The 55,702-nt window shown below is 34.4% G+C and carries 32 protein-coding genes; 21 read left to right on the top strand and 11 right to left on the bottom strand.

Features of this window, described 5'->3' with window-relative positions:
• From AC1DVP_RS19635 to AC1DVP_RS19565, 15 genes are all read left to right on the top strand, one after another.
• On the top strand, positions 1 to 873 hold an 873-nt coding region (locus AC1DVP_RS19635; RefSeq protein WP_477185173.1), incomplete at its 5' end, for a glycoside hydrolase family 43 protein.
• Positions 874 to 1,179: 306 nt separating this feature from the next.
• The gene (locus AC1DVP_RS19630; RefSeq protein WP_477185172.1) at positions 1,180 to 5,334 is read left to right on the top strand and encodes a hybrid sensor histidine kinase/response regulator transcription factor; all 4,155 of its coding nucleotides are present in this window, start codon (positions 1,180 to 1,182) and stop codon (positions 5,332 to 5,334) included.
• A 776-nt stretch (positions 5,335 to 6,110) separates the two neighbouring features.
• Complete coding sequence (locus AC1DVP_RS19625) at positions 6,111 to 9,113, top strand: SusC/RagA family TonB-linked outer membrane protein (RefSeq protein ID WP_477185171.1); 3,003 nt, start codon at positions 6,111 to 6,113, stop codon at positions 9,111 to 9,113.
• A 17-nt stretch (positions 9,114 to 9,130) separates the two neighbouring features.
• Positions 9,131 to 10,615, top strand: a complete 1,485-nt coding sequence (locus AC1DVP_RS19620) for a RagB/SusD family nutrient uptake outer membrane protein (protein ID WP_477185170.1) — start codon at positions 9,131 to 9,133, stop codon at positions 10,613 to 10,615.
• 486 nt (positions 10,616 to 11,101) lie between these two features.
• On the top strand, positions 11,102 to 14,383 hold the full coding sequence (locus AC1DVP_RS19615; protein ID WP_477185169.1) for a VCBS repeat-containing protein: 3,282 nt from the start codon (positions 11,102 to 11,104) through the stop codon (positions 14,381 to 14,383).
• Between the two features lie 29 nt (positions 14,384 to 14,412).
• Positions 14,413 to 14,955, top strand: coding sequence for a hypothetical protein (locus tag AC1DVP_RS19610; protein WP_477185168.1), 543 nt, complete (start codon positions 14,413 to 14,415; stop codon positions 14,953 to 14,955).
• A gap of 166 nt (positions 14,956 to 15,121) precedes the next feature.
• Complete coding sequence (locus tag AC1DVP_RS19605) at positions 15,122 to 16,600, top strand: vanadium-dependent haloperoxidase (protein WP_477185167.1); 1,479 nt, start codon at positions 15,122 to 15,124, stop codon at positions 16,598 to 16,600.
• A 67-nt stretch (positions 16,601 to 16,667) separates the two neighbouring features.
• A complete protein-coding gene (locus AC1DVP_RS19600) occupies positions 16,668 to 18,878 on the top strand; it encodes a CRTAC1 family protein (protein ID WP_477185166.1) in 2,211 nt (736 codons plus the stop codon).
• 59 nt (positions 18,879 to 18,937) lie between these two features.
• Positions 18,938 to 22,234 carry a VCBS repeat-containing protein gene (locus AC1DVP_RS19595; protein WP_477185165.1) on the top strand — a complete coding sequence of 1,099 codons (3,297 nt, stop codon included), beginning with the start codon at positions 18,938 to 18,940 and terminating at the stop codon, positions 22,232 to 22,234.
• 576 nt (positions 22,235 to 22,810) lie between these two features.
• Positions 22,811 to 24,016, top strand: coding sequence for a hypothetical protein (locus tag AC1DVP_RS19590; RefSeq protein ID WP_477185164.1), 1,206 nt, complete (start codon positions 22,811 to 22,813; stop codon positions 24,014 to 24,016).
• A 47-nt stretch (positions 24,017 to 24,063) separates the two neighbouring features.
• A complete protein-coding gene (locus tag AC1DVP_RS19585) occupies positions 24,064 to 24,525 on the top strand; it encodes a hypothetical protein (RefSeq protein WP_477185163.1) in 462 nt (153 codons plus the stop codon).
• Between the two features lie 157 nt (positions 24,526 to 24,682).
• Complete coding sequence (locus AC1DVP_RS19580) at positions 24,683 to 27,832, top strand: SusC/RagA family TonB-linked outer membrane protein (RefSeq protein ID WP_477185162.1); 3,150 nt, start codon at positions 24,683 to 24,685, stop codon at positions 27,830 to 27,832.
• A gap of 17 nt (positions 27,833 to 27,849) precedes the next feature.
• Positions 27,850 to 29,298: a RagB/SusD family nutrient uptake outer membrane protein gene (locus AC1DVP_RS19575; protein WP_477185161.1), complete on the top strand. Its 1,449-nt coding sequence runs from the start codon at positions 27,850 to 27,852 to the stop codon at positions 29,296 to 29,298.
• Between the two features lie 114 nt (positions 29,299 to 29,412).
• Positions 29,413 to 30,273 (top strand): hypothetical protein, encoded by an 861-nt coding sequence (locus AC1DVP_RS19570; protein WP_477185160.1) that lies wholly within the window; start codon positions 29,413 to 29,415, stop codon positions 30,271 to 30,273.
• Complete coding sequence (locus AC1DVP_RS19565) at positions 30,270 to 31,826, top strand: vanadium-dependent haloperoxidase (protein WP_477185159.1); 1,557 nt, start codon at positions 30,270 to 30,272, stop codon at positions 31,824 to 31,826. The genes AC1DVP_RS19570 and AC1DVP_RS19565 overlap by 4 nt, the downstream gene beginning before the upstream one ends.
• 190 nt (positions 31,827 to 32,016) lie before the next feature.
• On the opposite strand, the gene AC1DVP_RS19560 is transcribed toward AC1DVP_RS19565, so the two are convergent.
• The 8 genes from AC1DVP_RS19560 to AC1DVP_RS19525 form a co-directional block, all read right to left on the bottom strand.
• Complete coding sequence (locus AC1DVP_RS19560; protein ID WP_477185158.1) at positions 32,017 to 34,125, bottom strand: thioredoxin domain-containing protein; 2,109 nt, start codon at positions 34,123 to 34,125, stop codon at positions 32,017 to 32,019.
• 211 nt (positions 34,126 to 34,336) lie between these two features.
• Positions 34,337 to 34,594, bottom strand: coding sequence for a DUF6952 family protein (locus AC1DVP_RS19555; RefSeq protein ID WP_477185157.1), 258 nt, complete (start codon positions 34,592 to 34,594; stop codon positions 34,337 to 34,339).
• 77 nt (positions 34,595 to 34,671) lie between these two features.
• Entirely contained in the window at positions 34,672 to 34,980 is a 309-nt protein-coding gene (locus tag AC1DVP_RS19550; protein ID WP_315252437.1) for a thioredoxin family protein, read from the bottom strand.
• A 155-nt stretch (positions 34,981 to 35,135) separates the two neighbouring features.
• Positions 35,136 to 35,774 (bottom strand): peroxiredoxin, encoded by a 639-nt coding sequence (locus AC1DVP_RS19545; protein WP_477185156.1) that lies wholly within the window; start codon positions 35,772 to 35,774, stop codon positions 35,136 to 35,138.
• Positions 35,775 to 35,892: 118 nt separating this feature from the next.
• Complete coding sequence (locus tag AC1DVP_RS19540) at positions 35,893 to 37,491, bottom strand: glycoside hydrolase family 3 protein (RefSeq protein ID WP_477185155.1); 1,599 nt, start codon at positions 37,489 to 37,491, stop codon at positions 35,893 to 35,895.
• 10 nt (positions 37,492 to 37,501) lie between these two features.
• The gene (locus AC1DVP_RS19535; protein WP_477185154.1) at positions 37,502 to 39,118 is read right to left on the bottom strand and encodes an MFS transporter; all 1,617 of its coding nucleotides are present in this window, start codon (positions 39,116 to 39,118) and stop codon (positions 37,502 to 37,504) included.
• Positions 39,119 to 39,262: 144 nt separating this feature from the next.
• Positions 39,263 to 40,816: a glycoside hydrolase family 10-like protein gene (locus AC1DVP_RS19530; RefSeq protein WP_477185153.1), complete on the bottom strand. Its 1,554-nt coding sequence runs from the start codon at positions 40,814 to 40,816 to the stop codon at positions 39,263 to 39,265.
• Between the two features lie 371 nt (positions 40,817 to 41,187).
• Positions 41,188 to 41,967, bottom strand: coding sequence for a bestrophin-like domain (locus AC1DVP_RS19525; protein ID WP_477185152.1), 780 nt, complete (start codon positions 41,965 to 41,967; stop codon positions 41,188 to 41,190).
• A 649-nt stretch (positions 41,968 to 42,616) separates the two neighbouring features.
• Here AC1DVP_RS19525 and AC1DVP_RS19520 point away from each other — a divergent pair.
• Together AC1DVP_RS19520 and lpdA are read left to right on the top strand one after the other, a co-directional pair.
• The gene (locus tag AC1DVP_RS19520) at positions 42,617 to 44,548 is read left to right on the top strand and encodes an amino acid permease (protein WP_477185151.1); all 1,932 of its coding nucleotides are present in this window, start codon (positions 42,617 to 42,619) and stop codon (positions 44,546 to 44,548) included.
• 415 nt (positions 44,549 to 44,963) lie between these two features.
• Entirely contained in the window at positions 44,964 to 46,367 is a 1,404-nt protein-coding gene (gene lpdA, locus AC1DVP_RS19515; protein WP_477185150.1) for a dihydrolipoyl dehydrogenase, read from the top strand.
• 108 nt (positions 46,368 to 46,475) lie between these two features.
• Here the strand turns inward: lpdA and AC1DVP_RS19510 are convergent, their stop codons facing one another.
• From AC1DVP_RS19510 to AC1DVP_RS19500, 3 genes are all read right to left on the bottom strand, one after another.
• Positions 46,476 to 46,853: a DoxX family membrane protein gene (locus AC1DVP_RS19510; protein ID WP_477185149.1), complete on the bottom strand. Its 378-nt coding sequence runs from the start codon at positions 46,851 to 46,853 to the stop codon at positions 46,476 to 46,478.
• Between the two features lie 126 nt (positions 46,854 to 46,979).
• Entirely contained in the window at positions 46,980 to 47,354 is a 375-nt protein-coding gene (locus tag AC1DVP_RS19505) for a DoxX family protein (RefSeq protein WP_477185148.1), read from the bottom strand.
• Positions 47,355 to 47,690: 336 nt separating this feature from the next.
• Positions 47,691 to 48,569, bottom strand: a complete 879-nt coding sequence (locus AC1DVP_RS19500; protein ID WP_477185147.1) for a DUF4349 domain-containing protein — start codon at positions 48,567 to 48,569, stop codon at positions 47,691 to 47,693.
• 217 nt (positions 48,570 to 48,786) lie between these two features.
• Here AC1DVP_RS19500 and AC1DVP_RS19495 point away from each other — a divergent pair, with 217 nt between their 5' ends.
• The 4 genes from AC1DVP_RS19495 to AC1DVP_RS19480 form a co-directional block, all read left to right on the top strand.
• Positions 48,787 to 50,073: an anthranilate synthase component I family protein gene (locus AC1DVP_RS19495; RefSeq protein ID WP_477185146.1), complete on the top strand. Its 1,287-nt coding sequence runs from the start codon at positions 48,787 to 48,789 to the stop codon at positions 50,071 to 50,073.
• Between the two features lie 215 nt (positions 50,074 to 50,288).
• Complete coding sequence (tilS, locus tag AC1DVP_RS19490; protein ID WP_477185145.1) at positions 50,289 to 51,599, top strand: tRNA lysidine(34) synthetase TilS; 1,311 nt, start codon at positions 50,289 to 50,291, stop codon at positions 51,597 to 51,599.
• A 9-nt stretch (positions 51,600 to 51,608) separates the two neighbouring features.
• Positions 51,609 to 53,633: a protein-disulfide reductase DsbD family protein gene (locus tag AC1DVP_RS19485; RefSeq protein WP_477185144.1), complete on the top strand. Its 2,025-nt coding sequence runs from the start codon at positions 51,609 to 51,611 to the stop codon at positions 53,631 to 53,633.
• 482 nt (positions 53,634 to 54,115) lie between these two features.
• Positions 54,116 to 55,702, top strand: a 1,587-nt coding sequence (locus AC1DVP_RS19480; RefSeq protein WP_477185143.1) for a hypothetical protein, incomplete at its 3' end; no start/stop codon positions are given.

Raw genomic sequence — 55,702 nt, 5'->3', positions numbered from 1 at the left:
GGAATTCCGTTTAATGACAACGGAGACCATTTTGGGATGGAAGACTACCATGTGTTTTCAATGGAAAGCATAACGTCGGAAACAGTTGACAATGGCGTTGCCCTGCATGTAGCTGATGTAGCCTGGGCAGAAAAGCAGATGTGGGCTCCCGATGCTGCGCATAAAAACGGAAAGTACTATCTGTATTTCCCGGCAAAGCGTCCCGACGGCATTTTCCAGATTGGCGTTGCCGTGGGTGATTCCCCGGAAGGCCCTTTTACTGCAGAAAAAGAAGCCATTAAAGGAAGCTACAGCATCGACCCGGCAGTTTTTGAAGATGAGGACGGTACACATTATATTTATTTTGGCGGCATCTGGGGCGGTCAGCTTCAAAAATACCGCAACAACCAATACAATTCCACAAACGAAGAGCCATTGGAACAAGAACCGGCATTAGGACCTATAGTTGCAAGGCTTAGAGAGGATATGCTGGAGTTTGACGAAGAGCCAAGAGAAATCCAGATTCTGGACGAAAACGGCGAAGTATTGCTGGCAGGAGACAATGACCGCCGTTTCTTTGAAGCTTCATGGGTTCATAAATACAACGGTAAGTATTATTTTTCGTACTCCACAGGCGATACGCATTTTATCTGCTATGCCATTGGAGAGAGTCCATACGGGCCGTTTGTGTATCAGGGACGGATTCTGAATCCTGTTGTGGGCTGGACGACGCATCATTCGATATGCAAAGTGGATAATGACTGGTACCTGTTTTACCATGATTCGAGTCTTTCCAAAGGAGTAACGCATCTGCGGAGCATGAAAGCTGCCAAAATAGAGTATTTGGCAGACGGTTCAATTGTTACTTTAGATCCTTATGATAGAAAGGGTTAGCACGAATTTTTGTAATTACAGTACAGTCTGGTATTTTGAATACTCAAAAAAATAATAATGAGTTGCATACTTTTTGAATTTAAACTTAAATACTTATAATAAACAGAATTTGTTTTGAGCATGTCCCATTATTAAAACTAATGACCATGTTATGACCTTTTATCACTAAAAAATAAAGAGCCTAGTAAAAAGGTATTAGTAATTTGATATTTTGTATGAAAAATATTCATATTTTTCATTTTTGTGAGTTAATGTTTTTATATTTTATATATTTAAAAAAAATCTTACTTTTTAATAATTTACAAAATGCTAAAAATAGAAAAAAATATATTTCTTGTGTGCTGTTTATTTTTTGTGATGATCTCTTACTCACAAAGCGACTTCGAAAATTTTCAATTTCGGTCTATAAAAGAAGGTATTTCTAAACGGGGAGTTTGGTCTATTGTTCAAGACAAAAAAGGATATATTTGGATAGGAACAAACGGTGCGGGGCTGTATAAATATGATGGAATAAATTATGTCGTTTACGAATCCAATTGGAATACTCCGAAATCCATAAACAGCAACCTTATTTACACTACTTATGTTGACTCTCAAAACAGATTATGGGTAGGTACAGAGGAGGGTTTGTGTTTGTATGATAGAGATTTAAATAGATTTGATACTATAGATTTAAAAAAAGCTCTTAAAATCAATAGAGATACTATAGTTACTGTCAGGAGTTTAATTGAAAATAATGAGGGGTATTTATTAATTGGGACTGAACAATACGGTCTTTTGAAACTAGACCTGAAGACATTTCAATTAACAGCAGTTAAATCCAATATTCCTTCAAATATTGATTTATTTATTCGAGGCCTTGCAAAGAATAAACAAGGAAAAGTATTTGTTGCTACAAATTTTGGATTGAAGTATTTTGACAGCAAAAGGAATTTTATAAAGCAAGTATCATTTGTTGAAAGTGATAATTCTAAATCGGAAATTACGGATTCATTAGAATCTTTATTTTTTGAAAGCAATGATAATTTATGGATTGGCACTACAGATAACGGCCTAATTAAAGTTGTCGAAAACAGGAGCGGCTATCAACAGAAAAAAATCTCAATTACAAATAAAAGAATCTTTTCTATTATTGCCGTAGATGCAAAAAATATTCTTTGCGCTACTGAAAATGACGGACTTTTTTTGCTGAATAATTCAGGAACAATAATAAAAAAGTATTTACCGAATAAGTTTGAAAAAAACGGCTTGAAATCAAATTCCATATGGTCTTTGTTGAAGGATAATGACAATAGAATTTGGCTGGGATATTATAATAAAGGTGTTTGTATTTTTGATAAATTATCGGGACAGTTTAATTCAATCGAAAGTTTATTGAATAATGTAAATTCTTTACAGACAAGTTCGGTTACATCAATTGCTAAGGATTTTTCGGGAAAGCTATGGATAAGTATGGAAGGCGGAGGGGTTGATGTTTTTGATCCCAAGACTAAAAAAATTATACATATCAACAGTCATGACAGTTCTTTCATTTCGGGTTTGAAAAACAATAATGTGCAGGAAGTGTTTTTTGACAGCAAGCAAAATGTATGGTTGGCTGTTTGGAATGAGGGGATTTTTTTCTTAAAAAAAGGAACCAGAAGCTTTATTAATTATAACACTCAAAATACAAAAGGACTTAGCTCGAATCGGGTTTTGAGTTTTGCAGAGGATTCAAAAGGAAATATTTGGATAGGAACATTTGAACGAGGGCTAAGCTATTTTGATCCTTCAAAAAAGACCTTTTTTCAATGTAATTCTAAGCCATTTCGGGATCATTTCCTTACTTTTTCCCTTGTACGCAAAGTATTTGTTGATTCAGATGATATTATTTGGGTGGGAACTACAAGAGGGCTTTATGGTGTAAATAAAAAAGGGAACACGTTCGATGTATTTTCTGTCAAGCATAAAATGTCCAAAATTTTAAATAGTATCAGGACACATACAATACTGTCTATTTTCGAAACCAAAAACAAATTAATTTGGATTGGAACAGATGGATCAGGGCTTTTTAATTATAATAAAAAAACAAAAAAAGTATCTTGGTATAATGGTATTCAATCTGCTAAAGAAAAATCAGTATGTTCTATAACTGAGGATAATTACGGTTCAATTTGGGTAAGCGGCAGATCTGGAATCACAAAACTGGATTTGAAAAACAATAAATTTTATAATTTTAATACTGAAGACGGGTTATTAGTCAATGACTTTAACAATAATTCAGTTTTAAAAGATGAAAAGGGAATTATTTATTTTGGAAGCTATGAAGGGATAAATTACTTTGATCCCAAACAAATGTCCAAAAGCATCAAACAGCCTCTGCTTTATTTTAAAGATTTTAAGCTGTTTAATACTTCGGTTGTACCTGCCACAGCCGATTCTCCATTACAAAAAGTCATTTCCGAAACAAAAAGCATTACTTTAAATCATAACCAGTCAGTTTTTACAATAGAATATGTTGGTATTAATTATTCCTATCCTGGTAAAAATGAATATGCCTATTATCTGGAAGGATTTGAAAAAAAATGGAATTATGTAGGGAATAAACGTATTGCAACCTACACCAATCTTGCTTCAGGCGATTATGTTTTTAAAGTGAAATCAGCAAATCGGGGAGGCTCTTGGAGTCAAAAGCCATTGGAATTGAAAATCACAATTCTGGCTCCATGGTGGAGAACATATTGGGCTTATTTTTTGTATTTAGTAATTGCAGTTTTGGGAACTTATTATATAATTATTTACTATCAGAATAAATTTAAGGCAAAACAGGCGATTAGTTTTGAAAGAGACAAGCGGATTCAAATCGAAAAGCTGAACAATAAAAAACTGCAGTTTTTTACCAATATCTCTCACGAATTCAGAACACCTTTGACTTTGATAATGAATCCTTTGGATGATTTGCTGAGGAATAATGTATATAATTTAAATACTGAAGTTTTAAACAAATTGAAGGTAATTCATAAAAGTTCGGATTTATTATCAAGACTGATTAATGAGCTGATGGATTTTAGAAAACTGCAGTTTAATCAGGTACAGCTACAGGTTCAGGAGATAGAGATAATCAGTTTTGTAAAAGATATTTTGAGTCATTTTGAAGAGGAAGCTAATTTTCGCAAAATTGATTTATCGTTTTCTTCTCCGCTTAAAAAATTAAATGATTGGATTGATCCAAAAATGCTGGAAAAAATAATTTTTAATATTGTGTCTAATGCCTTTAAGGTTACGCCAGATTACGGAAGTATAAAAGTAAGAATCAAAGAAAATAATAAACTTATTTATTTCCCTTTGATTAATGGCGATAAGGAAGTTAAAAGTTATGAAATTACTATTGAAGACACTGGATCCGGATTAGATAAAAAAGAAATCAAAAGAATATTTGAGAGGTTTTATCAGGTAAATAATCTAAATAAGACTTATTATGGAAGTACCGGCATAGGTTTGGAAGTTGTCAAAGAATTTATTGAGTTAAACAAAGGAAAAATTGAAGTGGACAGTGTTTTAGGCGAAAAAACATGCTTTAAAATTATTTTTCCTTTGGGGAAAGATTTTTTTGAAGCAGATGAATTTGCAAAAGAAGAATACAAACCGGATTTGGAAGGTAAAAATAGTTTAAAGGATCAGGTATCATTGGACGACAATTTGGAATTGCAACATAGTGAGCTGAATTCAGATAAAACGCACACAGTACTGATTGTAGAAGACAATTCGGATTTAAGAAGTTATTTAAAAGAAGAACTTAAAAAAGAATATAAGGTCATTGTAGCCGAAAATGGGCAAAAAGGATATGATTTGGCAGTGCAAAAGTTGCCGGATTTGATTATTACAGATGTCATTATGCCTGTTATAGATGGTCTGGAAATGTGTAAAAAAATAAAAGGAAATATTAAAACAGCTCATATTCCTTTGTTGATGCTTTCTGCAAAAGCATTAGTAAAAGACCGATTGGAAGGCATAGATTCGGGGGCAGATTTGTATTTGAGCAAGCCGTTTAATATGGAAATCCTGAAATCAAGCCTCGCCCAATTAATAAACAGCAGGCAAATTATTTTTAATAAGTTTTATGGTGGCATAACTAAAAAAGCACAGCAGAAAACTACAACGATTGATAATGATTTTATGCAAAAGGCATTAAATTATATTCATGAGAACATTAGCGAGCCCGAACTTAGCGTTGAGCGGTTAGCGTCTATTGTTTTCTTAAGCAGAAGCCAATTGTACAGAAAAATAAAAACACTGACGGGTTTGTCTGTAAATGAATTCATTAGGAATGTCAGGTTAGAAAAAGCCAGACAGTTAATTGAACAAGGCGGTGAAAATATTAATGAGATTAGCTATGAGGTTGGTTTTTCGTCGTCTTCATATTTCACCAAATGCTTTAAATTAAGATTTGGTTACTTGCCTACAGATGGGAAGAAAATATAAGCTCTTTAGTTTTAATATCCTTATTCCGGTTTGCTGGGAACATTTTCAATGCTTTCACTATCTCTTTTCGTATTGTAATACAAAATGCTTTTAATTGAGCCCATCTGCTTATCATTTCATTAATAATAAGCAGGAGGTCAATTATTATTCCAAAAATAAAGCCCTCTTTTGTGATTACAAACGATCAATCATGAATAATTACTTCAAAGATTGTAAATAAACTTTCCCTTTTTTGAGCATTTTTTAAGAATGAGCCCTTTTGGTTTCTTATCCGAAATTTTAGATCAAAATTTTGCTTATCAGTATGTTTAAAATTTTAACATTTATTTTTTTGATAACAAAAAATAACTAAAAATATTTTATTGATAATGTATTTTTTGATTGTTCAATAAATTAACTCAGTATCCTGTAATTATTGATGTTTTTAGTGGTTTTTGCAACATCTGTATTGTATGATGCTTCATTTGTTATATTACAACAACGGGTAAACAGAATAAATTTGTTAAAGTTTTTATAAATATTATGATTTCATGAAATTTGAATCGGTGAGTAAATTCTGAAGCTTAATGATATTCAAAACTTTCATTTCTGAATAATAAATTTTGGCATAAACTAAATAATTTAAAAATACAGAAAAGCATTCTAAAAATCAATATCAAGCAATTATTAACCAAATTAACTTAAATGAAAAACAAAGATTTTACATAACTACCATTTAATATTTGAAGAATGTCAAATAATAAAATAACCAATTTTAAAATTAAACCAATCAAACTATGAAATTAAAAATGAAATTCGCAATTCTTGCACTGCTGTTTTTTTGTGGGCAGGCTGTCTTTTCTCAAACCAAAACAATACAGGGTGTTGTTTCAGATAAATCGGGTCTTCCTTTAAGCGGTGTAAGTGTTAAAGTTCAGGGTGAGTCTGGAGAAGCAGTTACAGATTTTGATGGAAAATATTCAATTAATGCTGCATCCAATAATAAATTAGTATTTACATTTATAGGTATGGCGTCCCAAGTTGTTACCGTTGGAAGTAATACTTCAATTAATATTACATTACAGGATTCTTCTCAAGATTTAAAAGAAGTTGTTGTTGTTGCATATGGATCTCAAAAGAGAAGCAAAGTTACAGGGGCAATTGCGGTGGTAGGAGCTAAAGATATTGTAGCTGTACCAATTACTAATGCAGAAACAGCTTTGCAGGGTAGAGCAGCTGGAGTTAGCGTTGTTAACGGTGCGCCGGGTTCAAGTCCTTCAGTTAAAATTCGTGGTATGTCTACAATGAATAATAGTAATCCTTTATACGTTGTTGACGGCGTTTTGGTAGGTAACTTGTCTGGACTAAATCCTAATGATATTGAATCCATGTCGGTTTTAAAAGATGCTTCCACAACAGCTTTATACGGTGCGAAAGCATTTAATGGAGTAATTATGGTAACTACGAAAAAAGGAAAAAAAGGCGTAGGACAATTAGCTTTTAATACTTACACAGGTTTTCAATCCGTTACTAAAAGATATGATGTTTTAAATACGCAGCAATATCTTCAGTATGCTAAGGATTTAGGAAGTGATTTAACGGCTAGAGCTGCTGAATTTGGAAATATAAATACAGATTGGCAAGACGAAATATTTCAGACTGGTTTGATGCAAGATTATAATTTGAGTTTCTCAAGTGGTACGGAGAATTCTACAAGCCGTTATTCTGCTGGATATTTAAAACAAGAAGGAGCTCTTATTAATACAGGTTTTGAGCGTTATTCTTTCAGATCTAGTAATACACAAAGCGTAGGAAAGTTAACTGTAGGAAGTAATATCGGAGTATCTTTTAATAAAACTAGTCCTGAGCGTAGTGCGGGAGGAAGAGCATTATTGGAGCATGCCATTAAAATGGCTCCTTATTTGCCTGTTTATAATGCTAACAATAAAGGAGGATATCAAGGTCCTACTGCAGCAGATGGTCAGGATGCAGAAAACCCTGTACGTGTAGCAAATAATGGATATCAAAAAATTAAGGGATTATCTATAATTGGAAACATTTTTGCTGAATTAGAAATTTACAAAGGCTTAAAATTTAGATCACAGGTTTCTCTGGATTATTATACAACAAAAGATCATACATTTGTTCCTAGCTTCTCTGATGGAACTCATAATCAACAATATGCATCAATTGCTGAAACAAATTCTCAAGGTCAAAGTATTGTTTTTGATAATAGTTTAACATACAAAACCGTTATTGCTGATAAACATAATATTGAAATATTAGGAGTTATAACTAAAATTGAAAATAAGTCTCAAAACCTTCCAGCTGGAAGCCGCAACGCAATTACTGATGAAGTTGATCAGTTGAGTAATGAGACTTCTAACTTGGCATCCAGTAGTAATGAATTTAATAATTTGGGCTATGTAGCTCGTATTAATTACGATTATGCTGATAAATACTTATTAGCTGTTTCAGGACGTAGAGATTCTTCTTCTCGCTTTGGGAGTAATTTCCGTGATGGAAATTATTACTCTGCAGCTTTAGGGTGGAATATTGCAAAAGAAAGTTTTATGGAAAATACTATTTTTAGTACATTGAAACTTAGAGCGAGTATTGGAACAACTGGTAATGATGCTTTTGCCGATTATCAATATAGTACTACTTTATCAAATAATTACACTTACCCAATCAATGGAGCTGCAGGAATAGGTGTTACGCCTGGAGGTGCAGCTAATCCAAATTTGAAATGGGAGGCTAAGACAGATAGAAACTTTGGTTTGGATTTTGGTTTATTTGATGAAAAATTCACAGGCTCTATCGAATATTTTAGCAATACAGCTAAGGATATTCTTTTTAATGTCCCCCTTCCTGCTTCTGTAGGTATGGGTAGCGGATTTCAATATCAAAATATTGCCTCTACGAAGAATAGCGGATATGAATTAACATTAGGCTACAATGATAGAGAAGGTGATTTTACCTGGTCTGCTGCAGCTAATTTAGGTACTAACAAAAACGAAGTAACAGCTTTGGCTCCAGGAGTAACTTCTTTGTTGGGAGGGCCATCAGGAAGAGCAGGTCTAGAGAGTTTCTCAAGGCTTGAAGTAGGTCAGCCAATGTTCTATTTTTGGGCTTTAGAAACCAATGGAATTTTTCAAAACCAAGCAGAAGTAGATGCTGTTTACGGTTCAGGTCAAACTGTTATTAAACCGGGTGATGTAAGATATGTAGACCGTAATGGAGATAAAGTAATTAATGATAGTGACAAAATAAATATGGGGAATCCATATCCGGATTTTACATATGGTTTAAATCTTACAGCAGCATATAAAAAATTTGATTTTAACTGTTTTATATCAGGAGTACATGGAAATGATATTTTTAACGCGAATAAATTTGATTTAACTGCTATGCAGCGTTTGTTTAACGCGAGTACAGAGGTTCTAGATCGAGCAATTGTTGTAGGTGGAGTTGTTACCAATCCATCAGCTACACTGCCAAGAGCGCGTGGTGCAGAGACAAACTGGAATAAAGCCAGTGATCGATATATTGAAGACGGTTCTTTCACAAGATTAAAGAATATTACTATAGGGTATACGTTGCCTGGAGATTCATTCAAAAACCATTTTTCTAATATAAGATTCTATGTAAGTGGGCAAAATCTTGTGACTATTACTAAATATTCTGGGTTAGATCCTGAAATTGCAAGTGTAGATGGTAATTCAAATTCTGCTGGAATCGACGTAGGAAGATACGTTCAGCCGAAATCAGTAATTTTTGGACTTGATGTTACATTTTAATATAAAAAGATAAGATGATGAGAAAAATAAAATATATAATTGTTATAATGTCCGGAATTTTTGCAATAAATTCATGTGACACTAAAGATTTAGAATTGACTAATCCAAATGAGTTGTCTCCTGAGACTTACTTTAAAAATGAAGTGCAGGTGCAGGCCAGTGTAAATGCAGCTTATGCAAACTTGCAAGTAAGAGGACTTTATGCAAGACATATTTTCTTTGCATTGGACAATATGTCTCAGGAAAATAAAGGAAATCCACAATTAGAAGGTAACAAAACGCCTTTCCTTAATTTTTCTTTTGATGCTGGAAGCGATATTATTCAGTATTATTGGGAGGCCTGCTATTTAGGAATATCCAAAGCTAATTTTGTGTTAGATAATACAGAGAAGATTAATGCGCTGCCAAATACAGTTTTATCGCAAGAAAGAAAGAATAAATTTTTAGCAGAAGCTCATTTTTTACGTGCCTATTATTATTTTCTGTTAGTGCCTCGTTTTGGTGCTTTGCCAATTTATACTGGTCAGACTACTACTGGTGCTGCCAGAAGCCCTAAAGAGGAAGTTTATAAATTGATTACAGATGATTTTGATTTTGCATCTAAAAATCTATTAAGCAAAAACGTAGAACAAAAAGGAAGAGCAACCAAAGAAGCTGCTTTTGCCTATTTAGGAAAAGCGCTATTGTATCAAAAAAAGTATGATGAAGCTTTGGCTACTTTTAATAAGGTTACAGGATTTAGCCTAGAGTCTAATTTTTATAACAACTTTATGGATGAAACTGAGCATGGACCAGAATCAATATTTGAGATTGAATATGATGAAAAGTTAGGAACTGCTGACAAATGGGGTAGTGATACTGCTGGAACTGGTGTTGCTGAAGCAACTCTTAGAGGTCAGGAATATGGCAACTTAGGATGGTATAATGTTTATCCATCAAATGATTTATTAGATGAGTATGAGGCAGGTGATAAACGTTTTGGAGATACTTTTTATGTGCCAGGATCAAAATACTTTAATAATACGCTAACTATGACAACAGCCAATTTTGCTTCTTCTGAAGGAAATAGAAGAGCGGGTTGGAAAAAATACCAAAACTATTACAAGCGCACAGACGAAAATCAAGATTCAAGTATTAACTTCAAAGTTATGCGTTATTCAGATGTATTGCTTATGAAAGCGGAATGTGAAAACCAAAGAGCTGGAGGAGTACAGGCAACTGCTATTGGTTATATTAATGAAGTTCGTACTAGAGCAGGTGTACCGTTATTATTAACGACACTTTCAAAAGATGCAGTTTTCAAAGCTATTATTCACGAACGTAAAGTGGAATTAGCTGGAGAACAAGTTCGATTTGATGATATTATCCGCTGGGGTATTGCAGCTACTGAACTTGCAGGTACTGGATTTAAAGTTGGTAAAAACGAATTATGGCCAATACCAAATAGAGAGACTACCTCTAATTCTAAGATTACTTCAAAAGATCAAAATCCTGGTTATTAATATATTTTACGGTTTTTGTTTAAAATTGGGTTAGTCAGTTATTGTGTTTTAAAACAGCGTATGTGAATGCGCTGTTTTATTTTCAATTTATCCAGCTCGAGAAAATATAACTTTATTAATTATTACTAGATACTAGGACACTATCTCTAATTTAATGAGATAGTGCTTAGAATCAGTTTAAACTTGTTTTGCAAGTTATTTTAAAAGTGATTTAATTGCTAAGGATATGTTCTAAACAAATACAGTATTTTATTCATTATGTCTCTCTTATGGAAGAGGTTATGAATGGCGTTTGTTGCTCTTTCTGAGTTAAAAATTTTTTGAATATATTCAAAAAATTTTTACTTAAGTAAATAAAAACGGCTTCGTCAGTGTACATTATTTCAGAATAAATCTAAATGCTAATGCAAAGAACACATTAAAACAATTTGTTTTTCACAATTTATTGAAACTTGATTTCATTAAATTTTATTTATTAAAAAATATATGCGCTTAATTCAAATTTCCTTGTTTCTTGTGTTTTTTATGCTGTTTGTCAATTGTGATAATTTTCAATCAAAGAAAAAAACTTCAGATTCAAAAACATTATTTTCTTTAGTTCCCAGCGGACAATCAGGAATTAATTTTATAAATCAAGTAAAACAAGACAATAGTTTCAACTGTGTTCGATATATGTACGCTCTAAATGGTGGTGGTGTTGCTATTGGTGATATCAATAATGACGGCTTGCAGGATATTTACTTTACGTCAAATCAACAATCGAATAAGCTGTATCTCAATAAAGGTGATTTTAAGTTTGAAGATATTACCCAATCAGCAAATGTAACAGATGGGGAAGGATGGACAACTGGTACTTCAATGGTCGACATCAATAATGATGGCTGGCTGGATATTTATGTATGCAAATCGGCGTCATTGGATAACGATAATTTGCGAAGAAATAAACTGTTCATCAATCAAAAAGACGGCACTTTCAAGGAGGAAGCCGCTTCTTATGGTTTGGATGATAAAGGCTTTTCTATACAATCCTATTTTTTTGATTATGATAAAGACGGCGATTTAGATATGTATTTAGTAAACCATAGAGTTGATTTTAAGAATACGTTACGTCTTGAAAAGAAAGAGAATCAGAAAAAATATCCGGAAACGTCAGATCATTTGTTTAGAAATGACGGAAATGTTTTTACTGATGTTACTGAACAAGCAAAATTAGTTAATAAAGCCTGGGGGTTAAGCGCTTCTATTGGAGATTATAACAATGATGGCTGGCCTGATATTTATGTAGCTAATGATTATATAATGCCTGATTTTTTATACATCAACAACCAGGACGGCACTTTTTCCAATCAGTTAAATTCACGTTTCAGCCATATTTCCTATAACAGCATGGGCTCTGATTTTGCTGACATCAATAATGATTTTCTGCCTGATTTGATGGTTTTGGAAATGTCTGCCGAAGATCATGTGCGTAGTAAAGAGAATATGCCAAGTATGAATACCCAAGGCTTTGAAAAAATTATAAATGCCGGATATAATCGCCCCTATATGGCCAATGTATTGCAATTAAATAATGGGAATGGGTCGTTTAGCGACATAGGACAATTGGCAGGCGTTTCAAAAACGGACTGGAGTTGGGGACCACTTATTGCAGATTTTGACAATGACGGTTTCAAGGACATATTTATTACAAATGGAATAGACCGTAATTTCAGTAATCAGGATTATGTTCGAAAGGTTAAAAGCAATTTGGATAAAAATATTCACATGACTGTTTTGGATGTCGTGAATATGATGCCTTCAGAAAAATTAGCGAATTACAGTTATAAAAATAATGGTGATTTAACGTTTACAAATACCACAGAATCTTGGGGACTGGATCGAAAAGTAAATTCTAATGGAGTGGCTTATGCAGATTTGGATAATGACGGTGATCTTGATTTAATTGTAAATAATATATCGGCAACAGCGTCGATTTACAAAAATAATTCAGTCGGAAATTTTATAAACATTAAATTAATTGGAAGTGGTAAAAACAGTAATGCCATTGGGGCAAAAGTAAAAGTTTTTACAGATAAAAAGCAACAATATCAAGAGCTTTACACTAACAGAGGTTACCAGTCTTGTGTAACAAATGTTTTGAATTTTGGTTTGGGTGATGAATCCAAAATAAATAAAATCGAAATTGTTTGGGATAATGGTTTAATCTCAATTGCAGAAAATAGTGATGCTAATCAAACTATCGAGTTTGATATCAAAGATGCTGCCTCTACTGTGGCTTCTGTTGTAAAGAATAATAAAAATTTTACTCAAGTTGATCCATTACGATTAGGAATAGATTTTATTCATCAGGAAAATGTGTTCAATGATTTTTCTAAACAAGTATTGCTTCCGCAAAAATTATCGCAGCAAGGGCCTGCTCTTGCAGTTGGTGATGTAAATAAGGATGGATTGGATGATTTTTATATTGGCGGAGCCCAAGGACAATCAGGCAGACTTTATCTGCAGGAGCATTCGGGAAAATTTATTGTTTCAACTCAAACAGATTTTGAAAAAGATAAAGGTTTTGAAGATAATGGAGCTTTATTTTTTGATGCCAATAATGACGGATATTTGGATTTGTATGTAACTAGCGGCGGATATGAATTATCTGAGAATAGTCCACTATTGCAAGACCGATTGTATTTGAATGCCAAAAATGGAAAGTTTGTAAAAAGCACTGGACTTCCTAAAATGTTTTCGTGTACCAAAGCCGTAAAAGCTATTGACTTTGATCAGGATGGTGATTTGGATTTGGCGGTTGGCGGTCATTGTGTACCAGGAAAATATCCGCTTGTTCCTCAATCTTATTTTTTAAGAAATGATAAAGGAATATTCCAAGATGTAACCGCAACAATAGCACCAGAGTTTTCTAAGATTGGAATCGTCAATGATTTTATTTTTTCGGATTATGATAATGATGGAGACAAGGATTGTATTGTTGCAGGTGAATGGATGCCAATTGCGGTTTTGAAAAACACAAATGGGCATTTCAAAAAAGCCAGCATTCCGCAGTTCAAAAATTCTGAAGGCTGGTGGAATACAGTTGCCGAGGCTGATATTGATAATGATGGCGATCTGGATTATTTCTTTGGAAATCTAGGGGGGAACAATAAATTTCATCCTTCAGTTGAGAAACCATTGCACATCTATGGAAATAATTTTGATGGCAATGCCACTTATGATATGGTATTGAGTAAACTGTACAAAGGAAATCTGGTGCCCGTGAGAGGGAAGGAATGCTCCACACAGCAAAATTCATTTGTGAGCAAGAAAGCACCAACTTTTAAAAGCTTTGCACTTTCCAGTATGTCTGATATTTATGGGGAAAAAGAATTGCAGGCATCTTACCATAAAGAAGTGTATCAATTTAAATCTGGGTACGCTATTAACAATGGCAAAGGAGTATTTGAGTTTAAGGAGTTACCGGGTACCGCTCAAATTGGTCCAACAATGTCTTTTGTCTTTGCAGATATTAATAATGACAGCTATCAAGATGTTATTGGTGTTGGGGGGATTTATGAGTCTGAAGTCGAAACAATACGCTACGACAGTAACGTGGGTTATATACTGCTGGGAGATTCCAAAGGTAACTTGAGGCCTTACAAAGATTTAAATTTTTATAATGCATCAAATGCCAAACAAATGAAAAAAATAAAAATTGCTGGTAAATCATGTCTGATAATTGCAAATAATAATGCGCCATTGAGCTTGTATTCTATAATTAAATAATCAATAAAAGCTAAAAGAGTCATTTATAAATGAAAAAAATTGCATCACTTTTTTTAATCGTAACATTGTTTTACAATGTTTTAGGATTTTATATCATGTTTGCTGAACAACAAGAGCAAGTGTGGGTGAATGCTATGGAAAAAACAGATAATTCAAATTTTGAAGTAATCGAAATCAAGATTAATCCTTATGCTTATGTTGTTGATTCAGGTTTTGATGATGCTAATGAAGATTTCGTGATCGAAAATAAGGTCTATCATGTTTTTAAGAAAAGAATTCTAAACAATGTTTTAAAATTATACTGCTTAAAGAACTCTCATAAAAAGCTTTTGAGCAAGGATTTAAAAACAATTGTTGACAGTCAATTATTTGATACGAACTCTAACAAAGAAAATCCAAGTAAAAAATTAATGAAATCCTTTATTCAGGATTATATTCCCAATGACAGCACTAATTTAGTTATTACAGCTACTAAATTAATCTCTGCTGTTACGTTAAATTCATACAATCCAAAAGAAGACCTTCTTTCAGGATACCTTACAACTAATTATCCTCCTCCCGATATGGTATAGTATTTCCTTCGGTGTTAAATATAAATAAGCATGATTCTCCAATCTTGCTCTGGATACATCTTTAGTTTTAGCTTAAGATTGAATTTGCTTATTTAAAATTAACATACATCATTCAATTAATCTAATTGAAAAGAAATCTATTAACAAACCATATAAAACTACCAACATGAAAACTTATAAATTTTTGTTTAAAGTGCTGTTATTTTGTACTTTATCAACGAATGTATCTGCGTATATTAAAGCGGATAAAAATCAAAGTAAAGAACCATCAGGAGAAAATAATATAGCCTATAAATGGTCGGAAATAGCAGTAATAGCTACTGGTAATGATACCGAAAGATTTAAACCAAGACCAACAGTGACTTCTCGTTATTTAGGATTGACATTTGTTGCTGTTTTTGATGCTTGGAGCCGTTATGATCAAAAGGCAATTCCGGTATATTTAAAAAATACAGAAAGAAGGCCTAATAAAGAGCAGACACTTAAAAATAAAGAGATTGCTATTAGTTATGCAGCGTATAATGCATTATGCGAATATTATTTTTCAGACAAAGAAATGTTTACAGCTTTTATGGTTAAACTTGGACTGGATCCTAATGATAAATCTCTAGATCCAAATACGCCAGTAGGAATAGGCAATTTAGCGGCAAAAGCAGTAATTGAAGCAAGAAAGCATGACGGATCAAATCAATATGGAGAAGAAAATGGTTCCAATGGAACTCCGTATTTTAACTATGTAAATTATAAACCAGTCAATTCTCCAGATGAAATGATTGATGTAAGTCATTGGCAGCCAAAATATTTTTCAGATGGGAAAGGCGGTAAGTTTGCGCCAGTTTGTGCAACTCCATTTTGGAACAAAGTAAAACCTGTAGGATTACAATCAGGAGACCAGTTTCGTCCTATACCACCACCAGCATTGGATTCAGAACAACTCAAAAATGAAGTTAAAGAACTAATTGATTTGCAATACAATCTTACTAATGAACAAAAAGCATTGGTAGAATTTATGCGTGATGGCCCTAAATCAGTACAACAAGCTGGACATTGGTTAAAATTTGCCCAAGATGTTTCCAGACGTGATAAGCACACTTTGGATCAGGACGTAAAAATGTTTTTTTATAATCAGGTGACTGCTATGGATTGTTTTATAGCGTGTTGGGATACAAAAATGTTTTACGATTTTGCTCGTCCCTATGCTTTAGTTCATCATTATTATAAAGATCAAAATATAAAAGCATGGGGTGGTCCTGGTTTTGGAAATATTGATATGAAAGGGCAGGATTGGAGACCTTATTCGCCGGATACTTTTTTATGTCCTGCTTTTCCAGGTTATGTTTCTGGACACAGTACAATTAGTGGAGGATGTGGTGAAGCACTAAAATTATGGACAGGAAGTGATACTTTTGGAGAGTCTGCAACTTGTAATACTCCAGGGTCAATGACAGAACCAAATAACATAGGAAAACCTGTTGTTCTAAAATTCCCAACGTTTACAGAAACAGCTAACATGGCAGGAATTTCCAGAGTAATGGGAGGCTATCATATTCAGACAGATAATGTTGAAGGACTTAAACTAGGTAGAAATGTGGCTCATGAAGTTTGGAAGTTTTATAATATTCATATAGGAAATAAAGCTAAATAATAATGACGAATTTTCTAAATAAGTATTACAGCTTAAAGAAAATTAGTCTAATTTAAAATATTTAATCATGAAAATAAAACAGTTATTATTACTATTTATAGTGTTTATTTTAACACAGTCTTGTGATTATTTTTCTAATTCCAATGATAAGATGGTTAAGATTTTGGAGGCTAGAAAGAATATGTATAATGTGAGTGATAATGTATTTGCATCACAAGCTGAAATCGATTATTATGACTCAATAATTAAAAGTTCTGGTGAGGGTTTTTTCAAATTATTCAACGAATTGAATAAAGGAAATGCATTATTGAAGCTTGGAAAAGAGGCTGAGGCTGTGGCAATCTTAGAAAGTGTCATCAAGAGAAAAAAGGAGATGGATGGAAAAGATAGTCCTCAGTCACTGAAATTTTTGGCAATTGCTTATATGAGGCTAGGTGAAAAACAAAACTGTGTTAATTATCACAATCCAGAGTCTTGCATTATTCCTATTCAAAAAAAAGGAGTTCATACAATACGGGAAGGTTCTCAGAAAGCAATTGAAATCTATGAGAAATTAATGACTATAAATCCTGAGGATTATGAATCGAGATGGCTGCTCAATATTGCTTATATGACCATAGGCGGCTACCCTTTAAATGTTCCCAAACAATGGCTAATACCTGGTCTAAATAAAGACAGTTCGGGGTACAGTATAAAACCGTTTGTGGATGTTGCTTCTAATGTAGGCATAAAGAGCAGAAATATGTCTGGAGGTATTATTGTTGATGATTTCAACAATGATAATTATTTGGACATTGTTACTTCTAATTGGAGTTTGAATGGGGTGATGCATTACTATCAAAACGATAAAAAAGGGAAATTTGCTGATTATTCAAATAAATCAGAAATAGGTCGTTTCAAAGGAGGTTTAAATATGGTACAAGCCGATTATGACAATGATGGCGATACTGATATTTTTGTTATGAGAGGAGCTTGGATGGGCAAATATGGCAGACAGCCGAATTCGTTATTACGTAATAATGGTGATGGTACTTTTACTGATGTGACTATTAAAAGCGGATTATATTCTGAATTACCAACTCAAGCGGGTAATTGGAATGATTTCAATAATGATGGCTATTTGGATTTATTTATTGGTAACGAGTCTTCTCCTATTGAATCTTACCCTTCAGAATTATACATAAATAACCAAGATGGTACATTTACTAATGTTGCTCAAGCCGCAAAATGTGACATTGTTGATTTTATAAAAGGTTCTACATCGTGTGATTATGATAATGATGGTGATATCGATTTGTTTCTTTCTGGAATGAATAAAAGGAAAACGTTATTAAAAAATACAGGTGTTAAAGATGGTATTCCACACTTTATAGATGCTACAGATGAAGCAGGTTTGACAGGAATTAATATAATGACTTTTCCAACATGGTTTTGGGATTATGATAATGATGGCTGGCAGGATATTTTTGTTTGTGGTTATCAATTTAATGGTTCTATTGCTGGTGAAACAGCAAAAGAAGCTTTGGGTATTCCAAATGGGAATAGCAAAATGTATTTATACCACAATAACCATAATGGCACTTTTACAGATGTTTCTAAAATATCGGGACTAAGTAAAACAGTATATGCCATGGGTTCAAATTTTGGAGACATTGATAACGATGGTTTTTTAGATATGTATCTAGGAACTGGAAATCCAGATTACAAATCGCTGACACCTAATAAATTATTTAGAAATATGGGCAACGGTACATTTGCTGATGTCACTGTTTCTGGTCGGGTAGGAAACTTGCAGAAAGGTCATGGTGTGGCCTTTAATGACCTTGATAATGACGGTGATTCTGATATTTTTATAGAAGTCGGAGGTGCCTATTCAGGAGATGCTTTTAATAATGCTTTATATCTTAACCCTGGTCAAAACAACAACCGTTGGATAAAAATGAAATTAGAAGGTACAGATAGTAATCGTTCTGCAATTGGAGCAAAAATAAAAGTAAGTTTCAAAGAAAATGGCGTTTCAAGATCTGTATATAGAATAGTAAATTCAGGCGGAAGTTTTGGAGCATCAGCTTTAAGGATGGAAATTGGTGTGGGTCAAGCCACAATCATTGACCAAATTGAAATTACATGGCCAAAAAGCCAGAAAAAGAAAGTATTTAAAAATGTACAGCCAAATCAATTCATCAAAATCATTGAAGGTGAAAATAATTTTTCAAAAATAAACATCAAAAAAATAATTTTTCCAACTGCTGGAGCGAAATCCTCTATTTGTGTTTGATTCAATAAAATTAGAGTTTTAGACATTGGAGAGACAAAATAAATTTTATTATTATAAAAATGAAAAATAGAAAAATAAAAGTAGTTTTTTTTAGCCTTTTAAGCATATTATTGCTTGTTAGCTGTTCTACTAAAGAATCAGATGAGGAAATATTTTCTTCTTTAGACCGGGCTGATACAGGTATTGATTTTAGCAATAATTTGACAGAAAATGATTCCTTGAATTACTTTACCTATAATTATATTTATTTAGGAGGAGGAGTCGCAACTGGAGATATTAATAATGATGGTCTTGTTGATGTTTTTTTTACCGGGAATCAGGTTTCAAATAAATTATACCTAAACAAAGGAAATCTAAAATTTGAAGATATCACTAAAAAAGCTGGTGTAGGAGGTGATACCCGTTGGTACACTGGAGTTACTATGGCAGATGTGAATGCGGATGGTTTTTTAGATATTTATTGTAGTGTAGGAGGGAAATTTGGACCAAAAAATAATGAACTGTATATCAATAATGGAAATGGGACTTTTACAGAAAAAGCCAAAGAATACGGAATTGATGATATAGGAAACAGTATTCAGGGAACTTTTTTTGACTACGATAAAGATGGTGATTTAGATTTATTTGTAGCAAACTATCCGCCCACAAAATTCAATTCGGCAACCGGGGACTATGTGCAGATGATGCGCCATGTCAAGGACAATGAAACAGGGCATTTATACCGAAATGATGGTAACCATTTTGCCAATGTTACACAAGAAGCAGGTGTAAAAGCTTACGGCTTATCATTAAGTGCAACAATTGGTGATTTAAACAATGACAGCTGGCCTGATATCTATGTTTCAAATGATTTCAATTCGCCTGATTTTATGTACATCAATAATCAGGATGGTACTTTTAAAGAAGTCGCAAAACAGGCTACACCCCATAATTCTTTTTACGGAATGGGTGTAGATATTTCTGATTTTAACAACGACGGTAATTTAGATATGTTTCAGGTAGATATGGATGCTAAGGACAATCGTCGAAAAAAAGCGAATATGTCCAGCATGAATCCGCAACTTTTTTGGGACGTAATTAATGCTGGTTTTAATCATCAATATATGCATAATTGCATGCAGCTAAATACAGGAGTTAATGAAAACGGGATCCCGCATTTTGGTAATGTATCCCGTATTACAGGAACCTCATCTACAGATTGGAGCTGGGGGCCTTTATTTGCTGATTTTGACAATGATGGGAACAAAGATTTATTTGTAAGTAACGGAACCAGAAGAGAAATCAATAATAATGATTTCTTTCATAGTTTAGAAACCTTAAATTTAAAACCAAAGGATCTGCTTAAGAAATCTCAAGAAATTCCTTCTGAGAAAATTGATAATTTTATGTTTCAAAATAAAGGGAAWTTAAATTTTGAACAAGTAAATAAAAAATGGGGAATTGAATATAAAGGCTTTTCAAATGGTGTAGCATATGTGGATTTAGATAACGATGGAGATTTAGATTTAATCATAAATAATATTGATGATTATGCATCTGTTTTTGAAAATTCAAGCTCTAAAATCAATAATTACATCAAGGTAAATTTCAAAGGAAATTCAAAAAATATTTTTGGTTTGGGGAATCGTGTTTATATAAAAACAAAAAAAGGAACCCAAATGCAGGAGCTTACTTTAACAAGAGGATTTCAGTCATCAGTGGCTCCTGAAGTGCATTTTGGTGTAGCAAAAGAGAAAACAATTGATGAGGTAAAAGTAGTTTGGACGAGCGGTAAGGTGCAAAAATTATATAATGTTAAAGCAAATCAAACATTAACTTTTAAAGAACAGGACGCCAAAGAAGAAACAGCAGCAAAAACAATTATCCAAACTCCTTTATTTACAAATGTTAATGGATTATTTCCAGTCTTTAAGCACGAAGAAAATGTATATGATGATTTTAAAGATCAGGTATTGCTGCCTCATAAAATGTCAACTTTTGGTCCTGTTATTTCTGTTGGTGATTTAAATAAAGATGGTCTTGATGATTATTTCATTGGAGGTTCTGCAACCTATCCTGGAAAAGTTTTTATGCAGACTAAAAATGGTTTTGCAGAAAAAAATATTCAAGCACTTGAAGACGATAAAGCAAGTGAAGATACTGGGGCATTGATTTTTGATGCTGATAATGACGGCGACAATGACTTATATGTAGTAAGCGGCGGTTATGAATTTTTAGTTAACGATCCAAAATTACAAGACAGATTATACCTCAATAACGGAAAAGGCGATTTTACCAAAGCGCCAAAAGGTGCGCTGCCAAAGATGCTGACAAGTGGCTCAAAAGTATATCCGATTGATTATGATAAAGATGGAAAACAAGATCTTTTGGTATTAGGCAGACAAGTTCCGGGACAATATCCTTCACCGGCTACAACTTATTTATTGCATAATATTAGTTCAGTAACACAGCCCCGATTCGAAATTTCCAAAAAATCCCCTAAAGAATTTATAAATTTAGGGATGGCAACAAGTGCTGTAATTACCGATTTTAATAATGATAAATTGGACGACATTATTGTCGTTGGCGAATGGATGCCAATCTGTGCTTTTCAAAATACTAAATCAGGTTTCAAGGAAGTTACAAATAACATGGGACTTACTGATGATGCCACCGGCTGGTGGTGGAGCATTCAGCAAGGGGATTTTGACAAAGATGGTGACATGGATTACATTGTTGGAAATAATGGCTTGAATTATAAATATCAAGCTACTCCCAATGAAACCTTTGATATTTATGTAAAAGATTTTGACAATAATAAGCACAAAGACATTGTATTGAGTTACTATAATGATGGAAAGCAATATCCAGTGCGTGGCCGTGGTTGTTCATCGCAGCAAATCCCGAATATCAAGAAGAAGTTCAAGGATTATGAAAGCTTTTCAGAAGCCACTCTAGTTGATGTTTATACAGAGAAATCACTTAAAGAAGCCTTACATTATAAAGTGAAATCATTTGCAAGTATTTATTTAGAAAACAAAAATGGCAAATTTGTCATTCACAAACTGCCTATTGAAGCACAGATTAGCTGTATTAATCAGATTGCAGTTGATGACTTTGATAAGGATGGCAAACTTGATGCTCTAATTACGGGCAATATGTTTAATTCTGAAGTGGAAACACCAAGAAATGATGCTGGTCATGGTTTATTTTTAAAAGGAAACGGTAAAGGAGAGTTCAAGCCTATTTCAGCGGTTAAAAGCGGATTCTTTACTCCAGGCGATGTGAAAAACATGGAAAAAATTAAAGTAAAAGACAAAAAATACTTTCTTGTAACCAATAACAATTCGTATTTGCAGACTATCAGAATTAACTAGAAGTTTAATAAAAATAGGCTAAGGAATAGTTGTCTCATCATCTGAGAATAATTATTGGTTTATTGATTTCATATGAGATGCAATTCTTCTGCAAGATTTTATGTGTAGAGGCAGGTTATAATTCTTAAAAACAATACTTACAAGGTCAAAGATCTTGTAAGGTATTGTTTTTATAAATTTTAATTAGCAATTCAATATTTGGCAACATCTTTGAATTTTTGTTTATAAACAATTTTTCAGAGTAGTCTCAAAACTATTTCAATATAAACTAAGGCTATTTTTATACTCCTGCATGTTTTTCTGAACGAATGTAAATCTATCTTTTCTAAATTTTACTGCTAAATTATTGTGTCCTTTTATTCTTCTGTGGATAAACCTCAATTGAAGATAGTTCATTTTATGGGTTAGAAATAGTAATCCACCATTTTTATCTTTTAGATAGAATCAGAATTTATAAAAAACTGATTTGCAATTCTAATGGATATTAATCTTTATAAATACTCCGACAATTTTATTGTAATTATTTTCCATAAGGAAAATAGAAATATTTTATGTCGATTAATAAAAAAACATATCATGAAAAAAATACATTCATCACATACCGCATTCATTTTTATAATGTTCATTTTAATCACTTTTCAAACAGAAAAAATTACTGCTCAAGGTTGTGTGGCAGTTCGTCAAATGGGAGGGCTTTACATGAATTCTGCCAGTTCTTATAATTTGGACAAAGGCGAATTTCAAGTAGGGACAAATTACCGTTATTTTCATTCCTGGAGACATTTTGTTGGTAAAGAAGAACAATTGGAGCGACAGACTAAAGGTGGCGGACATGACAAAAACGGCGTAGAACAAGGCAATGCCGTAAACATTTATTCGCATGCGGTAGATTTTAATTTTTCTTACGGTATCACCAATAGAGTCCAGATAAACGCCACTTTGCCCTATGTTCACAATGAACGTTCACAGGTTCTAAGACAAACGAGCCCTGTAAAAGACACTCTTAGGTACAGTGTTTATGCACAAGGTTTTGCAGATGCAAGACTAAGTGTAAATTATTGGTTTTTTGACCCAAAAACGGCTCACAAAGGTAATTTGATGCTAGGATTGGGATTAAAATTAAATACCGGAAGCCATGATAAAATGGATGACGCACCACAAGCCGACGGAACAACAAAAAGAGTGATAATGGATCAAGCCATTCAGCCAGGTGATGGCGGAGTTGGAATTTCGGCAGAGGTACAAGTATTCAGACAATTAACAGGACGTCTTTACGGATTTGCAAATGGATATTATTTATTCAACCCAAAGGAATCAAACGGCACATTTAAATCATCGCCAAAAGCTGGTTTAGAAGGATATGAAATTTATGCTTGCCCAGATCAATATTTTGCAAGAGGCGGTTTATCAGTTGCTGTTGACAAAAAAGAAAATTTTAATGTTTCGCTAGCTGGAAGAATTGAAGGTATTCCTGCTTATGATGCTTTTGGAGGTCAGGCAGCCTATCGTCGTCCTGGATATGTTGTAGCGGTAGAGTATGGTTTTTCTTATCATATAGGAAAACATACTTTAAGTTTATTTATTCCTTATAATATTGTAAAAAATCGTATTCAGAGTGCTGCCGATATTGCAAGCCAAGATCTGCAGAATTCTGTAATTACTGATCCTGCCAAGTATGTTCATGTACAAGGGGATGCAGCTTTCGCAGATTATTCTATAAATCTAGGATATTCTTACAGATTTAAATTGGGTAAAAAAATGACACTGACAATGCCTAAATAGCTATCATGTTTTAGTTAATGATGTTAGTATTTAAAACTTAAAGATAGATGAAAACTACTTTTAATTCTTTCTATTTTTTATTAAGCAAAAAAATGGAAAAACACAGTATCAACTTGATGCGCATTGCTCTTGCGATAGTTTACATTTGGTTTGGTGCTTTGAAAATCTTCGGATTGAGCCCGGCTGGTGACTTAGTAGAGAAAACTGTTTTTTGGTTCAAGCCAGAAATTTTTATTCCTATTCTTGGAATATGTGAAGTCTTGATCGGATTTGGGTTACTGATAAAAAAACTGATTCCTTTAACGATATTTTTCTTATTATTGCATATGTCTGCAACCCTCTTTCCTTTTTTTATTTTAAAATCCAGCTGTTTTGACGGTTTCCCATATGAACCAACTTTGGTCGGCCAATACATTATCAAAAACATTGTTTTGGTTGCGGGAGCACTCGTTATTGCTGGAAAATATAATGAGGATTATTATGTAGAAATGAATTTAAAAAAAGAATAAAAAATTTTACGACAAATACTTAAACTGTTAATTATCAAATATTAAAAGAATAAATATAATAGCAAATGAAAACATTTCAACAGAATACATTACTGCTATGATAAAATGATAGTTACAATCAGCCCCTAAATTTTAAGTTTAAATCAAAATATACAATATGTCACGAGAAAAATATTTAAAGTTATTGTTCTGTTTTTTCTTTTTGCTTACTGCACCATTGTATGCGCAGCAGCAAAATTTGAAAGGGACAGCATTAGATGCCAAAACCGATCTGCCATTGAACGGAGTAACGGTTAAGTCAGATATTGAAGAAGTCACCACCAATGAAAATGGCGAATTCGTCATTCAAAATCAAAAATTGCCAATTACATTAAAATTGAGTTATATAGGATATAAAACACAGGAAATTGTGGTACATTCTTTTGATTTATTAAAAATAAAACTGCTTAATGACTCTAACCAATTAGATGAAGTCCTAATTTCAAGCGGGTATTTAACCCAAAGAAAGTCTGAGTTTTCTGGTTCAGTTTCAACCGTTTCAGCAAGACAATTGCAAAATAGACCAACTACCAGTTTTGATCAATTATTGGGAGGACAAGGAACAGGAATAGATGTTATTCAATCTTCGGCTGTACTCAACAACACGCCTGTCATCCGTGTTCGTGGTTTAAACACCATTACTTCAGGTCTTTTTCCTTTAATAGTAGTTGATGGAGTAGCAGTTTTTTCCGGTTCTTTGGGAGGATTCGTTGGGAATAATCCATTATCCGCGATTAACCCAAACGACATTCAGTCTATAGATGTTTTGAAAGATGCATCGGCTGCCGCAATTTATGGTTCAAGAGCAACTAATGGAGTTATGGTGATAACCACTAAAAAAGGTAAAAAAGGAGCAACCCGATTTAATTATAATAGCTGGTACAGCAGAAGCACGCCTTATAATCTGCCCGAATTATTAAACGCAGAAGATTATACCGCTATAAAAAATGAAGCTTTAGTCAATGCAGGGAAAGCACCTGGTTTTTTTCTATCAAAAAATACTGACGGAAGCACTGTAGATACAAGTTGGTATGATGTTGCCTATGAACCAGGTTTATCAAGTAATCACAATATAAATATCTCTGGAGCAAATGAATCAACGCAGTATTATTTTTCGGCAGATTACAGCAATCAAAATAGTTTTATAAAAAACAATACGTTTCAAAACTATATGACAAGATTAAACATTGGTCATACGATTAATAAATACATTCGGGTTGGAGCCAATTTTTCCTATAGTAATGCCAAAAATGTAGGTCCAAATACGGGAGCCGTTGCAGGAAACACGATGTCGTCATCTACTTATAATACAGAATATATTACCAATGAACCTTTGGGAAGAATGACCTATGTTCTGCCTCCCAACGTTCCTGTTTACAAACCAGATGGATCTTACAGTATTCAAAACGGGATAAGTGTTGGTTATGGAAATAATATTCCATCCATTATTGGAACTATCAATGCCTATAATCTTGCAATGGTACAGACTCTTGATTTAACAACTTCGGTAAGTAGATCCATTTTAGGAAATATCTACGGTGAGTTTGATATATGGAAAAATGTAACTTTCAGAACTAGTTTTGGATTGAACAATATTGGGGTTGAAAATAAATTATTTCTTAACCCAACCCACGGTGGCGGGTATGCCTATAATGGTGTGGCGACAAACATAGAAGCCGATTTGCTAAGAACCGATTGGGTAAATACGCTTACTTATAAAGCTTCTCTAAAAGAAAATCACAATTTCGTTGCACTTTTGGGTTATGAGCGCATCAAAACTACGATGGACAGTTGGGGAGCTTCGCAAAGCAATGTGACCAATCCTTATTATACGAATTATCAGGGAAGTTATGCCAATATATCTCCAGTGGGGAATGTGTTAACGGAGAATGCCTTATTGTCTTATTTTACCAATCTAAACTACAATTACAAAAACAAATATTTTTTGAGTTTGAATTATAGAATCGATGGACTTTCAGCTTTATCCGAAGGGAATAAATACGGTGATTTTGGTGGAGGAGCTTTAAGTTGGAACATCTTTGAAGAGTCTTTCTATAAAAACTCAGGGATTAATAAGTACATAGATAATTTCAAAATCAGAACGAGTTACGGTATTGTAGGAAACAGTGAAATAGGCAATTATCCATCAATAGGAACGTATGATTCTTCTACTTATGCCGGGTCTCCAACATTAGGTTATTCACAAACTGCCAATCCCAATTTAAAATGGGAAACCAGTTCAAAACTTGATTTGGGAATCAACTTTACACTTTTAAATAATCGTATTTCGGTCGAAATGGATTATTACAAAAACACTATAAAAGATTTAATTCTTAAGGCGCCACAATCTCTTTCAGCTGGAATCCCAAACAATTATATCAATGAAAATGTTGGAGGAATGTACAATACGGGTTATGAGTTGGGCATTAATGCGCTTGTTGTCAGTTCAAAAGATTTTAATTGGAACGTTAATCTAAATCTTTCGACACTCAAAAACGAGGTGACTTCTTTGGTAAACGATGTTTTTGTTCCCAGCGTATTTGGAGTTCAAAATATGACAAGGGTAGGGTACTCAGTGGGTTCTATTTTCGCCGTTCCATCTCATGGTGTGAATCCTGCAAATGGTCAAATGATTTTTGTTAACAGCGAAGGAAAAGAAGTTCAATACAATCATATTGGTTCACCAAAATGGACTTATCTTGATGGATCTGCAGCTCCTGCTATAGACAATTACAAAGATGGAGTAATGCAGGGATCGTCACTGCCGAAAGTTTTTGGAGGATTAAATAATACTTTCAATTATAAGAATTTTGTTTTGGGAGTTAATTTAACTTTTTCAGAAGGAAATCAACTTTATAATGGAACTAGAGCTACGATTTCAGATCAGCGTTATTTTAACAACGGAACTTTCATCAAAAACAGATGGACAACTCCTGGTCAGGTTACAGATATTCAGAAATTGTATTATGGGGACAACGTTTCGGCCGGATTTTCATTCTCAAGTACTTCTAAAGTGGAAGATGGCTCTTATCTGAAATTTAAAAATGTTTCTTTGGGCTATAACGTGCCTGTTAAAGAGACTTTCTTGAAAAATAGTTTTACTTCTGTCTATGTCTATTTGCAAGGAAATAATCTGTATACGTTTACCAAATATAGAGGTTCGGATCCTGAGGTTTCTATTAATGGGAATTCTATCAATTCTGGAAAAGATCAAAACGTGCCATCCAATGCGCAAGTTTACACAGTTGGTTTAAATATTGGGTTTTAATTTTTAAAATATACAAAATGAAAAAATATATTCTAATCACTTTGTTCTTTCTTGTGGCTATGACGGCCTGCAATGATGATTTATTGGATACAGTCCCAGAGACAAGCATCCCCGAAGAAGTTGCTTATAGTACGCCCGGCAAAATTTTGGCGCAGACCAATAATTTGTACAAACAGCTGCAGAATCAAAACTATTACGGAGGAAGATTCATCATTTTTAATGAGCAGAGAGCCGATCAATTTGGGCAGAATGACGGTAATGCGGCAACAGGATCAGCCGTGTGGAATCAAAACGTAGCTTCGACAAATGATTTTGTAAACAATGTTTGGTCGGTTTGCTACACAGCTATTAATGCTTCTAATATTTTAATAAGCAAATTGAACGGAAGTACAGTAATCACGGAAGCATTGGCAAAGAACTATATAGCCGAAGCCAAATTCATTCGTGCTTTCTCTTACTTTAGTCTGATTCAGACCTATGCGAAACCTTATAATTTGGACAAAAACGGATTGGGTTTGCCATTGCGTTTGACTCCGATTACCACATCGGGAAACAATGATTTGGCACGCAGTTCCATTGACATTATTTATACCCAGATTCTAAAAGATTTAGATGAGGCCGAAAATGATCTGCCTATTGAATATACTACATCCTTATTGAATGTTTCCAGAGCCAAAAAAAGCACGGCAATAGCATTAAAAACAAGAGTCTATTTGGTGCAGGCCAATTATGACAAAGTGCTTGCAGAGGTTCAGAAAATAGTGTCTTCAACTGCACCTTTTCAATATAAGGCTGGAAATTTAACGCATAAGCTAGAAGCTAATTTTGCTGTAATTTTTGGTGGAAGCTACACGGGAACTGAAGCTGTTTTTAGTATTCCTTTTGCTAATACAACAACCGAAACCCCTGCTTCTCAATATGCATTGGCATTTAACTATTTGGCGCAGCCTATTATATTTTTGACAACTGCTGGCATTTCGAGTGATCCAGCCTTGAATTCCAGTGCTGATGCACGTTCTAGTTTGATTGGCACCAATTCAGCAAATCAAAAAGTGCTGAAAAAATTCAGTATTACAACGGCTCCGTTTCGTGACTATGTACCGGTAATTCGATATGCCGAAATTTTATTGAATTATGCTGAAGCCGCTGCCAATAAAGATGATTTAGTTACTGCGACAGCTTTGTTGACAGCCGTTAGGAATAGATCCAATCCAAGTTATGTGTTTTCAAATGCTGAGGTTGGCACCAAAGACGCATTATTGGCTTCGATATGGAAAGAAAGAGATATTGAACTTTTAGGTGAAGGATTCAGACTGATGGATTTGCAAAGAAGACTGCAAACCTTACCTGCCAAAAAAGGATCTATTGGTACTGCTCCATTGGTTTTAGTATCAAGCAGTAATTATATCTGGCCAATTCCAAGCGGTGAGATTTCAGCCAATAAACTGATGGTGCCTAATCCTTAAATAATGCATAAATATAAAGCTTGAATTAAAATCTATAAAATCAACCATTAATTAATAAAGTAGAAATAAATGAAAAAATTATATTTGAGTTGCCTCTTCCTAATGCCGCTTTTGATGAGCGCACAGACCGATATCGATGCTATTATGATGAGCAAAAACAATTTTTGTGTCGGGGCCGTTTATCAATACAGCAGCTGGAATCAGTATTGGGAAGGTACTTTCAAAAGAGAGAATCTTAATCTGGGCACTGTTTCTGCTCAAGGAGCTGCTGTTATGGGAAATTATGGCATAACAGACAGGCTGAATGTTCTTTTTAGCGTTCCGTATATTCAAACGAAAGCTACAGCAGGAACGATGAGGGGTCAAAAAGGAATGCAGGATTTAGCATTAACTGTAAAATACATGCCCCTTGAGAAAACTGTAGGCAACGTTACCTATTCCTTATATGCTTTAGGAAGTTATTCGATGCCTACAACTGACTATTCTGCAGATTATTTGCCTTTAAGTATTGGGCTTCATAGTAAAACTGTATCCTTACGGCTGATGGGAGATGTACAGGTTGATGAGTTTTTTACCACTTTGTCTTTTGCTTATAGTAAAAGAGCAAATATCACCATTGATCGAAATTCCTATTTGGACGATGAGGTTCATTATACCAATGAAGTAGATATGCCTGATGCCATAAACTTCAATTTGAGACTGGGATACCGTTCCGAAAGATTAATTGCCGAAGCCGTTATTGATAATTGGACAACACAAGGAGGGTTTGACATTACAAAGAACAATATGCCTTTTCCAAGCAATACGATGAATGCCTGGAAAATTGGTTTTAATGCTAAATATACTTTGAAGCAGATTCCTGAATTAGCAGTTGTTGGAGGTTATAACGTAGTAACTGAGGGAAGAAATGTGGGAAAAGCAGCTTCCTTGTATGGAGGAATATTCTATCTGATTAATTTTAAAAAAGCAAAATGAAAAATAACATTCAAAAAAATATCTTTAAAAGCTTTTTGCTTTTAATAGCAGTTCTTATGTATTCATGCAATGACGACATTACAGAACGCAATGAACAGTTTCCAAAATTAAATCCAACAAATACTGATGCTTCAGCTGGGACTTGGAAAACTTACCTTTTAACCAGCCCTGACGAATTTTCAATAGACGTTCCAGTTGCAACAAATACGCCTGCTTACATTAGAGAGATTAACGAAATCAAGAGTTTTCAGGCTAGTATTACCGATGAACAAAAAGAAATTATAAATTATTGGAGCGTTGGCAGCGTATTGCGCTGGAACGAAATTTTGAGGACATTGGTAGCAAGACATAATCGTCCGCCTTATCAAAATGAAGACGGAACTTATCCAGCTCCTTCAGGAGCCAATCCTTTTGCATATCCACAATTTCCATTTTCTAACCCGCCTTACGCAGCGCGGGCGTATGCTTATGTAAGTGCTGCTCAGTACGATGCCTTGATTGCAGCATGGCATTATAAAAAGCTGTATAACAGAGCTGCACCATATAAAGTTGATACTGCTCTGCAGGTTTTAATTCCCAAAAGCACTCTGCCTTCATATCCTTCAGAAGATGCGGTTGTTGCGGGAGTTACCGTTGAGCTATTAAAATTATTATTCCCAACTGAAATTGCTTATATCGACCAAAAAGCTGAAGAAGAAAAGCTATACAGAATCATTAGCGGCGTGAATGTCCGCTCAGATGTTGATGCTGGAATAAGTTTGGGCAGAAAAGTCGCTTCAAAATTCATAGCTCGCGCTTCCACTGATGGTGCTGGAGCTGCCATTGGGACGCCGGCAATTTGGGCAGCGTTAGAATCCCAAACTGCCGCAACAGGAGAAACTCCATGGAAATCATTAGAAGTACCCGCCAGACCGCCTATGCTGCCTTTATTTGGTAAAGTAAAATCGTTTTTGATGACAGAAGCAAATGTTGTGGCAAACCGTCCGCCTGCGCCTCCTTCCACAAAATCTGATGCTTTTGCAAAAGAGCTGGCTGAGATAAAAAAATACAGTCAGGAGAATTCAAGATCACTTCTGAAAATTGTCAGTTTTTGGGCTGATGGAGTTGATACTTATACGCCTCCTGGACATTGGAATGCCATTGCTTCCGAATCTTTTGTAAACGAAAGTTTTAGCGAAGTACGCTGGGCAAGAAATATGGCATTATTAAATATTGCCATGATGGATGCGGCTATAAGCTGCTGGGATGCAAAGTACACCTATTTCAATCCGCGTCCGAGCCAAATGGACTCTTCAATTAAAACTTCAACAGGAGTTCCTAATTTTCCAGCGTATGTTTCTGGACATTCAACTTTTAGTGCAGCAGCCTGTACCGTTTTATCACACATAATCCCTACTAAAAAAGGCGATTATGAAGCGATGGCCATAGAAGCATCAAACTCAAGGATGTATGGAGCTATTCATTACAGGAGCGACTGCGAAAAAGGATTGGAATTAGGCAAAAAAGTCGCAGGTTTTGCCGTTGCAAGAGCTGCCATTGATGGAGCCGAATAAGAGTGTAAAATAGTTATCTTGATTTTCTAAAAAGGGAGCCTAAGCCTAGCAGCTATTTGTCTGCTGGGCTTTGCTTTTAATAAAATAGCTGCTTTTTTACGATAAGTTATTTATTGCAGAATGTAAATGCATTTGTAAGGGAATGAAAAACGGTATCATTTGTTAGATCAGACATAGTTTACATGTATTTTTAGTACTGCAGTTTTGAAACTGCTTTTATAACATCTGTTTCAGGGAGTTTGCAGGCACCTTCAACGCAGATATAGATGTAGGTTTCATTTGGAATAAATCGACTTTCCATTATTGGCAGACTGCTTCCTTTTGTTGACCCGGCAATCAGAATATTTGGCAAATAATAGGTCTGCAAAGTATTAATTCTTGACAGCGCTTCTTTTCCTGATATGGCTACTTCATAATAGTTTCCAGTATAATTCAGCATTAAGTTTAGCCAATTGTAGTATTCCGTAGGGTATTTTACGGCATCAACAGCCACATTATGAAGCATTTGTTTGGCTATTTTAGAATATACCGCATTAGAATAATAATGTCCTAAAAGAAATAGATTTTGAGCAAAAACAGAGTTAGATGCAGGGATGACATCATCTCTGATCTCTATTTTTCTGGTAATCAGATTTTTAGAGCTATTGGATGTAAAATAAAGCATACTGGTTTTTTTATCAAGAAAATGGCGGAGTGAATAATCAGTAAGTTCTTTGGCTTTTGTCAGCCATTTTTCGTCCAAAGTAATTTGGTATACCGAAATAAATGCATCAATAAGACTGGCGTAATCTTCAGAAAAGCCAGTAATACTGCTCTTTCCGTCTTTATAGCTGTGGTATAAACTGCCGTCTTTTTGAATCTGATTGTTCAGTAGAAAGGAAGCGCTTTTCAAAGCTATTTCTTTATAATGTGGGTTTTTAAAACTGCGGTAAGCACTAGCAAATCCTTTTATCATTAAAGCATTCCAAGAAGTAAGGGTTTTGTCATCAAGATGTGGACGAGGTCTTTTTTCTCTTTGCTGTAAAAGCGTCTGTTTCCAGTTTTTGAGTTTAGTGTTAAGCTCGGCTATAGATATATTGTTTTCTTTTGCAAACTCAATATCTGACTGCGTTTTATATAAAATGTACTTATTGTTTTCCCATAATCCTGCTGCATTGATATTGTAATACTTTTGAAAAAGTGAAAAATCTGTTTTCAATATTTTCTGCAGTTCTTCTTTCCCCCAAGTGTAGTAGGCACCTTCTTCTAATTTACCGGATTTGTTTTTGCTGTCGGCATCGATTGAAGAATAAAATGCTCCATTGGAAGCCATAAGTTCTCGTTCTACAAAAGAGAGGGCTTCATCAGCTTTCTTTTTATATAATTCATTTTTGTTCACAAGGTAAGCATCCGAGTATAAACTAACGAGCTGTGCATTGTCGTAAAGCATTTTTTCAAAATGGGGAATATGCCATTTTGAATCTACTGTATATCTGTAAAAACCGCCTCCGATAGGATCATTAAGACCTTCGTCTGCTATATTTGTTAATGTTTTATTGATATATTCCTGCAAAGACTTATCCTTGTTTTGAACACTGTACCGCAATAAAAAATGCAGTGCTTTTGGCATCGGGAATTTAGAATCGCCTAATAAACCGCCATTGTGAAAATCCATTACTTCTTTCCAGTTTTTTACAGCCGTATTTACATCAGAAGATTTAAAATCAATTGCATCAGTATTTAATTGGATTAAATCTGATTTTTTGATTCCTTCAATTAATTTGTCAGCATAGGATATTACTTTTTGAGGATCATTTTTGTACAATGCTGCAATTTCGGTCAGCATTTTGATCCATTCCTGTTTGGTAAAATAAGTACCGCCGAAAATTGGACGCCCGTCAGGAAGAGCAATGCAGTTTAATGGCCAGCCTCCTTTACCAGTCATCAATTGTACGGCATTCATATAGATTTGGTCTATATCCGGGCGTTCTTCCCTGTCAACTTTGATGCTGATAAAATTGTCATTCATTAATTTGGCTACCGAATCATTTTCAAAACTTTCTTTTTCCATAACGTGGCACCAATGACAGGCGGAATAACCAACAGAGATGATAATCAGTTTATTTTCGGATTTGGCTTTTGCAAGACTTTCGGTGTTCCAGGCTGTCCAATTTACAGGATTGTGAGCATGCTGTAAAAGATAGGGACTTGATTCATTTATTAATTCATTAGTATGTTTAAACTGTTGTTCTTCTGCTGTTTTTTGATTACAGCTAATGAAAAAAAGGACTAACAATAAAAGTAAAAGTTGGCGAGGCATAATATGTCTGAAATTGAATTTTTATTAGGAATAACTAATATAAAGTATTTTCAGCTGTTACTGTTAATTTGTTTTCAAAATATTTTCTAATGCAATAAAAACAACCCAAATAGCACTTTTCAGACTTAATGATAGAAAGCATTCCAATTTTTTGGGCAAAAAAAAACACACTCAGTAAATGGAGTGTGTTTTTGAAATGCTTATAATTTTTTTATTTGTCAATAGATCCCAATACTCGTTTCATGAAACTATTAAGAGCCTCTTTTTTATCGGTTCCCTGCTGCGTCATTTTGTGAACTTCGAGGGCACCGTACATATTCGAAATTAATTCTCCTATAACATCTAATTCTTCGTCTTTCAATGAAGGAATTTCGGTCATAGCTTCCAGTACTTCGATGGTTTCGATGAGGTAATCCTGATCGTTTTCCTTTATGAACTGGGTCAGGTGTTTTATTACTGGTAACTTCATTTTTTAGATTTTTAGATTGCTGGATTTTTAGATAAAAGATTCGAAAAATCTAACAGTCTAAAATTCCAATTATTGATTTAAACAATTTCATTAACCAATTCAATCAAAACTTCTTGCTTATTGGTTTGGGTTTCGTTTACTAATTTTCCGTTTACGAAAGTGGCAAAAGTTGGCAAGTTGCTTACGTTAGCCAGTTTTCTTGATTCTGGAAAATTTTCAGCATCTACCAAAACAAATGAAATTCCTTCGTTTTCTGAAGCCAATTTTTTGAATTTTGGTTTCATGATTCTGCAGTTACCGCACCATGAAGCCGAAAATTGAACTACCACTTTTTCATTCTGAGCCACTACGGTTCCTAATGTATCTTCGTTTAATTCGATTAACATAGATTTTTCAATTTCAATATCAATTTCAATGTCAAAAATCACTTTTTAAATGAATATCAATTACAATGTCAAAATTTAATTTACAGAGAAAATCCGTTTATTTTTATTGTTATTGTAATTGATATTACTATTGATTTTTAATATTGCTATTGATATTAGTTTAGACTTAAATATTCTGCAGTACTTTTTCTGTCAGCATTCATTGCTTCTTTACCAGCTTCCCAGTTTGCAGGACAAACTTCACCTTTTTCTTGGATATGAGTATAAGCGTCAACCATACGTAAATATTCATTTACGTTACGGCCTAATGGCATGTCATTTACACTTTCGTGGAAGATTTTTCCAGTTTCGTCAATTAAATAAGTCGCTCTGAAAGTAACATTAGAACCTTCGATGATTACTGAATCTGTTTCTTCGCTATACTCAGTTGAATCAATATCAAGAATTCCTAGGATGTTTGATAAGTTTCTGTTAGTATCAGCAAGGATTGGATACGTTACGCCTTCAATTCCACCATTGTTTTTTGGAGTGTTTAACCAAGCAAAGTGAACTTCGTTAGTATCGCAGGAAGCTCCGATCACGATTGTGTTTCTTTTTTCAAATTCCGGTAAAGCAGCTTGGAAAGCATGTAATTCTGTTGGACATACAAAAGTGAAATCTTTTGGGTACCAAAACAAAAGTATTTTTTTGTTGTTGTTTGTTGCTTCTTCGAAGATGTTGATTTTTAAATTATCACCCATTTCTGAGATAGCGTCTACTGCAATGCTAGGGAATTTTTTACCTACTAATGACATATTTATTAATTTTAGTTATTTATTTTAATGCTGCAAATATAAGGCATATAAAAAGCGGTATTAAATAAGTTTTTATTATTAATATTTATTAAGCAATAGTATGTAGTTATGTTTGTTTTTAAATACCTGTGATAGAAACAGGTAGGATTCCTTTTGTTTTTTTGTCTTCCAATAATTGTTCGGCTGCACTTTCCTGAAACTCTATAAAATCCTGATACATTTCGACAATTCCGATAGTTTTTTCCAGATTTGGAATCACCTGCAATGCATACGGATTTCCAAAAACATAAAGAATGCATTTTTTGGTTTGGAACAATTCTCCTAAAAATTCTAAAACAGAATCTTCTAAATCAAATTTATTCAGTGGTTTGGCTTTTGGGACAAATAAAGAAATGAGTATGGTGTCAAATGGCATAAGGTCTTTTTTTATCGTTGTATCCATCAAATCTGATGCGTTTTCAACAGCATATTCAGGAGACGGTAAAGTGGAGGCCAATGTTTTGAAAAAAGGATTGTCAACCGTTTTATAAATACTCAACTTTGCCAAGCGTTCTCTGTTTTTGGCATCAAAAACAATTACGGAACTGTTTTTGTCCTTGATATCGGTAATGCAATAATTGGCTATTTTTCGGTTAAGCTCCGAAGTGATTTTAAAGTCAAAATCAGCAATTGGTGTTGTGTTTTTCTCAAAAAGACCAGCTTTTTGTTTGCATTTCATTACGCGGTTCAGGCTAGCTTCGATGCGTTCTGGTGTGGCATTTTTTAGTATTTCCTGAATGCCTTCGGCTACGTTTTCGGCAAAACAGAGGACATCGTTTCCTGCATTGAAGGCTTCCCATTCCAGTTGGCCTTTCACATCATATAATTTGGAAACACTGTGCATATTCAAAGCATCCGATATAATCAATCCATCATAGCCCAAACGCTCGCGCAAAAGGGATTCGATTATGTTTTTGGATAAAGTGGCTGAAGTTTCTTTTCCGTCATTCAATGCTGGAACGGCCAAATGTCCAATCATAATGGAATCTACTTGGTTTTCGATTCCTTTTATAAAGGGAACCAATTCATTTTCCAGTAATTCCTCCAGGTTTTCCTGTAAAACAGGCAATCCCAAATGTGAATCGACACTAGTATTTCCATGCCCTGGAAAGTGTTTCAAACAGCCCAAAATCCCAACATCCGACATGCCACGAAGGTATTCTAATGCATACTGAGCCACCTTTTCTTTATTAGAACCAAAAGAACGATATCCAATTACAGGATTATTCGGGTTATTGTTAATATCCGCCAATGGTGCCAAATTATAATGAATCCCCGCCGATTTTAAGTCCAATCCAATTTGTTTTCCTACTTGATATACCAAATCGATTTTTCTTTCTGGTAAAGCGCCAAGGGTAATAGCATAAGGATACTGCGGTGTTTTTTCGACACGCATAGCCAAGCCCCATTCGGCATCAATACTCATCAATAGGGGAGTGGTTGCACATTTTTGATAGCGCACAATCAGGTCTTTCAAACGCTGATAGCTGTCGTCGTTGAATTCTACTTTTTTCTTGGATTCATAATTGGTTGCCGCACTGGCCCTGCTATGAAAAAAAGTCAATCCGCCGATGTTGCATTCTTTGATTAAACGTTCTGTTTCCTGAATATTCTCTTCTGTGTCGTTTATAAAAACGGCTGGGAAAAAGAATTGTCCTATTTTTTGTTCTAGTGTCATTGTCTAAAATTTAAGCTTCTATTTTTTTTCCATAATCTTTTGGAAAGATCAAAAAGCGTGATAGAATTAAACCTGGAATAGTTGCTAACAGCACCCAAATAAAGAAGTTTCCATAACCTAAATATTGCTGTATATAACCGCTTAACATTCCGGGAAGCATCATTCCCAGAGCCATAAATCCTGTTGCAATGGCATAATGAGATGTTTTTGATTCTCCTTCGGCAACATAAATTAAATACATCATAAAAGCGGCAAAGCCAAATCCATAACCAAATTGTTCTATAATTACAGAAAGAACGATGTATGGATTATAATGAAAAACAGAAGTTGTTAGGTTTAATTGAAAAGGATCTAATGAATATTCAATATAGGGAAGATTCAGATTAAAAATAATTTCAGGATGAAAATGAGAAATTAAAATGAATCCAATAATCGGCAAGTGCATGGCTAAAATCATTGGTAGCATCCATTTTCCTAATCCGTCTCTTGAGATTACAAAGCCTCCAATTAGCCCTCCAATTACAAGAGCGATAACTCCGAAAATACCATAGATAATACCATAGTCCATATTTGATATTCCCATCCCTTTTTTAAGAATTGCATCGGCATTGCCTTTTTCTTTAATTAATTCATCAATAAATTTTGTTCTTTTTGAAAGTACATCATTATAGGTTGTAACATCTGTTTTAGGGATGCTTTTTAAATCTAATACAGTTTTTTCATTCTGCATTACTGCTAATATTGGTAATTCAGAATGGATTAATTCTAATTCAGCTTTAGAGGCTTTTCCACCGTTTTTGATGATAGTATGATAGGATTCTAATGCTTCTTTTTGTTTGATATTTGTGATAGATTCATTTAGTTCATATTTAATTGGCTCTACTAAAAAAGGATTCAGCATTTTTAATAATTGAGATTCTCCCAATCGGAATAGTAAAATAAATGCTAGTATCAGAACTATTTGTTTTTTTTGAAAAAAAGTGGAGAAGACTTTTCCAAAATTCGGTTTTGCTTTAGTCGCTAATTCTCCATTTGTTTCCGTTTTTGGAGTAAAAAAGAAATTATAAAGGGTAATGCCAATCATAAAAATAGCGACAAGTATCATTGTGTACGACCAAGCTTTATGTTTGTCTCCGTATGCAATTTCTAGATAGCCTGCTAAAATCACAACTAATCCATTTCCTGTAAGTATTGCAATTTTATAAAAAGTGCTTCGAATTCCTAAAAAGAAAGATTGCTGTTCTTTTTCTAAAGCCAATAAATAAAAACCATCACTAGCCACATCATTCGAAGCCGAAGCAAAAGCGGCAACCCAAAAAATGGCTAAACTTAAAATGAAAAAATTACTGGCAGGAATAATAAAACCGACAATTAAGAATGCAATTGAAATAAATAACTGCATACTTAAAAACCATTTTCGTTTCGTTCCGTGTAAGTCAATAAAAGGACTCCACAATGGTTTGATTACCCATGGCAGATACATTAAGCTTGTATAAACTCCTATATCTTCATTACTAACACCAAGACTTTTATACATCGTTCCTGAAACAGAAAGAATAATAGCATACGGAAATCCCGAAGCAAAATTTAAAAACGGAATCCAATACCAAGGTTTGCTGTCTTTCATTATGTGTGGTTTAATTGTTTAAAAAGAGTTTAAAAGTTTAATGTTGTTTAAGAGCTTACAGGTTTAAAAAGTTTAAAGTTGTTTAAAGGTTTCTAAGAGTTTAAAGTTAAACCATATAAAACTATTTTAAACAATCCTAAAACTTTACTTCATCTGCGTTTCTGTTTCCAGATCAATTACAGTTTCCGGACTTTCATTAGCATAATAATCAACGAATGTGAAAGCAAACGCAGCTTTACCAATCATTTTGTATGCTGGAATTTCAATATTGAATTCGTTGTTTTCTTCAGTAACAGCAATTTTCTCCATAATTTGACTTGGATCATTAGTGTTTATTTTGGCTGAATTTTTCGCTGCATACACAATGATGTAACGAACTTGTGATGGAAGCTTTGGCTTCTGGAAAGAAATATAATAACTTGAAGTATCCTTAGTAATCGAATTTATAAGCAGTCTTTCGATAATGGCTTTTTTTAAGTTGGGAACTGGCAATGGCAAAGCAGGATATTTGTATTGGTTCTCTTTCAGGATTTTAACCACATCCTGATTTTTGTTTATAAACCATTTGGCACTAAAAAAGCCATTTCCCTGCACATTCGGATAGTTGCGTGTCAGGTCAATCTGATTTGCGATTTCATAAGCATTATTCCAATGTTTATCTGAATCAGCTTTAATTTTATAAGAACTGTTTCCTATGTATAAAGCAGTATTGGCGGGAACATTTTCAGACCACCATTTAATCAGTTTGGCATAGGAAGCCGTCCTGTGGTCAATGCTCCAATACAATTGAGGAATGATATAATCGATCCAATTGTTGTTCATCCAATCAATAGGATCGGCGAATAAATCATCATAATTGGTTTGTCCTGATTGAGTGTCGGATCCTTTTGGATCAATCGATTTGTTGCGCCAAACACCAAAAGGGCTGATGCCAAACTGTACCCAAGGCTTCAGTTTTTTTATGCTAAATGAAATGTTTTTGACAAAAGCGGTTACATTAGAACGTCTCCAATCTTCAACTGAAAGCCCGTTGCCATATTTTTGATACGATACAGTATCATTAAAGTCAAGTCCTTTTATTTTATACGGATAAAAATAATCATCAAAGTGGATGGCGTCAATATCATATTTTATAACCACTTCTTCCACTATGTTTGTTAAGTGTTTTTGAACTTCAGGCAGAGCCGGATTGTAGTAGTATTTACCTCCATATTCAATCATCCACTCACGGTGTTTGTTGTAATCATGATCTACGCTTAAGGTTTCGGTCTTTAAATCAAAAGTGGCACGATACGGATTGAGCCATGCGTGAAATTCAAAACCGCGCTCATGACTTTCGGTAATCATCCATTGAAGTGGATCAAAATTCGCACCGGGAGCTTTCCCTTCATTTCCAGTTAAATAACGGGACCAGGGAGCCAATATAGTTGGATATATTGCATCGCCAACAGAGCGGATTTGTACCACAACAGCATTATAATTGAGTTTTTGATAGGTGTCTAAAATCTGAATAAAGTCGGCTTTTTGTTTTTCTACCGAATCCCAACTACTTCTTGGCCAGTCAATATTGACAACTGTAGCAATCCAGACAGCTCGAAATTCGTTTTTGGGATGCATTTCTCTTTTTTGGGCAAATCCAATAATAGCAGAAAACAACAAATATATAGTCGGGTATAATAAGGACTTCTTTATATACATTATTTATTCTTTTTATAAAGGAATCAAAAGTAGTTTTTTTAGCTAAGTTTATTCAATTAATTGCCAATAAAATTCGGCTTATCGTTTTTGTTCTGCATTATTATTCAAAGAAGAATGTTGCGCCTGATCCAGCTAGCCGCTATAGTTCTCGATTGTAACTTTTTTTTTACTAGCCGCTACAGGAGCTTCCGCTGGTCACTCTGTATCGGCTGTAAAAAATAGAGTCTCAATTCTCAGAGCTGCCGCTTTTATCTGGGGCGTAATTTTGTGCATCGAAGCAATTTTATAATGATTTGAAAGCTATGTAATTCTAAGACTTTTAATAAAAAAAAGTGATAAGTTTTGACATGCATCTTAGCTTTGAAAAAAAATCACTCAAAATTTTTTCTCAAATCTATTATGGTCTGATTGGGGACATCCAAATTTACAAAGCCTCTTCGGGGCCTGTCCAAATCTAGCGTAAACAAAACAACTAAAGATACCAAAAGACAAAACCCGATTTGAACCAGCCAGTCAATCTGTCCTTTGCGTCCTTCCGAATAACCGCTGTAAAAAGCGCTTATCAAAGCCAGAAAAAACAGCATGATTAATATACTCTGGGGAACTTTTGCTTTCTCTCCCGCAAGACGGGAGGAGGTTACATCAATCATAGTGTTCAAAGCGGGAATCATCTGCTGGGTAGCAGCCAGATTAGCAGGATCTTTAGCGAGACTGCAGGCACGCTTCCATAATTTTGACGAAATTGCCTGTGATAAACTGTCCGCTTTTAAAATTCCTTTTGCATCTGCACCCACTTGGTAAAAGGATATTCTAGTTTCTACATAGTTTTTAAAATCGTTACGGAATAAAGTTCGTGTCGAGTCTGGATATAAATCGCTCCGCAATAGGGCAGTGCCAATGTCATTTGCCTCTTCGACAACAATTTTTCTGCGCGAATCATACCGGTCTCCGCTCATGCCAAATGTAAATGCCAGCAAGAAAAAAAGCAATGCAACAAGACCTGAAGTTTCAGTAGTTTTTTCGGTTGCATTTTTTTTATTCCGAATGTAATTTCCCGTGAGTTTTCCAACAAAGCTTGCCATAATCATTAATATAAACAGCAAAAGAGCGATTACCCAAGCTTCGGTCTGATTTAGTGTACTAGCATCCATAATTATTGTATGTTTCGAATATAGTATACCAATTTAAGTAAAAAAACAGAACTACAGATAATTTATAATCTTAGGTCCTGATTTTTTTTAATATTTATGACAGATTTATAGCGAATTATATAGGTGTTGTTGCTGAAAATATAAAAAAGCCCACAATCCAATTGTTGATGTTTTAAATCCAAATTCATTTACAAAGTTCAATTTCTATTGTTGATGTCGATTTGTCTTTATTGCCCAAGAAAAAACTATAAATTATAAAGATATGAGTCGGATGATGGTTACTGCTTTTAAGAACTTTAAAAAAAAGCGCGGTTCTCGTTTGTTCACATTCTCCAGTGCTCGATTGCATCAAGCACCAGCATAAATTAAAAGTATAAAATACAGCGTTTGTAATGCGGGTAACCAAGAACAGGAATAACTTTAAACAAGTATGTTCCTGTTTTTTTATATTGTGGTTTTCTTAAATTAAATATTTTGAAAGAAAACCAAAAAAGAGAAATGATTTTTTGTCTCCCAATGTCATAAAAAATCAAAATCGTAACTTTAAAGATTGAATTTGTTTTATATATTTGAGCTTTAATATTTTTTTATTGAAAATATTATTGAAAAGAACACTAAATAATGGTTATTTAATAATAAAATTAGCAACATGGCATTAAAAGGACTTTTTAGAAAAAAAACAGTTCAAGATATCTTAAAGCAGGTCGAAAAAAATAATCTGGAGGGGCATGAAGCGTTAGGAAAACATTTAACAACTAAGGATTTAACAGCTTTTGGGATTGCCGCCATTGTTGGAGCCGGTATTTTTAGCACTATCGGAAAAGCTAGTTTTGACGGAGGTCCAGCCGTAATTTTCCTTTTTTTATTTACCGCTATTGCCTGCAGTTTTGCCGCTTTTGCATACGCTGAATTTGCATCGATGGTTCCGGTTTCCGGAAGTGCATATACTTATTCGTATGTTGCTTTTGGAGAGTTAATAGCCTGGATTATTGGCTGGGCCCTGATTATGGAATATTCGGTCGGGAATATAACGGTTGCGATCTCGTGGAGCGATTACTTTACTGGACTGCTCTCCAGCGGAGGAATAAATTTACCGCAATGGGTACAAATGGATTATTTGACAGCTTCTAATGGTTTTAAAGATGCCACAGCTCTGATGGAAGGCGGAAAAACTTTTGAGAATTTAAGTTCAGGAATGCAGGATGCTTATACTGCTTGGACAACTTCTCCAGTGATTGGCTCTTTTCATTTTGTTGCCGATTTACCAGCGTTATTGATTATTGTACTGATTACAGCATTGATATACAGAGGAATGAAAGAGTCCCGAAATGCCAGTAATATAATGGTAGTGGTAAAAGTATGCATTGTACTTTTGGTAATAGCTGTTGGTATATTTTATGTGGATACAACCAATTGGCATCCGTTTGCTCCAAATGGAGTTTCGGGGGTTTTAAAAGGAGTTTCGGCGGTGTTTTTTGCTTATATTGGTTTTGATGCCATTTCGACTACAGCTGAAGAATGTAAAAATCCGCAGCGTGATCTGCCAAGAGGGATGATGTGGGCGATTATTATTTGTACTCTTCTTTACATAGCCATTACGTTGGTTCTTACGGGAATGGTAAGCTATGATAAATTGAATGTTGGTGATCCATTGGCTTTTGTATTTGACCAATTGGATTTAAGATGGATGTCAGGAATTATTGCCGTAAGCGCAGTAGTTGCTATGGCGAGTGTATTGCTGGTTTTTCAAATGGGACAGCCCCGCATCTGGATGAGCATGAGTCGTGACGGTTTGTTGCCAAAGAAATTCTCTACGGTGCATCCAAAATTCAAAACACCATCTTTTGCCACAATAGTTGTTGGTTTTGTGGTGGCGGTTCCTGCCTTGTTCATGAATCTGACTATGGTTACCGATTTGTGCAGTATCGGTACTTTGTTTGCTTTTGTTTTGGTTTGTGCTGGAGTTTTGGCTCTGCAAAACAGAACTGATATTCCAAGAGGAAAATTCAAAACACCTTATATTAATTCAAAATATATTTTTCCATTATTGATTGTTACTGCTCTGGTTTTAGCTTTTACTTACAATAAAAAAGCAACTATGGGCTTCATCACAAATGAGACTAAGATCAATGATTCGGAATTTATAATTACTTCATTAAATAAAGAGGAGACTCAAAAAGTATATGATTATTTGGTAAGCATCGATGGAAAAACCAGCGTTGCCGAAAAACTGGATGTAGAGCATTTACTGAGTCAATATCAGGAAGATGATGTCAAATATGCCAGTGTAGTTGCAGGATTGCCAATTTCGGACTCCATTAAATATGAAAGCGGTTTTGACTTGTTCAAGCATAAAATACCAATGTGGATTTTTTTAATAGTAATTGTTGGATTAGTATTTTGGTCTTTCAAAGAAAACTTGTCTTTGATTCCGCTTTTGGGACTAATATGCTGTCTGTACATGATGGCAGAATTGAGTGTTTGGAATTGGATTTATTTCGGAATCTGGCTAGTCATCGGACTGGTAATTTATTTTGGTTTCAGCCGTCATAACAGTAAACTGAATTTTAAAACAGAATAGTTTTTTGAGAATAAAAAATGTAACTTGTTGAAATAGATTAGATTAAAATAATTAAAAGCGCCTTGAGCCATTGTTCTCAAGGCGCTTTTTTATGAATTTTTTTATGAAATACTAAAGATGTAAAATAGCCCCGATGGAAGGGAAAATCTCCCGATTTAGAAAAACAAGTTTTTTTACCGTAGTTTTTCTAAATCGGGAATTGGAATGACAGCGGGAGGAATGCTGTTTTGAAAACAAGCTTTGTGCTCCTAAAATTTGCAGGCAGATAAAAAAGTAATTTGCTTAAGTTATTTAAAGTGTTTGTCAATAATTCTTGATGAAATCGTTATAATTGGAACAAAAAACCTCTAAATTTAAACTTTAAACAAAACTTTATTCCTTAATTTTGCATCACTAAAAATAAAAATCACATACTATGAGTTCATTTGACGTAGTCATTATAGGTTCTGGGCCAGGCGGATATGTTTCGGCTATTCGTTGTGCGCAATTGGGTTTCAAAACAGCAATTATAGAAAAATATTCAACTTTGGGAGGAACTTGCTTAAACGTAGGCTGTATTCCATCGAAAGCATTGCTGTCGTCTTCGCATCATTATGCAGAAATTAAGCATTTTGCCGATCATGGAATTGAACTTTCCGGTGATGTAAAAGTGAATTTGGAAAAAATGATTGCCCGCAAACAAAGCGTGGTGGATCAAACATCGGGAGGGATTAATTTCCTGATGGATAAAAATAAAGTTACCGTTTTTAATGGTTTGGGATCTTTTGTTGATGCAACGCATATTGCAGTTGCAAAAGCGGACGGAACATCTGAAACTATTGAGGCTAAAAATACTGTTATCGCTACAGGTTCAAAACCTTCTTCTTTGCCTTTTATCAAAATCGATAAGGAAAGAATTATCACTTCGACAGAAGCATTAGCTCTTAAAGAAGTGCCTAAACACCTTGTTATTATTGGCGGTGGTGTTATTGGTATTGAATTAGGTCAAGTATATTTACGATTAGGAGCTCAGGTTTCGGTTGTGGAATTCATGGATAGAATTATTCCAGGAATGGATGGTGCTTTGTCTAAAGAATTGACTAAAGTGCTTAAAAAACAAGGAATGAAATTCTATACATCCCACAAAGTTCAATCGGTAGAAAGAAATGGAGATGCTGTAATTGTTCAAGCTGAGAATGCCAAAGGTGAAACAATTACTTTGGAAGGAGATTACTCATTAGTATCTGTTGGCCGCCGTCCTTATACAGACGGATTGAATGCGGATAAAGCCGGAGTGAAAATTTCGGATAGAGGACAAGTGGAAGTGAATGATCATTTGCAGACTTCGGTTTCAAATATTTACGCTATTGGAGATGTGGTACGCGGAGCAATGCTAGCGCACAAAGCCGAAGAAGAAGGAACTATGGTTGCTGAAATTTTGGCTGGTCAAAAACCGCATATTGATTATAACCTGATTCCTGGTGTTGTTTACACATGGCCAGAGGTTGCAGCTGTTGGTCAAACAGAAGAACAATTGAAAGCGTCTGGTGCCGAATATAAAGTAGGAAGTTTTCCATTCAAAGCTTTAGGTCGTGCCCGTGCGAGCGGAGATATTGATGGTTTTGTAAAAATCCTTGCTGATGCTAAAACAGATGAAGTTCTTGGAGTGCACATGATTGGCGCTAGAACTGCTGATTTGATTGCTGAAGCAGTTACAGCTATGGAATACAAAGCTTCTGCCGAAGATATTTCAAGAATGTCACATGCGCATCCAACTTTTGCGGAAGCAATAAAAGAAGCGGCATTGGCAGCTACAGATAACAGAGCTTTGCATATATAGTAGATATACAGTATAGATGCACTGCAGTGCATTACTACTTGCAATTCATCTGAAAGAGAATGAGAAAAAAACCCGATAAAAGAAATCTATCGGGTTTTTTTGTGGAGCTTAATTGGCTGTAAATAATCCTTTATAGCTATCCCATTTACTGTAAATCAAGAAGATATTGCCTACTAATAAAAAGACTGCTAAAGGAATGCCCTCGGGAGCCAGACAAATATGAGTAAAAAAAATATTCACAGTAATTGGCATCAGAATAATATTAGCAATTTTATTGAACTTACCTGTTATATAGGCTATTCCGCAAAGAAGCTCTACTGTTTTTATCAATGGTACTAAATAACCTGAGGCTTTCATTCCATCGTTGAAGATTTTCATATCTCCTTTTAAAACGGGTTCTGGAAATAAATGAAAAAAGAAGCTTATAGAAGCAAAAAGCAATAATAATCCAATTAGTGAACGAAAGATAATAATAGCAATTTTCATAATTTTTAATTTTAAGGTTTAAGTAATAGATTGGTAAATTCAAATATAATTGTTTTTTGATATAAAAAAACCACCTCTTTATGAATTTTGAGATGGCTGTTTTTTTTATCAAAATGCTACTTATAATTAAGCTTTAAATAAGCTTTTATAATTTTTCCAATAACTGTATATTAGAAATAAATTACCAGAGAAGACAAAGACAGCAAGCGGTATTCCGTTTGGATTCAGGAAAAAATTTATGAATAAAATGTTTATGCTAACCGGAAGAACGATAATATTAGAAAGCGTAACATATTTGCCGGAGAGGAATGAGATGCCGCATAAAAGTTCTATTGTTTTAACCATTGGCATTAAATAGACAGAAGAAACTAAGCCCACTTGGAAAGCTTTGAAATCTCCACTACTTGATAGATCTGGCATTAAATTAAAAAAATAGGCGAGAGATACTAAAATTAGCAATAAGCCAATTACAGTGCGGATAAAAAAAGTAGCAGTTTTCATATTTTTTAATTTTTTGGTTAAATGTTTAAGTGATAACTCAAGGACAGCCAGAGTTGCTGTTATAATACCTTATTCATCCATTTACCATTGATAGTTTTCTGAGGCCGAAAACTAAGTCCTTTGTCTTGTGTATACAAATTTAGTTAATTTTTTTCTTATTATTTGTTTTTAAACCATTTTTATTGTGAATAATATCTTAAAATTGAAGTCATTTCTTTTTTCTGGCTGAAATTATTTGTAAAGAAAACGGGTAAAATCTAAACCAAAAAGGATTGAGATTTTACCCGTTTTACTAAATGATTTTAGGTTAAAAATCTTAAGCTGTAGAAGTGTGTTTTATTCCTTTTTGATATATTTCTTATAAAGGAAATATGCGCCAATGGCTACTAAAAGCAACCACCAGATTTCAAATAATAAAACTATGATATTGAGAAGAACATACCAGCCCGATTTTAGAGAATCGAGTATGCGTATGCCAATATTGGGTTTGTAGTAATCGGAATCTTTTGCAGTGGCGATAATCTCTTGTTTTACAGATTCGTTTTGATATATTTTGATGGTCAGCGTGCTAAAATTCACTTGGTCTTCAATAGATAAGTTTTCTAATTTGGCATTGTCGTTTTGTTCTTTTTTATTGGCCAAAGTATTTTCGGCATCCATGATGTCGTTAATTTTTTTGCCTTTTGTGTCAATTGCTTTTTCTATTCTTTTTTCATTATTGGCACTTCGTGTTTGTGAAAGCTGATTAGAGAGCATTTTTAGGGAAACATCGTCTGCTTTTATGATGCGGTAGTCGAGAAAATCAATTTGCTTTGCGATTGATTTAATGACCGTATCAAGGCGTTTATTGGGTACTCGAATGGTAATATCGTTTTCTACATTGTATCGGATTGTCTGGAGAGTGCTGTCCAGGCTTATTTTGGTTTCAAATTCATCAATAATTGTGCTTTGCAGATTGGTATAAGTAACAAAACCGTCAAATTTATTGGTGATATTTTCAATAGTATAGGTAGATTGGGCTACATTTTTTACTTTGAATTTAATGTCGGCAGTACGAATGAATTTTCTAGTGCTGCCTTCTTTTTCGACTGCTGCAGAAGAAGAAATAGTGTTGGCTGCCATTTTTGCATCAGCAGATTCTTCACTGGTCGCTTCACTTTTTTTACAGCTAATAATAAAAAAAATAACGGCTAATAGGATTGAGCAGCGTTTCATAATTTTGTACATAGAATTAGTTTTAGGGGTGGAAAAAAGTTTTTTTTGATTGATTGTTTTTTGAATTTTCAAGCCTGAATTCCTCATCAAATATATAATGTTTTAACAAGTAAAAACTTTTTTAATATTTATTTAACTAAGGTGCAGTTTTGTGAAACTTCTTCTTGAGAACCCATATTTTTTATTGTAATTTTGAAGTCCATAAACAGATTGATTTTTGAGAACTTCCATTTACAAATTTATTGAAGACCCAATAGCTTTCAAGCAGCAGCTTGTGGGGTGGGGACAGCAATTTCGAGAAATAATTTTTCTGGACAGCAATTCATTTTCCAATGAATATTCTAGTTTCGACAGTATTCTGGCAGCTGATGCTTTTACATCGATAAAAACGGATTATCACAACGCTTTTGAGGATTTGAAGCAGTACCAGCAAACGTCCAAAGACTGGCTGTTTGGCTATCTTTCGTATGATTTAAAAAATGATGTTGAACATTTGCAGTCAAGTAATTCTGATGGTTTGGATTTTCCGGATTTGTTCTTTTTTCAGCCAAAAAAAATATTTTTACTGAAAGGGAATCAGCTCGAAATCCAATATCTCAATATGTGTGATGATGAGGCGGAAGATGATTTTAACGAAATAATCAATGGAAAAAAAACAACAGCCGAAAGCCAAGAAAAAATAACAATTGAACAGCGTATTTTGAAGCAAAATTACATCGCCAAAGTTTCCAAATTATTGGAGCATATCCATTATGGTGATTTGTATGAAGCTAATTTCTGCATGGAGTTTTTTGCCGAAAATGCTAAAATCAATCCTTTGGAAAAATTCCTGAAACTTAATGAAATTTCCCAAGCGCCTTTTACTGTTTTTTTTAAAAATAACAAACATTTTCTGCTTTCTGCTTCGCCGGAAAGATATCTTAAAAAAGAAGGCGAAAATTTAATTTCACAGCCTATAAAAGGAACTTCTAAACGATTTGCCGATCCCGTCAAAGATGAAATTTCTAAAAATACTTTGGAACAAGATCCTAAAGAACGAGCCGAAAACATTATGATAACCGATTTGGTTCGAAATGATTTGTCCCGAACTGCCCAAAAATCGACTGTTGAAGTTAAAGAACTATGCGGGATTTATTCTTTCCTGCAGGTACACCAGATGATTTCGACTATAACATCCAAAATCGATGGGCAATATTCGGCAGTTGATGTTCTTAGAACCACATTTCCTATGGGCAGTATGACAGGAGCTCCCAAGTATGCGGCAATGAAAATCATAGAAGAGCTTGAGGAAACCAAGCGGGGATTGTACAGTGGGGCAGTGGGCTATTTTTCGCCCGATGGAGATTTTGATTTTAATGTGGTTATCCGCAGTATTCTTTACAATCAGGAAAATCAATATGTGTCTTTTTCAGTAGGAAGCGCCATAACTTCGTTATCCGTTCCAGAAAAAGAATATGAGGAATGTTTGCTTAAAGCAAAGGCAATGCACGAAGTATTGATCTAAATTTAAGCAGATAAAACACAACATAACCTAATTAGCCCCAATAGCAGTGAAAATCCTCTCTCGTTTTTTCAACGAGAGAGATTGTAGCGTATAGCGGGACTATGAATAACAAAAAGCCAAATGTTTCTGCTCCAAAAAAGTAATAGAACTGAGGTTATAGGTTAACTCATATTGAATTAAAGAATAATCAGTATTTTTGATAAATGAAATCTCGCATGAAATACATACTTCAAAATCATATCGATAAAGAAATTCCTTATTTGAAACAAAAAAAACTGCTGCTTGCTGTAAGCGGCGGTTTAGATAGTATGGTTTTACTGTATTTGTTTCAGGAATTAAAATTTGATATTGCTATAGCGCATTGTAATTTTCAGCTTCGGGGAATGGAGAGTTTTGGTGACCAAAAATTTGTTCAGGATTATGCTGAAGCTAATCGAATACCTGTTTTTGTAACTCAATTTGATACTGAGGCTTTTGCCAATGATTATAAATTATCGACTCAAGTTGCTGCTAGGGAACTGCGGTACAATTGGTTTTATGAGCTGCTGGAAGAAGAAAATTTCGACTATATACTCACAGCACATCATGCTGATGACAATCTGGAAACTTTTTTAATCAATTTTACACGGGGAACAGGGTTGGAAGGATTGACTGGGATTCCGGTTGAGAATGATAAAATAATTAGGCCTTTACTTTTTTTGACCCGCAATGAAATTGATGAGTATGCCAAAGAGCATGAAATTCAGTGGCGAGAAGACAGCAGTAACACATCAGATAAGTATGTAAGAAATAAAATTCGTCATCATCTGGTCCCTATTTTGAAGGAATTGAATCCTAATTTCATGGCTTCATTTTTGAAAACAGAAAATTATCTGCAGCAATCACAATCGATGGTTGAGGATGCGGCTTCAATGGTGTATCAACAGGTCGCTCATGAGGCAGAAGATCAAATTCATTTTGATTTAAGTAAACTGCTGGAATTATCAAATTATCAGTCTTATTTGTACCAATGGCTGAAAGAATTTGGGTTTACCGCTTGGGATGATATTTATGATTTAGTGAATGGACAGTCAGGAAAACAAGTATTTGCACCCGATTACCGATTATTGAAAGACAGAAATTCATTAATTGTATGTCCTATTAATGAGAAGGAAAGTGGGGCTGAATTTCATATTTCCGAAAATCAGACAGAAGTTAATATTCCCTTAAAATTGAGCTTATGCAAAGTGTCTGACATTTTGATTGAGTCAAATAAAACTATCTTTGTGGATGCTGATCGGCTGGTTTATCCTTTGGTAGTGCGAAAATGGAAAACAGGCGATATTTTTATGCCTTTTGGCATGGAGGGCAAGTCGAAGAAAGTGAGCAAGCTTTTTAAAGATGAGAAATTATCATTGATAGAAAAGGAAAATACGTGGATTTTGTGTTCGGGAGATCAGATAGTCTGGGTAATTGGAATACGGGCAGATCACCGATTCAGAACAGTTAATACAACAAAAAATATACTTAAAATAGAATTAATTTAGATATAAATAATGAAGAAACTACTTTTTATACTGTTTGCTTTTTTAGCTTTCGCCAAAGTAAATGCTCAGGTTTTGGATCCTGCAAAATGGACAACAGCAATTGAAAAAAAATCGGAAACAAATTATATTTTAACTTTTAATGCAGTAATAGAAAAGGATTGGCATATTTATTCGCAATTCACTCCTGATGGAGGACCACTGCCTTTGGAGATTATTTTTAAAGATCAAAAAGGAAATTTTGAGTTAGTTGGCAAAGCCAAAGAAAGCAAAACAACTACTGCTTTCAATGATGTTTTTGGAGTGAACGAAACATTTTTTCATGATAAAGCTCAAATTCAGCAGGAAATAAAGCTTCTAAATCCTAAAGTTACAGCTGTTAAGGCTGAACTGAATTATCAGATATGCAAAGAAGTTTGTATCAATCTTGAAAAGAAATTTACTTTCAAAATTCCTGTAACAGTAACAAATAATGCTGTCGAAATAGTTCCGGCTGCAGTTACAGCGCAGAATGGCACTCAAATTGATACTGCAGGTACTGCTCTTGTAGCGGAAGGAAAAAATGTTCCAGCTGTAAAAACTAAGACTGTAGAGCAGCCAAAATCAGAACCCGCTTCACAAAGAGGATTATGGTCTATTTTTTTTATTGCTTTTTTCTCAGGGTTTGCCGCTTTACTGACGCCTTGCGTGTTTCCTATGATTCCGATGACAGTGAGTTTTTTTACCAAACAAAGCAAAACTAAAGCTGCAGGAATTAAAAACGCTATTATTTATGGGGTTTCAATTATTCTGATTTATGTGCTATTAGGGTTTGTTGTTACTTGGATTTTTGGTGCCGATGCATTGAATGCCTTATCTACCAATGTTTATTTTAATATTATATTTTTTATTTTACTGGTTGTTTTTGCAACTTCATTCTTGGGTGCTTTTGAGATTATGTTGCCTAATTCGTGGGCAAATAAAGTTGACAGTCAAGCTGACAGAGGCGGAATTATTGGGATTTTATTTATGGCATTAGCTTTGGCTATTGTTTCTTTTTCGTGTACTGGGCCTATTGTTGGTACGCTTTTAGTCGATGCAGCTTCCAAAGGCGGTATCGCTCCAATAATTGGGATGTTTGGATTTTCATTAGCATTAGCATTGCCTTTTATGCTTTTTGCTATGTTTCCGGGATGGTTAAATTCTTTGCCAAAATCAGGCGGATGGCTGAATACTGTTAAAGTTGTTTTAGGGTTTCTTGAATTGGCTTTGGCTTTCAAATTTTTATCTAATGCTGATTTAGTATTGCAATTGCATTTGCTGGAAAGAGAAGTGTTTCTGGTGATTTGGATTGCTATTTTTGGAACATTAGCGTTTTATTTATTCGGGAAAATAACGATGCCGCATGACAGTCCATTGTCTCATATTTCAGTGGGCAGACTGTGTTTAGGATTGTTGGTTTTGTCTTTCACAATTTATTTAATACCTGGCCTTTGGGGAGCTCCTCTTAAATTAATAAGTGCATTTCCTCCGCCAATGGAATATAGCGAAAGCCCTTTTGGTGTAGGCGGTTCTAATGCTGGCAATACTACTTTGCCAGATGGAGCAAAATTGGGACCTAACCAAATTGCTGTTTTTGATGATTATGATAAAGGATTGGCCTATGCCAAAACTGTGAACAAGCCCATAATGCTTGATTTTACAGGACATGCTTGTGTGAACTGCAGAAAAATGGAAAACAATGTTTGGTCAGATAATAGCGTGCTTCCAATCCTTAAAAATGAAGTTGTTTTGATTTCTTTATATGTAGATGATAAAAGACAATTGCCTAAAAGTGAGCAGTTTACCTCTAAAACTACAGGCGCAGAAATTGAAACGATAGGGGATAAATGGACTGATTTTATGATTTCAAAATACAATACCAATACGCAGCCTTTGTATGTTTTGACTGATTTGCAAGGTAATAATCTGAATGAAAAACAACCAACTATAAGTTATGTGAGTGTAGCTGAATATGAATCTTGGCTGAAAGTCGGTATTTCGAAGTTTAAGAAATAAATATATTAATTCACTGTTTTATTAAAACCTGTTCATTTAAATGAACAGGTTTTTTTTTGTTAATTTTTTAAATTTTTAATATTTTTTTGAGCTTTTAATTTGAATTTGGGATTTAAAGATTGGAATTTTTATTTTGAAAGAAGTAAATGATGTAGTTGGCGGTTTTTATTATTCATTTAATCGAAAATATATTAAAAAGTGGATTAATGAATTCTTAACTCTATAAATTTGCACTTAAGTATCTGGAATATAGTTATTTATATATGTATTTTTCTTATAAAAAATATTTTTATTCCAAAAACAACTTTTTATTTAAATTTTTAAGTAAATCAGAAAATAGAAACTCATTCTATTGATTTGCATTTTACCGTTAGGCATAGTGTATTCTTTATTTTAATATTTTAAACTTGATAGATATGAAAATAGTTCTACCTAAATCCGCATTTTTTAAGTTTGTTTTTTTAATAGCAAATTTGTTTTTTATGAGTGCTGCCTTTGGGCAGGCGACTGTCGCGACGGATAAAGCCGATTATCAGCCAGGTGATGCCGTTATAGTTACTGGTACTGGATGGCAACCGGGAGAAACGGTGTTATTGCATTTTGTTGAAACACCACAGGTATGTACCAGTAATCATGATCGTTTAACGGTAGCAGATTCAAATGGGAATATTTATTATAATCAGTTTTTGATTAATATAAAGCATCTCGGTGTATCTTTTGTTTTAACTGCTACTGGACAAAGTTCTGCTCTTTCAGCTGAAGTTTTGTTTACTGATGCCGGATATCAATTTGATGCTGTTGGGTTGCCATCAAGTACAAGTGTTGTTGTAAATTATACAGTTTCTGGCTCTGGAGGTGGTAATGGAACCTTTAATACTGCCAGTTTTACTCCACCAGCAACAGCGGGAAGCAGTAACAATAATAAAACTATAACTGCTAATAGCTACACTCCAACTTATAGCCCGACACCATCCATAAAATATTCAATCTTAAATTATAGTTTGCGTGTAGGACCTATTGGTTCTCCGGTAACTCAACAAACTTCAAATGTTTTTACTGTTGGGGGCAATGGTGCATCTGAAGCGGTCTTGTTTACTGCTAATTATGGTGCTTTAGTCGCCAGTAATGTTGTTGGTATTTATGGAAGCTCTGTTTCATTGACTTCTGCATTTTATTCAAATTATCAAACATCTGCTCCTATATCAGGAAAGACTATCACTTTTTATATAAATGGGACTTCAGTTGGTACAGGTACTACTAATCCAAGTGGAGTTGCAACTTTAAATTTAGATTTGACCAGTGTTCCTACACTTGGTAAATTAAATTCGGGTACTTATGCAATTACCAGTTCTTTTGCAGGGGATGTGAGTCATTTAGCGGTATCTAGTGCCAATAGTACTTCTGGATTATTGACAGTAAATAAAAAAGCAATTACGATTACTGCAGCAAACCAAACTGTAGTATATGGTACATCTGTAGCTGCAGTAACTGGGGCGGGTACTTATACTGTTGCTGGTCTTGTAGCTCCGGATACTTCGGCTGTGATTGGTGGAACTGCTGCTTACACAACTAATTATACAGCATCTACTGCAGCAGCTACGCCAGGAATAAATATTGTTCCCGTCGTATCGGGTTTGACAGCTGCTAATTATAGTTTTACGCCTGTAAATGGAACTGTTACTGTTAGTATGGCAAATTCAACAATTATAGTCACAGGAGCAAATTTATTTACTTATAATGGTTTGCCTCAAGGGCCAGGAACATCAACAGTAACTGGTTCAACTGGTGCTGTTAGTTATAAGTATTCTGGTGTGTTGCCAACTGTTTATAGTCAAAGTGCTACACGCCCAGTCAATGCAGGAACCTATCAAGTAATTGCTACTGTTGCAGCCGATAGCAATTATAATGGTAAAGATTCAGATCCTTTTGGCTTTGCCATCGGCAAAGCCTCAAGCATCACTGCCGTTACGATCAACGGCGGCCCGTTCACCTATACGGGTTCTGCCATCGAGCCGGCAACAGTCAGCGTAACGGGCGCGGGAGGACTGAATCTGACTCCAGCGGCATCC

It is taken from the genome of Flavobacterium sp. P3_A6 (genome assembly GCF_056403035.1).
This window is presented reverse-complemented; position numbering and strand designations above follow the sequence as displayed.

Excerpts from the sequence above, each read along its gene's own strand:
- AC1DVP_RS19630 (WP_477185172.1), top strand. The coding sequence starts at position 1,180 with ATGCTAAAAATAGAAAAAAATATATTTCTTGTGTGCTGTTTATTTTTT.
- AC1DVP_RS19625 (WP_477185171.1), top strand. The coding sequence starts at position 6,111 with ATGAAATTAAAAATGAAATTCGCAATTCTTGCACTGCTGTTTTTTTGT.
- AC1DVP_RS19620 (WP_477185170.1), top strand. The coding sequence starts at position 9,131 with ATGAGAAAAATAAAATATATAATTGTTATAATGTCCGGAATTTTTGCA.
- AC1DVP_RS19615 (WP_477185169.1), top strand. The coding sequence starts at position 11,102 with ATGCGCTTAATTCAAATTTCCTTGTTTCTTGTGTTTTTTATGCTGTTT.
- AC1DVP_RS19610 (WP_477185168.1), top strand. The coding sequence starts at position 14,413 with ATGAAAAAAATTGCATCACTTTTTTTAATCGTAACATTGTTTTACAAT.
- AC1DVP_RS19605 (WP_477185167.1), top strand. The coding sequence starts at position 15,122 with ATGAAAACTTATAAATTTTTGTTTAAAGTGCTGTTATTTTGTACTTTA.
- AC1DVP_RS19600 (WP_477185166.1), top strand. The coding sequence starts at position 16,668 with ATGAAAATAAAACAGTTATTATTACTATTTATAGTGTTTATTTTAACA.
- AC1DVP_RS19590 (WP_477185164.1), top strand. The coding sequence starts at position 22,811 with ATGAAAAAAATACATTCATCACATACCGCATTCATTTTTATAATGTTC.
- AC1DVP_RS19585 (WP_477185163.1), top strand. The coding sequence starts at position 24,064 with ATGAAAACTACTTTTAATTCTTTCTATTTTTTATTAAGCAAAAAAATG.
- AC1DVP_RS19580 (WP_477185162.1), top strand. The coding sequence starts at position 24,683 with ATGTCACGAGAAAAATATTTAAAGTTATTGTTCTGTTTTTTCTTTTTG.
- AC1DVP_RS19575 (WP_477185161.1), top strand. The coding sequence starts at position 27,850 with ATGAAAAAATATATTCTAATCACTTTGTTCTTTCTTGTGGCTATGACG.
- AC1DVP_RS19570 (WP_477185160.1), top strand. The coding sequence starts at position 29,413 with ATGAGCGCACAGACCGATATCGATGCTATTATGATGAGCAAAAACAAT.
- AC1DVP_RS19565 (WP_477185159.1), top strand. The coding sequence starts at position 30,270 with ATGAAAAATAACATTCAAAAAAATATCTTTAAAAGCTTTTTGCTTTTA.
- AC1DVP_RS19560 (WP_477185158.1), bottom strand. The coding sequence starts at position 34,125 with ATGCCTCGCCAACTTTTACTTTTATTGTTAGTCCTTTTTTTCATTAGC.
- AC1DVP_RS19555 (WP_477185157.1), bottom strand. The coding sequence starts at position 34,594 with ATGAAGTTACCAGTAATAAAACACCTGACCCAGTTCATAAAGGAAAAC.
- AC1DVP_RS19550 (WP_315252437.1), bottom strand. The coding sequence starts at position 34,980 with ATGTTAATCGAATTAAACGAAGATACATTAGGAACCGTAGTGGCTCAG.
- AC1DVP_RS19545 (WP_477185156.1), bottom strand. The coding sequence starts at position 35,774 with ATGTCATTAGTAGGTAAAAAATTCCCTAGCATTGCAGTAGACGCTATC.
- AC1DVP_RS19540 (WP_477185155.1), bottom strand. The coding sequence starts at position 37,491 with ATGACACTAGAACAAAAAATAGGACAATTCTTTTTCCCAGCCGTTTTT.
- AC1DVP_RS19535 (WP_477185154.1), bottom strand. The coding sequence starts at position 39,118 with ATGAAAGACAGCAAACCTTGGTATTGGATTCCGTTTTTAAATTTTGCT.
- AC1DVP_RS19530 (WP_477185153.1), bottom strand. The coding sequence starts at position 40,816 with ATGTATATAAAGAAGTCCTTATTATACCCGACTATATATTTGTTGTTT.
- AC1DVP_RS19525 (WP_477185152.1), bottom strand. The coding sequence starts at position 41,967 with ATGGATGCTAGTACACTAAATCAGACCGAAGCTTGGGTAATCGCTCTT.
- AC1DVP_RS19520 (WP_477185151.1), top strand. The coding sequence starts at position 42,617 with ATGGCATTAAAAGGACTTTTTAGAAAAAAAACAGTTCAAGATATCTTA.
- lpdA (WP_477185150.1), top strand. The coding sequence starts at position 44,964 with ATGAGTTCATTTGACGTAGTCATTATAGGTTCTGGGCCAGGCGGATAT.
- AC1DVP_RS19510 (WP_477185149.1), bottom strand. The coding sequence starts at position 46,853 with ATGAAAATTGCTATTATTATCTTTCGTTCACTAATTGGATTATTATTG.
- AC1DVP_RS19505 (WP_477185148.1), bottom strand. The coding sequence starts at position 47,354 with ATGAAAACTGCTACTTTTTTTATCCGCACTGTAATTGGCTTATTGCTA.
- AC1DVP_RS19500 (WP_477185147.1), bottom strand. The coding sequence starts at position 48,569 with ATGAAACGCTGCTCAATCCTATTAGCCGTTATTTTTTTTATTATTAGC.
- tilS (WP_477185145.1), top strand. The coding sequence starts at position 50,289 with ATGAAATACATACTTCAAAATCATATCGATAAAGAAATTCCTTATTTG.
- AC1DVP_RS19485 (WP_477185144.1), top strand. The coding sequence starts at position 51,609 with ATGAAGAAACTACTTTTTATACTGTTTGCTTTTTTAGCTTTCGCCAAA.